At 57.5% G+C, this 55884-nt stretch carries 58 protein-coding genes, 1 tRNA gene and 3 pseudogenes; 23 read left to right on the forward strand and 39 right to left on the reverse strand.

Annotated features, from left to right (window positions below; translation table 11 throughout):
- The first annotated feature begins 378 nt into the window (after positions 1 to 378).
- The 5 genes from AC1DXW_RS16520 to AC1DXW_RS16540 all read left to right on the forward strand — a co-directional run bounded on the left by AC1DXW_RS16520 (position 379) and on the right by AC1DXW_RS16540 (position 8358).
- Positions 379 to 2511 carry a TonB-dependent receptor gene (locus AC1DXW_RS16520; protein ID WP_477760221.1) on the forward strand — a complete coding sequence of 711 codons (2133 nt, stop codon included), beginning with the start codon at positions 379 to 381 and terminating at the stop codon, positions 2509 to 2511.
- Positions 2512 to 2651: 140 nt separating this feature from the next.
- Positions 2652 to 4226 (forward strand): flavin monoamine oxidase family protein, encoded by a 1575-nt coding sequence (locus AC1DXW_RS16525; RefSeq protein ID WP_477754377.1) that lies wholly within the window; start codon positions 2652 to 2654, stop codon positions 4224 to 4226.
- Between the two features lie 24 nt (positions 4227 to 4250).
- On the forward strand, positions 4251 to 4748 hold the full coding sequence (locus AC1DXW_RS16530) for a RidA family protein (protein ID WP_477754378.1): 498 nt from the start codon (positions 4251 to 4253) through the stop codon (positions 4746 to 4748).
- Between the two features lie 36 nt (positions 4749 to 4784).
- Positions 4785 to 7274, forward strand: a complete 2490-nt coding sequence (locus AC1DXW_RS16535) for a TonB-dependent receptor plug domain-containing protein (protein WP_477754379.1) — start codon at positions 4785 to 4787, stop codon at positions 7272 to 7274.
- A gap of 109 nt (positions 7275 to 7383) precedes the next feature.
- Positions 7384 to 8358, forward strand: coding sequence for an aliphatic sulfonate ABC transporter substrate-binding protein (locus tag AC1DXW_RS16540; RefSeq protein ID WP_477754380.1), 975 nt, complete (start codon positions 7384 to 7386; stop codon positions 8356 to 8358).
- A gap of 289 nt (positions 8359 to 8647) precedes the next feature.
- On the opposite strand, the gene AC1DXW_RS16545 is transcribed toward AC1DXW_RS16540, so the two are convergent.
- From AC1DXW_RS16545 to AC1DXW_RS16560, 4 genes are all read right to left on the reverse strand, one after another.
- The gene (locus AC1DXW_RS16545; protein ID WP_477754381.1) at positions 8648 to 9268 is read right to left on the reverse strand and encodes an NADPH-dependent F420 reductase; all 621 of its coding nucleotides are present in this window, start codon (positions 9266 to 9268) and stop codon (positions 8648 to 8650) included.
- A 113-nt stretch (positions 9269 to 9381) separates the two neighbouring features.
- Positions 9382 to 10323 carry an SDR family oxidoreductase gene (locus tag AC1DXW_RS16550; protein ID WP_477754382.1) on the reverse strand — a complete coding sequence of 314 codons (942 nt, stop codon included), beginning with the start codon at positions 10321 to 10323 and terminating at the stop codon, positions 9382 to 9384.
- A gap of 84 nt (positions 10324 to 10407) precedes the next feature.
- Entirely contained in the window at positions 10408 to 11376 is a 969-nt protein-coding gene (locus AC1DXW_RS16555) for an SDR family oxidoreductase (RefSeq protein ID WP_477754383.1), read from the reverse strand.
- Between the two features lies 1 nt (position 11377).
- Positions 11378 to 11848, reverse strand: coding sequence for an NADPH-dependent F420 reductase (locus tag AC1DXW_RS16560; RefSeq protein ID WP_477754384.1), 471 nt, complete (start codon positions 11846 to 11848; stop codon positions 11378 to 11380).
- Between the two features lie 160 nt (positions 11849 to 12008).
- Here AC1DXW_RS16560 and AC1DXW_RS16565 point away from each other — a divergent pair, with 160 nt between their 5' ends.
- A complete protein-coding gene (locus tag AC1DXW_RS16565) occupies positions 12009 to 12461 on the forward strand; it encodes a winged helix-turn-helix transcriptional regulator (protein WP_477754385.1) in 453 nt (150 codons plus the stop codon).
- A gap of 167 nt (positions 12462 to 12628) precedes the next feature.
- Here AC1DXW_RS16565 and AC1DXW_RS16570 read toward each other — a convergent pair whose 3' ends face one another.
- Together AC1DXW_RS16570 and AC1DXW_RS16575 are read right to left on the reverse strand one after the other, a co-directional pair.
- Positions 12629 to 13228 (reverse strand): NADPH-dependent F420 reductase, encoded by a 600-nt coding sequence (locus AC1DXW_RS16570; protein WP_477754386.1) that lies wholly within the window; start codon positions 13226 to 13228, stop codon positions 12629 to 12631.
- Positions 13229 to 13301: 73 nt separating this feature from the next.
- Positions 13302 to 14036: an SDR family NAD(P)-dependent oxidoreductase gene (locus tag AC1DXW_RS16575; RefSeq protein WP_477754387.1), complete on the reverse strand. Its 735-nt coding sequence runs from the start codon at positions 14034 to 14036 to the stop codon at positions 13302 to 13304.
- A 112-nt stretch (positions 14037 to 14148) separates the two neighbouring features.
- Between AC1DXW_RS16575 and AC1DXW_RS16580 the strand changes: the two genes are divergently transcribed.
- On the forward strand, positions 14149 to 14511 hold the full coding sequence (locus tag AC1DXW_RS16580; RefSeq protein WP_210639524.1) for a winged helix-turn-helix transcriptional regulator: 363 nt from the start codon (positions 14149 to 14151) through the stop codon (positions 14509 to 14511).
- Here AC1DXW_RS16580 and AC1DXW_RS16585 read toward each other — a convergent pair.
- The 3 genes and pseudogenes from AC1DXW_RS16585 to AC1DXW_RS16595 form a co-directional block, all read right to left on the reverse strand.
- Positions 14508 to 14819 (reverse strand): hypothetical protein, encoded by a 312-nt coding sequence (locus AC1DXW_RS16585; protein WP_477760222.1) that lies wholly within the window; start codon positions 14817 to 14819, stop codon positions 14508 to 14510. The genes AC1DXW_RS16580 and AC1DXW_RS16585 overlap by 4 nt on opposite strands.
- A 32-nt stretch (positions 14820 to 14851) precedes the next feature.
- Positions 14852 to 15100: pseudogene (locus tag AC1DXW_RS16590) on the reverse strand (transposase); the annotation flags it as partial.
- A gap of 207 nt (positions 15101 to 15307) precedes the next feature.
- On the reverse strand, positions 15308 to 15601 hold the full coding sequence (locus AC1DXW_RS16595) for a muconolactone Delta-isomerase family protein (protein WP_477754389.1): 294 nt from the start codon (positions 15599 to 15601) through the stop codon (positions 15308 to 15310).
- Positions 15602 to 15708: 107 nt separating this feature from the next.
- Between AC1DXW_RS16595 and AC1DXW_RS16600 the strand changes: the two genes are divergently transcribed.
- Positions 15709 to 16596, forward strand: a complete 888-nt coding sequence (locus tag AC1DXW_RS16600; RefSeq protein WP_477754390.1) for a LysR family transcriptional regulator — start codon at positions 15709 to 15711, stop codon at positions 16594 to 16596.
- Positions 16597 to 17132: 536 nt separating this feature from the next.
- Positions 17133 to 17765 (forward strand): isochorismate family cysteine hydrolase YcaC, encoded by a 633-nt coding sequence (ycaC, locus tag AC1DXW_RS16605; RefSeq protein ID WP_477756836.1) that lies wholly within the window; start codon positions 17133 to 17135, stop codon positions 17763 to 17765.
- Between the two features lie 324 nt (positions 17766 to 18089).
- Here ycaC and AC1DXW_RS16610 read toward each other — a convergent pair whose 3' ends face one another.
- Positions 18090 to 18989, reverse strand: a complete 900-nt coding sequence (locus AC1DXW_RS16610; protein WP_477760232.1) for a LysR family transcriptional regulator — start codon at positions 18987 to 18989, stop codon at positions 18090 to 18092.
- 185 nt (positions 18990 to 19174) lie between these two features.
- Between AC1DXW_RS16610 and AC1DXW_RS16615 the strand changes: the two genes are divergently transcribed.
- Entirely contained in the window at positions 19175 to 20185 is a 1011-nt protein-coding gene (locus AC1DXW_RS16615) for a zinc-dependent alcohol dehydrogenase family protein (RefSeq protein WP_477755545.1), read from the forward strand.
- A 129-nt stretch (positions 20186 to 20314) separates the two neighbouring features.
- Here the strand turns inward: AC1DXW_RS16615 and AC1DXW_RS16620 are convergent, their stop codons facing one another.
- From AC1DXW_RS16620 to namA, 4 genes are all read right to left on the reverse strand, one after another.
- On the reverse strand, positions 20315 to 20698 hold the full coding sequence (locus AC1DXW_RS16620) for a nuclear transport factor 2 family protein (RefSeq protein ID WP_477755553.1): 384 nt from the start codon (positions 20696 to 20698) through the stop codon (positions 20315 to 20317).
- Positions 20699 to 20988: 290 nt separating this feature from the next.
- On the reverse strand, positions 20989 to 22008 hold the full coding sequence (locus tag AC1DXW_RS16625) for an alpha/beta hydrolase (RefSeq protein WP_477760223.1): 1020 nt from the start codon (positions 22006 to 22008) through the stop codon (positions 20989 to 20991).
- 208 nt (positions 22009 to 22216) lie between these two features.
- The gene (locus AC1DXW_RS16630; protein WP_477755547.1) at positions 22217 to 22600 is read right to left on the reverse strand and encodes a nuclear transport factor 2 family protein; all 384 of its coding nucleotides are present in this window, start codon (positions 22598 to 22600) and stop codon (positions 22217 to 22219) included.
- Between the two features lie 62 nt (positions 22601 to 22662).
- Positions 22663 to 23703: an NADPH dehydrogenase NamA gene (gene namA, locus AC1DXW_RS16635; RefSeq protein ID WP_477755548.1), complete on the reverse strand. Its 1041-nt coding sequence runs from the start codon at positions 23701 to 23703 to the stop codon at positions 22663 to 22665.
- A gap of 113 nt (positions 23704 to 23816) precedes the next feature.
- Between namA and AC1DXW_RS16640 the strand changes: the two genes are divergently transcribed.
- Positions 23817 to 24206, forward strand: coding sequence for a winged helix-turn-helix transcriptional regulator (locus tag AC1DXW_RS16640; RefSeq protein ID WP_477755549.1), 390 nt, complete (start codon positions 23817 to 23819; stop codon positions 24204 to 24206).
- Positions 24207 to 24256: 50 nt separating this feature from the next.
- Here AC1DXW_RS16640 and AC1DXW_RS16645 read toward each other — a convergent pair whose 3' ends face one another.
- From AC1DXW_RS16645 to AC1DXW_RS16665, 5 genes and pseudogenes are all read right to left on the reverse strand, one after another.
- Positions 24257 to 24316 (reverse strand): hypothetical protein, encoded by a 60-nt coding sequence (locus AC1DXW_RS16645; protein WP_477755554.1) that lies wholly within the window; start codon positions 24314 to 24316, stop codon positions 24257 to 24259.
- Positions 24317 to 24355: 39 nt separating this feature from the next.
- Positions 24356 to 24430 (reverse strand): annotated as a pseudogene (locus AC1DXW_RS16650) (TetR/AcrR family transcriptional regulator); the annotation flags it as partial.
- Between the two features lie 157 nt (positions 24431 to 24587).
- The gene (gene ggt / locus AC1DXW_RS16655; protein WP_477760224.1) at positions 24588 to 26333 is read right to left on the reverse strand and encodes a gamma-glutamyltransferase; all 1746 of its coding nucleotides are present in this window, start codon (positions 26331 to 26333) and stop codon (positions 24588 to 24590) included.
- Between the two features lie 183 nt (positions 26334 to 26516).
- A complete protein-coding gene (locus AC1DXW_RS16660) occupies positions 26517 to 27776 on the reverse strand; it encodes a cation:dicarboxylate symporter family transporter (protein WP_477760225.1) in 1260 nt (419 codons plus the stop codon).
- A 113-nt stretch (positions 27777 to 27889) separates the two neighbouring features.
- Entirely contained in the window at positions 27890 to 28315 is a 426-nt protein-coding gene (locus tag AC1DXW_RS16665; RefSeq protein WP_046054868.1) for a VOC family protein, read from the reverse strand.
- Between the two features lie 206 nt (positions 28316 to 28521).
- On the opposite strand from AC1DXW_RS16665, the gene AC1DXW_RS16670 reads away from it, so the two are divergent.
- Complete coding sequence (locus AC1DXW_RS16670; protein ID WP_477756932.1) at positions 28522 to 29400, forward strand: LysR family transcriptional regulator; 879 nt, start codon at positions 28522 to 28524, stop codon at positions 29398 to 29400.
- Positions 29401 to 29454: 54 nt separating this feature from the next.
- Here AC1DXW_RS16670 and AC1DXW_RS16675 read toward each other — a convergent pair.
- Positions 29455 to 29562: pseudogene (locus AC1DXW_RS16675) on the reverse strand (transcriptional regulator); the annotation flags it as partial.
- A gap of 194 nt (positions 29563 to 29756) precedes the next feature.
- Here AC1DXW_RS16675 and AC1DXW_RS16680 point away from each other — a divergent pair.
- Entirely contained in the window at positions 29757 to 29966 is a 210-nt protein-coding gene (locus AC1DXW_RS16680; protein WP_477760226.1) for a hypothetical protein, read from the forward strand.
- A 474-nt stretch (positions 29967 to 30440) separates the two neighbouring features.
- On the opposite strand, the gene AC1DXW_RS16685 is transcribed toward AC1DXW_RS16680, so the two are convergent.
- Positions 30441 to 30830, reverse strand: coding sequence for a MerR family transcriptional regulator (locus AC1DXW_RS16685; RefSeq protein WP_477755946.1), 390 nt, complete (start codon positions 30828 to 30830; stop codon positions 30441 to 30443).
- Between the two features lie 74 nt (positions 30831 to 30904).
- Here AC1DXW_RS16685 and AC1DXW_RS16690 point away from each other — a divergent pair, with 74 nt between their 5' ends.
- The 7 genes from AC1DXW_RS16690 (at position 30905) to tcuC (ending at position 38658) form a co-directional block, all read left to right on the forward strand.
- Positions 30905 to 31975 carry an SDR family oxidoreductase gene (locus AC1DXW_RS16690; RefSeq protein WP_477755947.1) on the forward strand — a complete coding sequence of 357 codons (1071 nt, stop codon included), beginning with the start codon at positions 30905 to 30907 and terminating at the stop codon, positions 31973 to 31975.
- Positions 31976 to 31980: 5 nt separating this feature from the next.
- Complete coding sequence (locus tag AC1DXW_RS16695) at positions 31981 to 32727, forward strand: EamA family transporter (RefSeq protein ID WP_477755949.1); 747 nt, start codon at positions 31981 to 31983, stop codon at positions 32725 to 32727.
- Positions 32728 to 33054: 327 nt separating this feature from the next.
- The gene (locus tag AC1DXW_RS16700; RefSeq protein ID WP_477760233.1) at positions 33055 to 33456 is read left to right on the forward strand and encodes a GFA family protein; all 402 of its coding nucleotides are present in this window, start codon (positions 33055 to 33057) and stop codon (positions 33454 to 33456) included.
- A gap of 150 nt (positions 33457 to 33606) precedes the next feature.
- Positions 33607 to 34542 (forward strand): LysR family transcriptional regulator, encoded by a 936-nt coding sequence (locus AC1DXW_RS16705; protein WP_121102046.1) that lies wholly within the window; start codon positions 33607 to 33609, stop codon positions 34540 to 34542.
- Positions 34543 to 34710: 168 nt separating this feature from the next.
- Positions 34711 to 36165 (forward strand): FAD-dependent tricarballylate dehydrogenase TcuA, encoded by a 1455-nt coding sequence (gene tcuA / locus AC1DXW_RS16710; protein ID WP_477755948.1) that lies wholly within the window; start codon positions 34711 to 34713, stop codon positions 36163 to 36165.
- A complete protein-coding gene (gene tcuB / locus AC1DXW_RS16715) occupies positions 36152 to 37309 on the forward strand; it encodes a tricarballylate utilization 4Fe-4S protein TcuB (RefSeq protein ID WP_477760227.1) in 1158 nt (385 codons plus the stop codon). The genes tcuA and tcuB overlap by 14 nt, the downstream gene beginning before the upstream one ends.
- Before the next feature lie 47 nt (positions 37310 to 37356).
- A complete protein-coding gene (gene tcuC / locus AC1DXW_RS16720; RefSeq protein ID WP_477756421.1) occupies positions 37357 to 38658 on the forward strand; it encodes a tricarballylate/proton symporter TcuC in 1302 nt (433 codons plus the stop codon).
- Between the two features lie 293 nt (positions 38659 to 38951).
- Here the strand turns inward: tcuC and AC1DXW_RS16725 are convergent.
- From AC1DXW_RS16725 to thrS, 9 genes are all read right to left on the reverse strand, one after another.
- A tRNA-Pro gene (locus AC1DXW_RS16725) sits at positions 38952 to 39028 on the reverse strand.
- 89 nt (positions 39029 to 39117) lie between these two features.
- Positions 39118 to 39474: a MerR family transcriptional regulator gene (locus tag AC1DXW_RS16730; protein WP_003179985.1), complete on the reverse strand. Its 357-nt coding sequence runs from the start codon at positions 39472 to 39474 to the stop codon at positions 39118 to 39120.
- Entirely contained in the window at positions 39455 to 39757 is a 303-nt protein-coding gene (ihfA, locus tag AC1DXW_RS16735) for an integration host factor subunit alpha (RefSeq protein ID WP_002553164.1), read from the reverse strand. Before ihfA ends, AC1DXW_RS16730 begins: the two co-directional genes overlap by 20 nt.
- A gap of 3 nt (positions 39758 to 39760) precedes the next feature.
- Entirely contained in the window at positions 39761 to 42139 is a 2379-nt protein-coding gene (gene pheT / locus AC1DXW_RS16740) for a phenylalanine--tRNA ligase subunit beta (RefSeq protein WP_477760228.1), read from the reverse strand.
- 26 nt (positions 42140 to 42165) lie between these two features.
- The gene (gene pheS, locus AC1DXW_RS16745) at positions 42166 to 43182 is read right to left on the reverse strand and encodes a phenylalanine--tRNA ligase subunit alpha (RefSeq protein ID WP_007975711.1); all 1017 of its coding nucleotides are present in this window, start codon (positions 43180 to 43182) and stop codon (positions 42166 to 42168) included.
- A gap of 109 nt (positions 43183 to 43291) precedes the next feature.
- Positions 43292 to 43648, reverse strand: coding sequence for a 50S ribosomal protein L20 (gene rplT, locus AC1DXW_RS16750; RefSeq protein ID WP_007905879.1), 357 nt, complete (start codon positions 43646 to 43648; stop codon positions 43292 to 43294).
- 28 nt (positions 43649 to 43676) lie between these two features.
- On the reverse strand, positions 43677 to 43871 hold the full coding sequence (gene rpmI / locus AC1DXW_RS16755) for a 50S ribosomal protein L35 (RefSeq protein WP_002553160.1): 195 nt from the start codon (positions 43869 to 43871) through the stop codon (positions 43677 to 43679).
- A gap of 60 nt (positions 43872 to 43931) precedes the next feature.
- Positions 43932 to 44483, reverse strand: a complete 552-nt coding sequence (gene infC / locus AC1DXW_RS16760) for a translation initiation factor IF-3 (protein ID WP_172668659.1) — start codon at positions 44481 to 44483, stop codon at positions 43932 to 43934.
- Complete coding sequence (thrS, locus tag AC1DXW_RS16765) at positions 44483 to 46405, reverse strand: threonine--tRNA ligase (RefSeq protein WP_477760229.1); 1923 nt, start codon at positions 46403 to 46405, stop codon at positions 44483 to 44485. The genes infC and thrS overlap by 1 nt, the downstream gene beginning before the upstream one ends.
- Before the next feature lie 374 nt (positions 46406 to 46779).
- Here thrS and AC1DXW_RS16770 point away from each other — a divergent pair, with 374 nt between their 5' ends.
- Positions 46780 to 47082, forward strand: a complete 303-nt coding sequence (locus tag AC1DXW_RS16770; RefSeq protein WP_477754767.1) for a hypothetical protein — start codon at positions 46780 to 46782, stop codon at positions 47080 to 47082.
- A gap of 292 nt (positions 47083 to 47374) precedes the next feature.
- Entirely contained in the window at positions 47375 to 47587 is a 213-nt protein-coding gene (locus AC1DXW_RS16775) for a cold-shock protein (protein ID WP_003179963.1), read from the forward strand.
- A gap of 70 nt (positions 47588 to 47657) precedes the next feature.
- On the opposite strand, the gene AC1DXW_RS16780 is transcribed toward AC1DXW_RS16775, so the two are convergent.
- Positions 47658 to 47978 (reverse strand): I78 family peptidase inhibitor, encoded by a 321-nt coding sequence (locus tag AC1DXW_RS16780; protein ID WP_477754768.1) that lies wholly within the window; start codon positions 47976 to 47978, stop codon positions 47658 to 47660.
- 165 nt (positions 47979 to 48143) lie between these two features.
- Positions 48144 to 48449 (reverse strand): hypothetical protein, encoded by a 306-nt coding sequence (locus AC1DXW_RS16785; protein ID WP_477754769.1) that lies wholly within the window; start codon positions 48447 to 48449, stop codon positions 48144 to 48146.
- Between the two features lie 132 nt (positions 48450 to 48581).
- On the opposite strand from AC1DXW_RS16785, the gene AC1DXW_RS16790 reads away from it, so the two are divergent.
- The gene (locus AC1DXW_RS16790) at positions 48582 to 48794 is read left to right on the forward strand and encodes a hypothetical protein (protein ID WP_477754770.1); all 213 of its coding nucleotides are present in this window, start codon (positions 48582 to 48584) and stop codon (positions 48792 to 48794) included.
- Between the two features lie 33 nt (positions 48795 to 48827).
- Here AC1DXW_RS16790 and AC1DXW_RS16795 read toward each other — a convergent pair whose 3' ends face one another.
- The 7 genes from AC1DXW_RS16795 to AC1DXW_RS16825 form a co-directional block, all read right to left on the reverse strand.
- Positions 48828 to 49796, reverse strand: a complete 969-nt coding sequence (locus tag AC1DXW_RS16795) for a nucleoside hydrolase (RefSeq protein WP_477754779.1) — start codon at positions 49794 to 49796, stop codon at positions 48828 to 48830.
- 103 nt (positions 49797 to 49899) lie between these two features.
- A complete protein-coding gene (gene rbsD / locus AC1DXW_RS16800) occupies positions 49900 to 50304 on the reverse strand; it encodes a D-ribose pyranase (protein ID WP_477754771.1) in 405 nt (134 codons plus the stop codon).
- A complete protein-coding gene (gene rbsK, locus AC1DXW_RS16805; RefSeq protein WP_477754772.1) occupies positions 50301 to 51218 on the reverse strand; it encodes a ribokinase in 918 nt (305 codons plus the stop codon). The genes rbsD and rbsK overlap by 4 nt, the downstream gene beginning before the upstream one ends.
- A gap of 91 nt (positions 51219 to 51309) precedes the next feature.
- Positions 51310 to 52329 (reverse strand): LacI family DNA-binding transcriptional regulator, encoded by a 1020-nt coding sequence (locus AC1DXW_RS16810; RefSeq protein ID WP_477754773.1) that lies wholly within the window; start codon positions 52327 to 52329, stop codon positions 51310 to 51312.
- Positions 52330 to 52332: 3 nt separating this feature from the next.
- On the reverse strand, positions 52333 to 53310 hold the full coding sequence (locus AC1DXW_RS16815) for an ABC transporter permease (protein WP_477754774.1): 978 nt from the start codon (positions 53308 to 53310) through the stop codon (positions 52333 to 52335).
- Positions 53307 to 54860, reverse strand: coding sequence for a sugar ABC transporter ATP-binding protein (locus AC1DXW_RS16820; RefSeq protein ID WP_477754775.1), 1554 nt, complete (start codon positions 54858 to 54860; stop codon positions 53307 to 53309). Before AC1DXW_RS16820 ends, AC1DXW_RS16815 begins: the two co-directional genes overlap by 4 nt.
- A 55-nt stretch (positions 54861 to 54915) precedes the next feature.
- Positions 54916 to 55872: a substrate-binding domain-containing protein gene (locus tag AC1DXW_RS16825; RefSeq protein WP_477754776.1), complete on the reverse strand. Its 957-nt coding sequence runs from the start codon at positions 55870 to 55872 to the stop codon at positions 54916 to 54918.
- Positions 55873 to 55884: the final 12 nt, after the last annotated feature.

Raw genomic sequence — 55884 nt, forward strand, 5'->3', positions numbered from 1 at the left:
CCCACCCCACAGATAATGCAAAAGCTGTGGGAGCGTGGCTTGCCCGCGATTTCGTTTTTACGGCCAACACACAACATCAGACTTACGCATTTTTATTAACTATTTAATGCCTATTTTTTATAATTAACTTATAACTAATCGGACTTTTACAGCCGCTACTTATATAAATATCGTTACAACCATCACCGACCCCTGACCAGGTGGAGGCCCACGGAACTACCGCTTTCCGGCCGACACCATTCCACGGTCAACCGCTGCACCCAAACCAGAAACCGGCTCAAGCCACCGCTGCCATGGTCCTCAAACCACGGCCCCGGCAACGCTTTGCCCAAAAAAACCGACAACGCCAACGCAGCACTTACACACCCGGGGCTCACCATGCACACCACTTTCCGCTCAAACCGTCTGACGCTGGCCGTGTCGCTGGCGATATTCGGCTTGTCGGCTCACGCCGAAGAAAACACCAAGGATGGTGCCCTCCCTGTCGTTACCGTCACCGCCGAACACCACAGCGAAGACCTGCAAAAGACCCCGCTGGCAATTTCCGCCTTCGACGAAAAGGCCCTCGAAGACAAGCAGATCAAAAGCATTCGCGACCTCTCCGGGCAGGTACCGAACCTGACCCTCAGCCGCCAGTCGATCTCCTACAGCGCACAGACCTACGGGATACGTGGCATCGGTGAAACCGACCCGATCCAGGAGTCGGCCGTCGCGGTCTACGCCGATGACCTGTACATCCCGCGGGCCATTTCCTCGATGCTCGACTTCAACGACGTCGAACGCGTCGAAGTGCTGCGCGGCCCGCAAGGCACGCTGTATGGGCGGAACAGCAGCGCCGGTGCGATCCGCGTGATCACCCGCGATCCGACCCAGCAAACCCGTGGTTTCTTCGAACTCGGCGCCGGTGACTACAACGCGCAGAACGGCCGCCTGCTGATCAGCGGTCCGCTGGTGGACAACGCATTGTTCGGCAGCTTCTCGGCGATTCGCCTGACCCGTGACGGCACCGTCTCCAACCCGACACGCCACACCGATGTGAACAACATCGACATCCAGTCCTATCGCGGCAAGCTGCGCTACAACCCCGACGATTCGCCCTGGGATGTACAACTGACCCTGGCCGGTACGTTTGACCGTGGCGATACCACCAGTTACACGCCATTCGATGCCAACGGTCACTTCGATAAATTCAAGAGCTACAGCAGCCTCAATCCGAAAAACCGACTCGACCAGGGCAGCTCGGTGCTGCGCGCGATCTACACGATTGACGACCATCTGAACGTCAAATCGGTGACTGCCTACTCCGCATTCAACCAACCGGTGGACTATGACAACTCGGGGCAGGCAGCCCTGATTCAGAACAACCTGATCACCTACAACCAGGACTACGCCACCCAGGAATTGCAGCTCAACGGCGACTACGACGATTTCAGCTTCAGCACCGGCCTGTACCTGTACCACGAAAGTTTCGACGCCGAGCGCGACAACCTGACCTTTTCCATCGCGCGCAACCGGGTGATCGGCCAGGGCCAGTACAGCACAACCAATACCGAGAGCTACGCCCTTTATGGCCAGGGCAGTTACAACATCACGCCACAGCTGGCGCTGATCGCCGGACTGCGGTTTACCCGCGAGCACAAGAATTTCGATTACACCAACTACGCCATCACCACCAGCCGACAGATCACAGGGACCAACTTCAGCGCCGACTCAAGCAAATCGTGGCAGTCCACCAGCCCGAAACTCGGCTTCGAGTACGCCTGGACCCCGCACCTGAACCAGTACGCCTACGTGGCCAAGGGGTTCAAGGCCGGTGGCTTTGACAACCGCGCGCCAACCAAGGCCGCCGCCGAACAGGCGTTTTCACCGGAAGACGTGACCACCTGGGAAACCGGCTTCAAGGGTGACTTCTTCGACCGTCGCCTGCGTGCCAACCTCGCGCTGTTCTATAACGACTACAAAGACCTGCAGACCAACGCCTATGACCCGGCGCTGGGTGTCAGCCTGCGGACCAACGTCGGCAAGGCGCACACCTACGGCGTCGAGCTGGAAACCCTGACCGCACTGACCAACGACCTGCAACTGACCGCCAACGTCGGCTACCTGGAAAGCCAGTACGACGATTTCCAAAACGCCGGTGGCGCGGGTGTCGACGCCAATGGCAAGCAGCTGGTGTTTTCACCGCGCTGGAACGCCAGCGTCGGCCTCAACTACACCATCCCGGCTGGATTGCCTGGCACCTGGCTGGCCGGCACTGATGCCCAGTTCCAGACCAAGTCCTTCGCCAACGCTCTGAACGACGACATCCAGGAAATCCCCCAGCAGACCTTCTGGAACGCCAACACCCGCTACATCTCCGGCGACGGCCACTGGACTACCACGCTGTCGGTGAAAAACCTGCTCGATCGCGCTTACCCGCAATCGGTCGGCTTCGTGCCGTCCAGTGGCGCCCGCTACTACGCGATCAACGACCCGCGAACCCTCTTGTTGTCCGTGCGCTACGACCTTTAACCCCAAACGCAAACACCCGTAGGAGCTGCCGCAGGCTGCGATCTTTTGACGTTGATCTTAAGAAACAAAATCAAAAGATCGCAGCCTTCGGCAGCTCCTACAGAGGATTCATTCCAAAGCTGTACTTAAGGAGCATCACTATGGCTTTCACCCGCAGGGAACTGATTTCCCGCATTGCCGCCGTTGGTGGCTATTCCGCTGCTGTCAGCGCCCTCGGTGCGCTGGGGCTGACGCCTCAGGCCGTGGCATCGACTTTCAATCCGCTGCAACTGGGCAGCAGTGGCAAAGGCAAGCATGTGGTGGTGGTCGGTGCCGGCATTTCCGGCCTGGTCAGTGCCTATGAACTGCGCAAGGCTGGTTTTACCGTCACCATACTTGAAGCCCGCGAACGGGTGGGCGGGCGCAACTGGACCTTGCGTCGCGGTACCAAAGTCGATTTCGACGATGGCATCAGCCAGACAGTCGACTTCGATGACGGGCAGTTCTTCAACGCAGGCCCTGCGCGCATCCCCAGCCATCACCAGACCATCCTCGGCTACTGCCGTGAGTTGGGCGTAGAGCTGCAAGTGCTGGTCAACAGCAGCCGCAACGCACTGGCCTTGCCGGACCAGAAACAACCGGCATTCCAGTTGCGCCAGGCGGTCAACGACACGCGTGGGCAACTGTCCGAGTTGCTGGCGCGAACCGTCAGCCGCAAGGCTCTGGACCAGGACTTGAGCGCCGACGACCGCAAGGCGCTGCTGAGTTTCCTCAAGGTCTATGGCGACCTGAATGCCGACCTTCAATACAAAGGTTCGGTGCGCTCGGGGTACACACGGGTGCCCGGCGCGGGTGATCAAACCGGTATCACCCGCGCACCGCTGGAACTGCAAACCCTGCTCAATCCCAAGCTCTGGGGCGCGTTGGTATTCGATGAGATACCGGAGTTTTCCTCGACCATGTTCCAGCCGGTCGGTGGCATGGACCGCATTCCCTATGCGTTCTACGAAAAACTCAAGGATGCGGTGCGCTTCAATGCCGAAGTCAGTGACATCCAGACTTCCGAGCAAGGCAGCCGCATCGCCTACCGCGACCGCAAGACCGGTACCACCCAGACCCTGACCGCTGATTACGCCATCGTCACCGTGCCGCTGCCGCTACTGGCGAAGTTGCCGAGCAACTTCAGCCAACCGTTCAAGCAAGCAATTGAGACCGCACAAAGCGATCAGGCGAACAAGGTCGCCTGGCAGTCGCCGCGGTTCTGGGAAACTGACTTCAACATCTACGGTGGCCTTTCCTACCTGGACCATGAAGTCAAAGGCTTGTGGTACCCCAGCGATCGCCTCAATAGCGCACAAGGAATTCTGGTCGCCGCCTACAACACCAGCGAATCGGCCCAGGCCTTCAGCAAAAAATCCCTCGCCGAACAGTTCACCTCGTCCCGGCAAGCCGTGGAACTGCTGCACCCCGGACACAGCACCAAGCTGCAAAAACCGGTGGCCATCAACTGGGCCAAGGTGCCGTTCAGCAAAGGCCCGTGGATCGTCAACGACGAGGTCGGTGAAAGCGCCTACCAGATTCTTAATGAACCTCAGGGCCGCACCTATCTGGCCAGCGATGCCCTGGCCCATGGCGGCGTCGGCATCTGGCAGAACAGCGCCGCCGACTCGGCGCGGCGCATCGTTTCGCTGATCGGCCGACATGCCGAACGCAATCAACCGGGCGTTGCCGCCTGACTCACTCAATAAAAGGATTGAACGATGAAAGCCATCACTTTGCTGACAGGACTGCTCATGACCGCGACCACCCTTGGCAGCCACGCCGACGAGATCAAACGTATCGCCCTGCCCAACTCGAACTTTCCGATTTCGCTGGCGGTGTCCGTGCCGGCACAAACCGACCTGCTGTTCGTCAGTGGCCTGCTGGCCGACCTGCACGACCCGAAAGCGCCTAAGGATTCTTTTGCCGCCTATGGCGACACCGCAACCCAGACCACTTCGATTCTCAACAAGCTCAAGGGCGTATTGGAAGCCCAGGGGCTTGGGCTCGGCGATGTGGTGCAACTGCGGGTGTTCCTGGTGGGAGATCCGGCCAAGAGCGGCAAGCTGGATTTTGCCGGACTGCAAGAAGGCTATACGCCGTTCTTCGGCAGCACCGCGCAACCGAACAAACCGGCACGTACCGCCATTCAAGTGGTGGCCCTGCCGCTGCCCGGCGGCCTGGTCGAAATCGAAGCCGTCGCCGCTCGCAAGAAGTGACACGGAATTCACCCGCCATTCAGGAGTTTCACCTTCATGCTCAACTGCCCGGTGCGTCGAACGGCGCCTTCCTTTCGTCCCTTGTTAGTCCCGCTGTCGTTTGCCTGCGGCCTCGCCTCGTTCAGCATCGAGGCCGCCGAAACCAGCTCGCCGACCCTCAACACCGTGGTTGTCACGGGCAACCGCGGCACCGAGCAACGCACCGTCACCACCAGCCCGACACCGATCGACGTGGTGACCGGCGATCAACTGCGCTCGGTCGGCAAACCGAGCCTGCTGGAGGCGCTGAGTAAATTCATTCCGTCGTTCAACCTGCCCGACCGGGCGGGTTGGGATGCCAGCGGCGTGGTGCGCTCGGCCACCCTGCGCGGCCTGACCGCGTCCCACGTGCTGGTACTGGTCAACGGCAAGCGCCGGCATACCAGTGCGACGCTGAACATCAACGGCATCAACAGCGGCGCGGCGCCCAGCGACCTCGACCTGATTCCGGTGGCCGCCATCGATCATATCGAGGTGCTGCGTGATGGCGCGGCCGCCCAATACGGTTCCGATGCCATCTCCGGGGTGATCAACATCATCCTCAAGCAGACCACCGGCGGCAGCTCGGACACGATCCTGGGCCAGAACTACGACGGCAAACGCGGTACCGGGCAAGAAGCGCTCAACTATGGCTTCGAAGTCGGGGACGCCGGCGTGTTCAATGTCTCGCTCGATACCCGCTACCAGGAGCGTGACAACAAGGCCGGCAGCAACGGTTACAGCTCACATTACTATCCATTGGCGGACGGTTCGCCCGACCCGCGCGAGGCCACGGCCAGCCATCACACTTACAAAGGCTACGGCTTGCCGCGCAGCCAGTTGGCGGATGCTGCCTACAACCTCGACCTGCCCCTGAACGATGCCGTCACGCTGTACTCGTTCTCGACACTGGCTACGCGGGAAAACAACGACGGCCAGAATTTCCGCCTGCCCAGCGGCCGCAACACCATCACCACCGGTCCCAACGGCTTCCCCGACGGCTACAGCCCTTACTGGTTGATCAACGAGACCGACTTCCAGTCAGCCTTCGGCGCCAGGGGTGACGATATCGGCGGTTGGGCCTGGGACCTGAGCAGCACTTACGGACGCAACTACGCCAAGCAGCGCACCTATGACAACCAGAACCCGTCACTGGGGGAAAACACCCCGAACAAATTCACCTCCGGCATCTTCATCGCCGATCAGTGGACCAGTAACCTGGACCTGAAAAACAGCTACGACATCGGCCTGGTCAAGCCACTGGATGTCGCCTTTGGGTTCGAGCATCGACGCGATGGCTACGAGACCCGGGCGGGCTCCGAAGCCTCTTACATTGACGGCGGCTACGTGTTCCCGGCCGGCCATCCGCGCGCCGGCCAACGTCCCGATCCCGGCGCGCAGGTCACCAACGGCATCACCCCGGACGATGAGCAAAAGGTCAGTCGCAACAACGTCGCCAGCTACATCGACCTGGGCTTCTACCCTGTCGAGCAGTGGTACCTGGGCGTCGCGGCGCGCTATGAGCATTACAACGAAGGCGTGGGCAGTACGCGCAGCGGCAAGCTCAGTACCCGCTACGAGTTCAACCCGGTGTTTTCGGTGCGCGGCACCATCAGCAATGGCTTTCGCGCGCCGTCGCTGGCCAACGAGGTCTTCACCGCCCGCTCGACCGGGTTCGACACCATCAATGGCGTCTACCAGTCCTACAACTACGTGATTCTGCCGGTGGACTCGGCGGGTGCCCAGGCGCTGGGCGCAGAACCATTGAAACCCGAGCGCTCCACCAACTTCAGCCTCGGCTTCGCCCTGACCCCGAGCGAAAACCTGAGCCTGACGGTGGACGGCTACGTGATCAACCTGCGTGATCGCCTGGTACTCAGTGAACGCTTCCAGGGCCCTGGCGTCGCCGCCCTGCTCGACAGCATCGGCGTGCCGGCCACCGCCGGGGCGCAATTCTTCACCAACGGCGCCAGCACTCGCACCTCAGGGGTCGATGTGGTGGGTAATTACTGGCAGAACCTGAACAGCTTCGGCTCGGTGAGATGGACCGCGGCGCTGAACTACAACCACACGCAAATCCTCAGCGTCAACGATACCCCGTCGCAACTCACGGCCCTGAACAGCAGCTATCAACTGCTCGGTCGCCAGGCCCGTGCGCTGATTACCAAGACCTCCCCCAGCAGCAAGGCGATTTTCTCCGCCGACTGGGCGATCCACGACTTCGACGTCAACCTGCGCCTGACCCGTTTCGGCACCTACACCGAGGTCAACAGTTCCGCCGATCCGAGCCTGGACCGCGAATATTCCGCCAAGTGGATCACCGACCTCGATGTCGCGTACGCACTGACCAAACAGCTGACCGTCGCCGTCGGCGCGCAGAACCTGTTCGACAAATACCCCGATCATATCGGTGTACCCAACTCTTCGTTCGGCGACAACTGGGGCAGCTTTTCACCGTTCGGCTTCACGGGTGGGTACTACTACACCCGCTTGCAGTACGCGTTCTGACGGAAGAAAACCCCACTAAGCTAATTCTTAAAAAGTATTTATAAAGTATTTTTTATAACCATATTATTCAGGTCAGTCGAACCTTTCTTTTCCTGATATCGAGCGTGCCATGTCGAAATCCACCCCATACACTGAAGCAAAATTCCGTCGTCCCGTGCTGGCCGGTCTGGTCGTTGCGCTGGCCTTGACGTTCTCCCTGCCGTCCCAGGCGCGGGAAACGCTGCGGATCGGCTACCAGAAGTCATCGACCCTCATCACCCTGTTGAAGACTCAAGGCACCCTGGATAAAACCCTCGCGCAACAGAACATCGACGTGAGCTGGCATGAGTTTCCAAGCGGCCTGCCTCTGCTGGAGGCGCTGAATGTCGGCAATGTCGACATCAGCGCCGACGTGGCGGACACCGTGCCGATCTTCGCCCAGGCCGCGCAGGCCAGACTGACCTACTTTGCCCAGGAAGCGCCCTCGCCTTCGGCCCAGGCAATCGTCGTGCACAAGGACTCGTCCCTGCATCAATTGGCGGATTTGAAAGGCAAGAAAGTGGCCGTCACCAAAGCCGCCGGCAGCCATTATTTGTTGATCGCCGCCCTGACAAAAGCCGGCCTGAAATTCTCGGACATTCAACCGGCCTATCTGTCGCCCGCTGATGGCCGCGCCGCCTTCGAGAACAACAAGGTCGACGCCTGGGTCACCTGGGAACCCTTCCTCACCAGCGCCCAACGCCAACTGCCAACCCGCACGTTGGCTGACGGCGCAGGCCTGGCCAGCTACAAGCGCTATTACCTGACCAGCACCCGCTACGCCGAGGAGCACCCACAAGTGCTCAAGGTGGTTTACGACCAACTGGAGAAAACCGGTAGCTGGGTCAAAACCAATCCCCGTGAGGCGGCTCAGGTGTTGAGTCCGTTGTGGGGCAACCTGGGCCTGGATACGGTCGAGACCGCCAATAGCCATCGCAGCTATCAGGTACAGCCGGTCAAAAGCGACGAGTTGGGTGAGCAACAGAAAATCGCCGATGCATTTTTTGCCGCCGGCCTGTTGCCCAAGGCGGTGGATGCGCAGGATGTCGGGATCTGGCAGCCGTGAGGCGTGGATGATTCGGAAGCCTTCTGAAGCAAATCCACCAATCCCTGGTGTCCGCGGTGCGTGCCGGCCAGCGGCCAGTCCTCGCCCGGAATGATCCACTCGATATCTTCGGCAGACAACGCCAGCAGACCTGGCTCATCGCCGCGGCCCATGGCTGCAAAAAAATTCTTCACAGTCTGGACATTCTCTTGTGTGCTCATCGAAATCTCTCCATTTCCTTTACCCAGGATCGTGTCCGATCTAATCGGACACGTTGTGGGCCTGCTGGTGAGGACGTGGTGTCGGTGATTCAGCCGATATCGACATTCATGGCGATGTCCCAGGTGCCGGCGCCGTTTTTAGCCAGGCCGATCATCATCAGACCGAGCCACTCGAGCGTCTGGGCCATCTGCAGGCCGCCGACATCCAACGGACGCAGCCCGAGACTCTCGAGGAAGGTCGAGACGCGCGCCTTGGCGTCCGCATCGTCCGCCGCGATGAACGCGTCGAGGCGTTCATCCTTGGCAAGTACTTGGCCGAAGAGGGTATTGAACGCCTTGACGACATGCGCGCTGGCCGGGGCGCCCTTGGCGATCTCCTGCGCGCCGGAACTGCCGTGGGGGGTAACGAGGCCCGAGAGATCGGGAGCGACCGGGTTGGTGATATCGATGATCACCTTACCGTCGAGCGCTTTCCCAAAGTCGGCCAGTACCGCCACCGCACTGGTGTACGGCACGGCGAGAATGACGATGTCGCCCGCCGGAGTGACGCCGTAAGTCCCTGTGATCGCTCCGGATGCGAGCTTGTCGGCAAGCGCCTGCGCCTTGGCGGGATCGCGGCTGACCACCTCGACGGTGTGTCCGGCCTTGGCGATACGGCCGCCGACAGCCGCGGCCATGCCTCCCGAACCGATGATGCTGATAGTGTTCATGTGCAGTCTCCGTTTGAAATCGGGTAGTTTTCCATCGTTTCTGGACGGGTTACGCCGTCACGGCTTGACCACCCGCCGGACGCAGTTCGACCCGGCGGTGTGCCGTCACCTCATCAGTCGGCCGGGAAGTAATGACCGCTATCAAGATCGGCGAAGAGTCCGGGCTGGGTCGGTTCCCAGCCAAGAACCCGGCGCGTGATGGCGTTCGATGTCGGGGTGTCCAGCGTGACCAGATTCGCAAGGAACCCGAAGTAGCCAGGCAGCATCAGCACGTCCGCGGGAATAGACACGGCCGGCAGATTCAACCGGCTGGCAATGGCTTCGGCGATCTGGCGGTACGGGACAGCCACGTCGGCGATTGCATGCCAGCTTCTGCCCGCGGCGCCTTTCTCCAGCGCCAGGCGAAACACGGTGGCGAGGTCACGGGCATGCACGGCCCCCCAACGGTTGGCACCTTCTCCGGGATAGCCGACGACACCTTTTTCCTTGGCCAGCCCGATCAACAGCGGAAGGAAGCCGGCGTTATCGGTGGAGCTGTGCATGATCTCAGGGATCCGCACGATCGAAGACCGTATGCCCTTTTCGGCGAGACCGATCACCGTGGTTTCCACGATGTTCCGAACCCGCAGGGTATTCTTGTACGGATCGCCGCCGGGAAGGGGCGGATCCTCCTCGGTGGCCGGCCGGCCCAGGCCCTCCCACCCGGGCGAGCCGACGCTTCCAGACGCGACCAACGGCTTTGCGCTTCCGGCCAGTGCTTCGCCATAGGCGAGCATGATCTCAAGTTCCGCGGCCGCAACGGCGTTGATCCCGCCGGTTGGAATCAGGTCCTGCCGATGCGCGAGGTGAATGACTCCGTCCGCGGCTGCGGCCGCTTCCTTTAGCCCGTCGAGATCCTCGAGATTGCCGCGACGTACCTTGGCGCCGAGCGCAGCAGCCTGCGCCGCGGCCGTGTCGGACCGAGCCAGGGCAGTGACCTCATGGCCGGCGGCGATAAGATCGGAGATGATGTACGGACCGGAATGGCCGGTGCCGCCAGTAACAAAAACGTGCATATGCGTGCTCCTCGTGGGTGATGGGGTGCGGGAAAAGGTGCTAGCGGAATGTGCCGGGCGCATTAACGATCCAGCGCCCCGCCGTCAGCTCAAGTCAGTCGGCGCAAAGTAATGGCCGTTGTCCAGGTCCTCGATCAGACCGGGCTGAACGGGGTCCCAGCCAAGAGCCTGGCGGGTGATGGTGTTCGACGCGGGGAGGTCTAGCGTGGCCACTGCCGCCAGGAACCCAAAGTAGCCCGGCAGCATCAGTTCGTCCGCGGGGATGCTCACGGCGGGTATTCCCAGGCGAGCGGCTATAGCCTCGGCGATCTCGCGGAACGGGATTCCCTCGTCGCCGATCGCGTGCCAGGTTTTGCCTGCGGCCCCCTTCTCGAGCGCCAGGCGGAACAGAGAGGCAAGATCGCGGACGTGCACGGCGGGCCACCGGTTCTTGCCGTCTCCCGGATAGCCGGCGAAACCCTTTGTTTTCGAGAGCATGATCAGCTGCAGGCGACCGGTCGCACTGTGTAAGAGTGTGGGAATCCGCACGACCGACGATCTAACACCTCGCTCGGCGAGACCCACGACGGCGGTTTCCACGATATTGCGTGCCAACAGAGTGCCTGAATTGATCGGGCCGCCAGGTAGAGCGGGATCATCCTCGGTCGCCGGTCGGCCCAGACTGACCGGTGCGCCGATAGGCGCCGCCCTGCCCACGTTCATGGGCGTGCCGATACTGCCTGCAACGACCAGTGGCTTATCCGTGCCCGCCAGCGCCTCGCCGAACGCGAGGACGGTCGCGAGTTCCGATTCGACTAAGGCGGCGATCCCGCCGGACGGAAGCAGTTCGGCCCTGTATCCGAGGTGGATGACGCCGTCGGACTCGACCGCCGCCGCCTTGAGCCCTTCGAGGTCGGCAAGATCTCCACGACGCACCTTGGCGCCGAGCGCGGACGCCGCTGACGCGGACGCGTCTGACCTTGCCAGAGCGACGACCTCGTGGCCGGCTGCGATGAGGTCGGGGATGACGTACGAACCGACGTGGCCGGTGCCGCCAGTGACGAAAACGAGCATGTTATTGGCCCTTCTGAGCAGAGTGATACGAGACGCGCTGGTGCGCGTGCGCTAAGCCGGGAAGGCTGATGCCGATCGCGAAATGGGTGCTGAACGCCTTGACGACTTCGGCGTCGGTAGGGGCGGCGTTGGCGATCTCCTGTGCACCGAAACTGTCCTGAGGGGTCACAAAGCTTGTGAAGTCGGGGGCGACGGGGTTGGTGATGTCGACAAGAAGTTTGCCTGCCAGTGCTTCGCCGTATTGCTTCACCACGTCGAGAACGACGGAGTAGGGAACCGCCAGGATGACAATATCCCCAGCCAGGGCGGCGCCGTAAGTTCCTGTCGTGGCACCTGCTCCGATCTGCTCGGTCAGCGCCCGCGCCTTGGCGGCGTCACGACTCATCACCTCGACGGTGTGTCCGGCTTTGGCGGCAAGGCCGCCGATCGCTGCGGCCATGTCACCTGAGCCGATAATGCTGATAGTGCTCATGCGCGGTTTCCTTGCAGGTATGGGGTAGATCATTCCAAGGCTGCTGGTGCGATCCGGCGAACTCATCCAACGTGCGATCCATGCTGGGCACTTCACTTGCAAAAAGCAAGCGATCTACTGAGTTTTACTTGCGACATGCAAGCGATGCTAAGATCCAGCCATGAAGACAACTCTTAAAGAAGACTTTCGGTCCCATTGCGCGGTGAACTACGGCGTGGAGATTTTCGGCGACCGCTGGTCGCTCTTGATCATTCGCGACATCGTTTTTGTGGGAAAGAAGACGTATGGCGATTTCCTGAAATCGGAAGAGGGAATCGCGACCAATGTGCTTGCTTCGCGACTTGCCTTTCTTGAGAAGCAAGGCGTTCTCTCGAAGGCGCCCAGCCCCGACGACAGGCGCAAGGACTTTTACACGTTGACCGAGAAGGGCCTGGACCTCATTCCCATTGTGATCAACATTGTGCTCTGGAGCGCGAAGCATGATTCGAAGTCGTACGTGCGGCGCCGTGAGGAGTTTGTGGCTCGATTAAGTCAAAACCCGATGCAGGTGAGCGATGAAGTGAAGGCGCTGGTCCGCAATGGCGGTTGCATCTTTCCTGAGAGCGGGGGATGAACAAGGCGGCAAACGCGCCCTGTCACGGCGCATTTGGCACTTATCCAATCGTATAAGTTGCGGGCCTGTCAGCGAGGACCTGAAGCCGGCGTCGCCCTTACTTCAATCAGACTGTGGCGGCCCTTTTCCACGAGGAAGATCGCATCAAAATTGACGATCACGATCTATCAGTCAAACTTGACCAAGTCCTTAAAGATCAGCTGACCCCAGCTGTTTCCGCGCGCCTGCACAAGCAGTCCACCTTCCGAAAGCCCGCCCAGTTTGATCGGCGAGAAACCGAGATTTTCCGCCAGCGTACCAATCTCCGCTGCGGCGGCGTCGTCATCGCTCGCCAGGAACACGACTCTCCTGCCACCCTGTACGGCCGGGTCCTGATCAAGAACGCCAGCGACCAAATGGTTGAAGCCCTTAACCAGTCTTGCACCTGTGAAGGCCTGCGCGACGACCTTGGAAGAAGGCTGCCCTCCCAGTTCCTCAGGGGGCACGCCGTAGGCATTGGTCACATCGATGAGGGTCTTGCCCTTCCAGGTTGGCAGCGCCTTCGCGACTTCCCGGTGCGACTCAAAACGGACAGCCAAAAAGATGATGTCCGCCGTGAGCGCTTCCACCAGTTTTTTGGGGATGATCGAGGGTCCGATCGCGGCCGCATCGGCGGCAAAACTTTCCGGGTCGCGCGTGGTTGCAACGGATACTTCGATGCCTTTGCGGGCAAACGCCTTGGCAAGCGCCTGGCCGAGTTTGCCGAAGCCGATAATTGCGTAGCTCATAAAAATCTCCTTTGGTTTGCCACGCCCTGCGGGCTCCGAATATGAAATGGAGTGACCGCTCGGGCGTAGCGAATCAGATTTGCGCCAGACCGCCGTCGACGGCGACCTCACTGGCGGTCATGAAGCTGCTGTCTTGCGATGCGAGAAACGCGGCCGCCGCTCCGATCTCCGCTGGATCGGCCATGCGCTGGAGCGGATTCATCGCGGCGAAGACCTTCATGCCTTCCTCGCCTAGCGCTGCCTTCGCGAGTTCGGTCGCCGTCGGTCCGGGTGACAGCACGTTGACCCGGATGCCGGTGCCCTTCAGGTCCTCCGCCCAGGTCCGCGCGAGGTTGCGCACTGCCGCCTTGCTTGCGCTGTAGACGCTGAATGCCGGGGCGCCCGTGGTGCCGGCGCTCGATCCGGTCAGGATGATCGAACCGCCCTGCCCCATCAGCGGCAGCGCCTTCTGGACCGTGAAGATCAAGCCCTTCACGTTGGTCTCGAAGGTTTCGTCAATGTGCTCGGCGGTGATCTTGCCGAGTGCAAGTGGGCTTCCCGCCCCGGCATTGGCGAAGACGATGTCGAGGGTTCCGCGCTCGACCTTCACCGCCGCGTAGAGTCGGTCGAGGTCGGCCTGATCGGAGACCGAGCCCTTCACCGCACGGGCATTGGGCCCGAGCTCGGCCACGGCGGCGTCGAGCGCTTCCTGGCGGCGGCCGAAGATGAAGACGAAGGCGCCTTCCTCGATGAAGCGCTTCGCTGCGGCGAGGCCGATACCGGTAGCACCGCCGGTGATCACGGCGGTCTTTCCATTCAGTCTGGTCATGACGTGCATCCTTCGTTGGCGTTGTACCCAAGCAGAAAATTGCTTGCTTGAGACGAGGATGCAGCGCTGATAACCTAAGGACAAGTATGCACCTTTTGGTAAGTATCAAAAAATGACGACGACATCTGAAATCTGCGACACCGGTTGCGGGCTCAACGCCACGCTACGCATCATCTCGGGCAAGTGGAAACCGCTGGTCCTGTTTTTCCTGCGCGGCGGCCCGAAACGCTATGGCGAGCTCAAGCGTTTGATCCCTGGAGTCAGCGACAAGGTCCTGATCCAGCAGTTGAAGGATCTGGAAGCCGATCAGGTGCTTGCACGGACCGACTACAAGGAAGTGCCCCCGCGCGTGGATTACACGCTGACCCCCCTCGGCCGTAGTCTGGCTGATGCGATCATCCCGCTGTGCACCTGGGGAACCGAGAACGCGGCGCAAATGGCAAGCATCTTCGCCAAGCGCGACGCTTTGGCCTAGCGGGATGCAGACGAACCGCTGAGCGGGACGATTTTGCGCAGGCGCGCGCCGTCTTTTCGCAGAGCGAACACCTGAGCCGCCACGCCAACAACGAGCGCAAGGGCTATAAAACCGAGCGCACCTTTGAGCAATGGCGAATTCGGGTCAGTGACGATGGGGTGGCCATCGGGGACTCGACGCAACGTCTCCGAGACGGTCGGGACCATCAGCAAGAACGCCGTCAAGCTCAGAAAGATGGTTTCAAGGTACACCCTTGCCCGACCCAGCCAGACAACAAAGCCGACTCCGTAACCGGCGAGCAACAGCACGATCGTGACCGCCCCGATCACAGGGCTGATCGGTTGACCATCTTGAGCTGGCGGTTTTCCTGCTCCAGCTGCCGGATACGCTGCTGTTCGGCGGTTAGCGGTTTACCAATCCCGGGCTGCCCCAATTGCTCAGCCTCGTACTGCTGCACCCAGCGCCGGACGGCTGTCTCACCAATATTCAGATCGCGGCAGACCTGCGGAACAGTCAGCCCCTGGTCCTTGATCATCTTCACGACTTGCAGCTTGAAGCTGTCGTCGAATGTCCTGCGTTTGTCGGTCATGAAAAACTCCTCGATAGATGCATTTTCCACTTATCGAGGTGTCCGGGGAAATTAGACCACTACAAGTGATATTGCGCAGCTGCTGCCGCATAGGTGGCAACCGGTTCAGTGACGCAAGACGGGAGGCCCGGACGCATACCCTGGTTTGACGAATTGCATCGAGTGCCTCCTTGGGCTCTGTACGAAATATTATCGGACGAAGAGCGGTTACTGGATTCTTGGGCCAAATCCACCATAAGGTTTCAACGGTACAACAGAAGTAACTTCCAGCATCCCGGAATTTACCAGTGGCAGCGTTGCCAGCTTTTCCCGAACGGCAGCCTCGTTTTCGGCTTCAACCAGTAGGCAGGCGCCACCCATGTCACCCCGGTGCCAGATGTTGCGGATAAATCCCTCCAGATAGAGAGCCCTGGCACGCTGTGCTTCGGCTTCGAGATGAGGCGCAAAATCCGCGTCAGAAAAACGCTCCGAGACTCGACGCGAAAGCGTGATGAATTGCATATGTATATCCCCTTCAAGGCGTTCGTCGTTTAAACAGTTCACGGATAATTGCAAAAAATACTATTCTGGTCCAAGACGCGTTCTGCATGACTTGAGACCCGATTCACATGACCTTAGATCTTCGATTGCTTGTTGCGTTTATCGCTGTCGCTGAAACTGAAAATGTCGGTCAAGCCGCCAGCCGTCTACATATCTCGCAGTCGCCTTTGAGCCGGCAAATCATTCAGCTTGAAGCGCAGCTTGGTCTGAGGTTGTTCGAACGCGCACGTCAGCGCATGCGCCTGACTGACGAAGGACGTCTTTTCCATCAGGAGGCGCGCAGTCTGGTCGCCCATGCATCTGAAGTCGAAGCAGTGGCGCGCAGTATCGCTCTTGGTGAGACAGGCCATATTGCCGTGGGTTATGTCGAAGCGGCCATGCACTCCAATGTATTACCGCGTGCCCTTGCGGGTCTGCAATCAGGCCATCAGGCTGCTACCTTCGAACTCCGCCCCATGGGCTCCTCAGAACAATCCGAGGCCCTGCTCGGTAGAGCACTCGATTTCGGGCTGGTTTATTCAGTTCCTGAGAGCGCAGACATAGAGTCCATGGAGGTTTCAAGCGAAGCGCTACTGCTTGTTCTGGGAAAAAGACATGCTATGGCCACGCAAGCGAACATTGCTCCTCAAGACTTGAACGGGGAGCGTTGGGTTGCCTTGGCCCGGTCAAAAAATCCTGCGGCCCGCCAGCGTTTTCTTGAGAACTGTTCCGCTTGCGGTTTCTTGCCTGACATCAAGGTAGAGGCGGATGACCTGCTGGCAGCCTTGCGGCTGGTGGCCTCAGGTTTGGGCATTACCTTTGTCCAGGCGAGTCTTCGGGATTTTCTTGCAGATAGCGTCATATTTCGCGAGCTGCCCTGGTTTCCTTCACGGGTCAGGGTCTATGCCATCTGGCGCAAGGACGACCCCAAGCCGCTTGTCGCGACGCTCCGGCAAGCGCTCTTGGCGGCTGCATAAATGGGCGACCGTTTAACCAGGCAAGGTGTGTTCCGCGGACGCTTACGGTGCTGATGACGCCGGAATGAGCTCATCCTGAAAGACAGCTTTGGGCCTGGTATAACCAGATTCAAGAAAGGCCAAGCGTGCAGGAATGGCGAGCGATGGTAGAGCATGGTGCGCCACGCAGTTGACTTCATACATTTGCCCTAGAGTAGCTAGCTCGTCTTACAATACTTTCACATCCGTTGGCGTACGGTAGATCTAGCTCCTTTTGTGATTCCCAGCCCGCCCTCCCCATCGCGGGCTTTTTTTCGTCCACAAAAACTGCTGACCGCCTGGCATCTCGGTTAAGACGCTATGGATTAACTCTCGCCGGGCCTCGGCGGCCCGAAGTAGCGATTAGACCAAGCCACCTCCAAAGCCAAAACGCTTTGAATTGTCTCATCTCAGTTGACAGTCAAACGCATTTCACCTGCTTTTTCCGCACCATCCAAATCCTTAATCTGAGCCCCATGTTGAACGACAACATTCACTCACATCAAAAGGACTTCATCATGAGCAACGCTACCTACAACCGCTTGAACAAAGACGACGCTGTAGTTCTGCTGGTCGACCACCAAACCGGTCTGATTTCCCTGGTTCAGGATTTCACGCCCAACGAGTTCAAGAACAACGTGTTGGCCCTGGCAGACGTAGCCAAGTTTTTCGAGCTGCCGACTATTCTCACCACCAGTTTTGAACAAGGCCCAAATGGCCCATTGGTGCCGGAGCTGAAGGAGATGTTTCCTGACGCGCCTTACATCGCTCGACCTGGTCAGATCAATGCCTGGGACAACGAAGATTTCGTCAAGGCAATCAAGGCCACCGGTCGCAAGCAGTTGATCATTGCCGGTGTAGTCACGGACGTTTGCGTAGCGTTCCCTACCCTGTCGGCACTGGCAGAAGGTTTTGACGTGTTCGTGGTGACCGACTCTTCCGGCACGTTCAACACTACTGTGCAACAGGCAGCGTGGAACCGCATGACACGGGCCGGTGCTCAAATGATGAACTGGTTCTCGGTGGCCTGTGAGCTGCAGCGCGACTGGCGCAACGACATCGAAGGTCTGGGTAACCTCCTGTCCCAGCGTATTCCGAACTATCGCAACTTGATGAACAGCTACTCGGCGTTGACTGCACGCCAATCGTAAGTCTGGTCGGTAACCCAAGGCCCGCTTTTGCGGGCTTTGGGCATGGGCTTCATGTGGGATAGCCTCATAGCGCTTAACGGAATGGGGCCCTCGATGGGCCCTTTCTTGTACTCACCCCAGAAATCACTTGGTCAGCCAAGACTCGACGGTCGCGGAGCCGTGCTCTGCTATCCATTACTTCCGCAATTGCCAATGTTTTTCTTAAGACCATGAGCAAACGATCGGTTCGATTACTGCCAGTTACACAGGGATCGATAATCGTCCACCCAATAAATCTTACGGCTAAAAACCACCTCTGTTGCCGAATCGACATACAAATGCAGTTTAGTGAGATTTGAACCAGCTAGGGTGCAGCACAGGAAAATGTTCCTTTAGCCAACCCACAAATGCATCCACCTGAGGTGCAAGGTGCGTTCTGCTTGGATACAGGACAGAAACCAGGCGAGGCTGGGGACGAAATGCCCCGAGCACTTCAACCAGTTCTCCGCTTTCGAGGAAAGTCTCAACGATAATTCCCGGCGCTTGAATAATGCCGAAGCCGGCAACACCGCATTGAACGTAGGCATTCGACTCATTCACGGTGATACCACCATGAGGAGAATGTGGACGATCTTCACCGTCTACCGAGAAATGCCAAGGCAGCGGTCTGTGATTCTGACCAGAAAGGAAGCTGACACATCGATGGTCTGCTAGATCGTTTAGGGTTCTGGGTACCCCGCAGGCTTGGAGATAACCTGGAGACGCACAGGTCACCATGGTGGCGGTACCAATTTCTCTAGCTACCATGCTTGAGTCCGGGAGGTCACCGATTCGCAATGCACAGTCGATGCCCTCGGCTACGAGATCTACCGCACGGTCGGTCACGCCCAGCGCAAGCTCGATTTCGGGAAATGCCTCCGTAAATCTTCTCAGGCTTTCCATGAAGCTGTGCTGGGAAAATGCAGTGGGGATGTCAATGCGAAGCCGTCCCCGCAACGTCGATCCGCTACGATCGAACATGGAAGTGGCTTCTGCGATTGTTGCCAAAATCTCTTTGACGCGCTCATAAAACCGCTCGCCCTCAGCAGTCAGTTTCACTTTACGCGTAGTGCGTTGGAACAGCCGTACACCCAGCGAAGCTTCAAGATCCTGAATGGTGCGTGTGACGTGCGGGCGCCCTGCCTGCATTGCCTCCGCGACTTTGGTGAAGCTTCCCAACTCAGCTAGCTTGGCGAATACCTGCATCGACTGTAGAAGCTCCATGAGTCTCTTTCTCGGCAAAGCATGATAACTGGATGATTGTTGCTGATCAGGATAACAATCCTGTTGGTTTCTGCACATTTATCTAGTGCAGCGAAACCTCAACAATGTCCCCAGCGTAAAGGAGGAGCTTTCCTCCCCTGCACATTCAAAACTGCTGGAGATTGAAAATGAAAGCGTGGCTTCTGAAAGATTTCGGATTGGACAATCTTGTGCTGGGGGAAGCTGACACACCCGTGCCCAAAGCTGGAGAACTGCTGGTAAAAGTGGGGGCTGTATCGCTTAACTTCCGGGACAAGGCAATCGTTGACGGCATCTATGAGCCTCATATGGTGCCCAAGCCGCTAATCCCCGTAAGCGATGCGGCCGGTACTGTCGTGGCAGTCGGTGATGGCGTCAGCCGCTTTGCTATCGGAGATCGAGTTAACTCACACCTTTACTCACGGTGGTTGGATGGCATGCCTGGGCCAGATGAGCCCAACTACTGCTTCGGCTCGCCATTGCCGGGTGGTCTGGCGGAGTACATGATTATCCATGAAGACAGCGCGGTACGTGCTCCCGACAGCATGTCAGATGAGGAAGCTGCGACCCTTCCAATTGCTGCTCTGACGGCATGGTATGCGCTCGTTGAGTTCGGCCAGATCGAGGCAGGCCAAACCGTTCTGGTTCAGGGCTCAGGAGGTGTTTCTGTATTCGCAACACAAATTGCAACGGCACTTGGCGCTAAAATTATCGTCACCTCCAGTCGAGATGACAATCTGCAAGCTGTGAAAAAACTGGGTGCTGTTGCGGGCGTAAATTATCGCACTAGCCCTGAGTGGGCAGAGGAAGTACTGAAGCTCACTGACGGCAAGGGGGTCGATCTCCTCCTGGATGTGGCAGGTGGGGACGGCATCAATCAGTCGGTTGCAGCGACAAAGGCAGGAGGACGTATCGCACAGATCGGCTTCCTGACCGGCCAAACCTCTGCGCTGAACCTGATGCCTTTGATCTTCCGGCAAACAACGATTCGTGGCATCGCGGTTGCTCCTCGCTCCTCATTTGATCGCATGAACGAATTCTTGAATGAGCACGAGATTCGCCCAGTAATCGACCACGTGTATCCATTTGATCAAGCACGCCAAGCGTATGAGCACTTGGCCAGGGGCGCCTTTGGCAAGGTAGTAATCAAAATCTCGTAAGATCAAGAAAGGGACTGGGTCATCCGGCGATTGAATACCGACTCCACTAACTAAAGTCGATAGCTGTGATCGAAGGGTTTCAGCGAAGAATCCCTAGTCAAGCACAAAGCCGCCGGACGACCCAAGTAATTAAGGCGCTACATGCGTTTGGAAAATCTTGCTAACCACAGTCCACTTGCCTTCGACTTTCAGCAGATGAAAGAAGTCGGTGAAGGAGACGCCTGACATATCGTTGGCGTCGATGCGAGCACTAGCGGCAGTACCGACGATCTCTATGCGGGTAATAGCAGCCTTTGCGTGAGGAGATGGGCGAAAATCCTTGTCGATCCCATCGAACAGGATTGGAATCGCGCCCCCGGACAACTTGCCATCGGCGCCGACGCTGTACATCGTTGCATGTTCGTTGAACGCGGGCTTCATGATGCTGCTCTTGGCCTGCCTGCAGCCCTCAATGTACTTGTTCAGCACCTCAGTAATAGCTTGGTATTCGTCTACGTACGTAGGTTTGTTCATTGTTTTACTACTGATAACTTGTGGGTCGCCAGGTAGGTTTTCTGCTTGAGCAATCGCGCCAAAGCTCGAAATCAGGGCGACAAGAAACAAACTCTTGATAGAAGTAATTTTCATTTTCTCACTCTTAATTTAATAAGTAATGCGATTATTAGTTTATGCTCAACTGCAAAAAGCACAGCGGGTGTTCCGAAAAACTTTGATGCTACTGTAGCTTCGCAATGAAATGAACGATGTGTTTCCAGTAATAACTCCCACAGTTCCACCGTAACCTGCGGGTTCTTTTTTTGAAGTTACTCGCTCAGGTTGTTCTTGAGTTCTTGAGATGCCTGCTCGATCGCGGTGTGGGGCGCCGGCAGATGGCTGAATGCGTTCGAAAGCCCAAAATCGTGAATCATGCCGTTGTAGCGTACCGACTTCACAGGCACACCCGCAGCGTCGAGCTTGCGGCCGTAAGCTTCAGCTTCATCGCGTAGGACATCGAATTCGGCAGTTTGGATCAGCGTCGGCGGCAAGCCCTTCAACTGCTCGGTTGTCGCCTGCAGCGGCGACGCGTAAATCTGTTTGCGTGCTTCGGCGTCGAGTGTGTAATTGTCCCAGAACCACACCATCAAGTCCTTCGTCAGGAAGTAGCCGTTGGCAAACTCCTTGTAGGACGGCGTGTCAAAGTTTGCATCCGTCACCGGACACAGCAACACTTGCGAACGCAGTGCTGGTGCGCCCTTCTCGTTCGCCATCAAGGCAACCACGGCTGCAATGTTCCCGCCTGCGCTGTTGCCAGCTACGGCGAGGCGTTTGCCGTCTACGTTGATCTCCTTGCCATGTTCGGCCACCCATTTTGTCGCAGCATAGGCTTGCTCGATGGCGACGCCGTATCCCGCCTCAGGCGAGAGGGTGTAGTTGACGAAGACCGCCACCGCGCCCGAGCCTGTCACCAGGTCACGCACCAGCCGCTCGTGGGTCTGGAAGTCGCCCAACACCCAGCCGCCGCCGTGGAAGTACATGAACGCGGGTAGTGTTTTCTGTTTGCTGCCGACAGGGCGAACGATGGTCAGCTTCAGGTCGCTACCGTTGACGCGGATCGTCATCTCGCTGACATCAGCTGCCGGCAAGGCCACTTGGGGGGCCGCCTGGGCGGCCACCAGCGCGGCGCGGGCCTCGACCGGTGTCATGGAGTCGAGCGTCTTACCGCCTTCAAGGGATTGCAAGAATTTTGCGGTGTTGTGTTCAACGCCGGGCTGGCTGGCTGCAAAAGCACTACCAAGGGACAGGGTCGCAGCGGTAAGGGCCAGAGCGGATGTGAGGGTTTTCATGATCTTTCCTCTGTATTACCTGAGTGAGTGCATCGTTTTAAATAGCGAGCTACTTCGTATTTTTGTTGCGTCTTCACTCAGGCAGTGGAAGACAACGACTTGAAGGTCGTGTGCCGGACGCACAGTTCCAGCGCCGCTCGTCTGCAAACAAAAACACAGCAGGCATGCTGGGAAGCCTCATCCCCGCCTACCCAAGGAGGACAGAGGTTCAATGCGCTACGTGGGTATGGAAGATCTTGCTGACGACTTTCCACTCGCCATCGACTTTCAACAGATGGAAAAAGTCGGTGAAGGAGATGCCTGACATGTCGTTGGCGTCGATGCGAGCGCTAGCCGCCGTACCGACAACCTCGATGCGGGCTATAGCGGCCGGTGCGTCAGGAGACGGGCGGAAACCCGTGTCGATCCCATCGAACAGGATTGGAATCGCGCCGCCGGCCAGCTTACCGTCGCCATCGACGCTAAACATGGTCGCTTGCTCACTGAAAGCTGGCTTCATGATGCTGCTTTTGGCCTGCTTGCAGCCCTCAATGTACTTGTTCAGCACCTCGGTGATGGCTTGGTATTCTTGTACGTAAGTCGGTTTGCTCATGTTTTCACTCCTGCTTCATTGGGTTGCTATTGATCACTGATTTGATTTATGCAAAAAAAGCTTCAGGCTTTGGTATCAAGCCAGACAGATCCATAACGCGTGTAGGCGTCAGGAATCTCTATGACTTCCTTCAGATCATCTGCAGCGGTGCGAACCCAGAATGGATCACGCAGCATTTGTCGCCCTACAAACACCAGATCAGCGCGGCCGTTTTGCAAGATTTCTTCGGCCTGACGCCCACTCTGAATCACACCCACAGCACCTGTAGCAATATGCAACTCCTTACGCAGTAATTCAGCGGCCGGTACCTGGTACCCCGGGTAGGTCTGCACCTTGACCATCTTGACTCCGCCGGAGCTGCAGTCGATCAGGTCAACACCCTGCTCTTTCATCCAGCGACCATATTCAAGGAACGACTCAGGCGTGTTTCCGCCTTCGGTGTAATCAGAGCTGGATATCCGTACGAACAGAGGACGATCTTCCCAGTGAGTTTTAACCTCTTCCAAAACTTCGCGCAGGAAGCGATAGCGACGCTTGGCATCACCTCCATATTCGTCGTCGCGCATGTTGGCTAGTGGCGAGAGAAACTCACTAAGCAAGTAGCCATGCGCGGCGTGGATCTCGAGCACATCGAATCCCGCTTCGCGGGCGCGCCGTGCGGCATCGCCATATAGCTTTACCAAACCCGGAATTTCATCAGCTGCGAGTTCGCGGGGAACAGGGCTGGTATCCGTGAAGGGAATCGCCGACGGAGCGATATGAATGAGATTAGGCAAATCGGCATTGCGCCCGGCATGGCCAATTTGAGCGCCAGCTTTTGCCCCAAAGCCGTGGAGCAGTTCAGTCAGCGCCTTCAGGCCGCCAATATGCTCATCGCTCCAGATACCCAAGTCACCGGCCCCTATACGAGCATCAGCCTCGATAGCCAGCGTTTCTGGAAAAATCAGCCCCGCCTGACCTAAAGCTCGAGCACCATAATGAACTCGGTGCCAGTCAGTGACAAAGCCATCATCAGCGGCCATGTGCATGCACATAGGGGACATAACGACCCGGTTTTTCAGTTTCAGGCCTTTAATTTCATGGGGGGATAGCAACAAGCTCATCTGGCGGATTCCATAGTGGTTAATATGGAATCATGCTAACGTCCACAGCATCTTTACGTAAGTACGCACAATTTTGTGCTGTAGGCACATTTTTTATACCATGGAGATACCCAGTGAAGAAATGCGCTCCTCAGGGAGAAGTTGAAGCGTTTGCTTGCCCCGTCGCGTTTACCGTTGATGTGATCGGCGGGAAATGGAAATCGCTCATACTGTTCCACCTGATGTCCGGAACAAAGCGGTTCAACGAGTTGCGCCGGTTAATTCCGGATGTGACTCAGAGGATGCTCACCCTTCAGTTGAGAGAGCTGGAGACAGACAGAGTTATCCATCGCGAAATCTATCGCGAAGTGCCGCCCAAGGTGGAGTATTCGCTCACAGAATTAGGCAACACACTTGCGCCTTTGGTCAGTGCGATGCGGGAATGGGGAGCGGTGCATGAGAGTACGATCTTAGAGTTCAGGCGCTCTGCGGTCGATGACGATCAGTTTGAATCTCTGGCCTAGTTTTAGATTCTATTGCCTCAATGACTTTGTGTTCGATGGGCTGGCTCACATTAATGAGGCAGCAGTTGGACGATCTCATTCGCTTGCTGCGTCGGCAGCCGCGTCAGCAAATTTTTGAGATAGGCGAAGCCTTCAAAGGAACAAACTCAGTAACCTTTATGGGTCATCAGCGACTTCGCTACATCGATGATGTGCTGCCGCATGTCTTGAATAGGTTTCTTCATAGGGTGGATAGCCCACAGAAAACTAGACCGGTTGTCTATAGACGTTTTCCCGATCTAGCTTTCTTCCATCCCTCAAATCACCAAGCCTCACCTCAGTGCCCGACGATGGAAACGGAAACTGTTGCTCAGATCGAATTATTTGTTTGGAAATGACGAATTATTTGACCAGCATCGTTACTCCCCTGCCCCTCGGGTCTGTCACCGGTTCCGGGATACCGCCATTCACCTTGATCGCCTGAATATCACCATTGAAGCCCTGGTTGACTAGGTTATAGCCCTTAGCGTCGAGATCTCTGGCCAATCGCCCTGTGATCGGAGAGTAAGGCTCCCAGAAAATGGTATTTGCTGGCAGCAATTGATGATGAAAGCGCATCGCGCCAACCGCATCCTTTAGCGGCAATTTGAAGTCATAGATATTGCTCACCACCTGAAAGATCGACGTAAAAATTCTAGGGCCACCCGGCGTGCCGATGACCAACGCGACCTTCCCGTCCTTCAGGAAGATGGTCGGAGACATCGAGGAAAGTGGTCTCTTTCCGGGCTCAATCGCATTGGTGTCATTACCGACAACCCCCATCTGATTGGGCACTCCGGCAAGGGCAGAGAAGTCATCCATCTCATCGTTGAGCAGTATTCCGGTTTTACTGGCAACCACTCCAGACCCGAAGAAGCCATTCAATGTGTAGGTGTTCGATACCGCGTTCCCCCATTTGTCGACAATTGAAAAATGAGTCGTTTCCGGTTTTTMCGGGAAGGTAATGTTCAAACCTGCGACTACTTTGCTGGTGTCTGAGGGTGCCGAAACACTCACTTCTGCTGCACGCCGCAGTAGGTAATTATGATCCAGCAGCTGTCTTACCGGAACCTTGTAGAAATCGGGATCGCCCAGGTAGTGAGCTCGGTCGGCAAACACTCGCTTTTCGATTTCTGCGACCAGATGAATGTACTCTGGTGAATTCAGCGGCACGCCACTAAAATCCGCGTTTCGAGCTTCTTTCATCTTCAATAGCTGAACCAGAGCGATCCCACCGGAGCTGGGCGGTGGCGCGGTCACCACTTGGAAGCCATTCCAGTTTGCCTGTATCGGCTCTCGCCAAATTGCCTTGTAGTTCCGCAGGTCGGCTTCGCTGATAAGTCCGCCATGCTCTGTCATATCAGCGACGATCAGTTCGGCTGTCTTGCCGCAATAGAAACCTGCAGCGCCGTGCTTCGCGATTCGCTTCAATACCGCTGCCAGTTCAGGCTGCTTAAAGATCATGCCCGACTGCAACGTACCAAAATGCTCAGAGAAATTGGTTTTTCCAGCGAATCGCTGTTGGTTTTCCGTTGCCGCCAAACCGGCTAGCATTTCATCAACTCGAAAGCCCGCATCCGCATAGTGGATTGCTGGCTCGACCAGCGCCGGCCAGCTGAGCTTTCCAAGACGCTGATGGGCTTCCCACAAGCCGGCGACCGTGCCTGGCACGCCCACGGCCTTGTAGCCAAGCACGCTGCTTTGGGTGTTATCAGCAGGGATCACTTGACCATTGCCGGCGACGAACATGTCCCTGGTCGCCTTGAGCGGTGCCCGCTCGCGGTAGTCAAGAAAGTAAGGTTTACCCTCGTGATAGATCGCCATGAACCCACCACCGCCAATGTTCCCCGCTTCCGGATAGGTAACGGCTAAAGTGAATGCAATGGCCACCGCCGCATCGATGGCATTGCCACCTTTGGCAAAGATGGCTCTAGCTGTTTCAGCCGCATAACGATCAGGTACTGCCACCGCAGAATGGGTCAACAGATGCGATTTAACAGTGTTGCCTGAAGCGGCCTGAGCATTCCCCACGGTTAGGAAGCAAGCCAGTAAAACCGCACAGAACAAAGCCAACTTACGGTGTGAATCGAGAAAGGATTCTTTGCACATAAAGCACCTTATTTTTTATTAATAATCGGCAGCAAAACTCGGAAATCTGAAGCTGTACAGTTTCTAAAATCCGACTGCACAGCTCAGAGCCCGGCAAAGAGAACAGACATAAAAATTTATTGTTGACCCACGAAAACGAGAAGAGCCACAGGCTTTTGATGGCCGATGGCTCCTCATGGGTAGCTATGCTTTCTGCGTTACTCGCTCGACTCTTGAAGGCTCAAGGGCCGCCTTTTCCCATTTGGCAATTACCAATGGTGCGATTGCATTACCCAGTACGTTCAGCGTGGTTGTGCCGCTATCAATAATCCTAAATATCCCTGCAATAAGCGCTACCCCTTCCAATGGAAGACCGGCAGACGCCAACGTCGCAGAAAGAATAATGATGGCAAATCCAGGTACCCCAGCAGCACCTTTGGAGGTAAGCACCATTGTGACCACCAGCAGTATCTGCTGAGAAAGCGACAGGTCGATCCCATAGAGTTGAGCGACAAAAATCGTAGCCACACCAAGGAAAATCGACGCGCCATCCAGATTGAATGCGTAACCCACCGGCACCACAAAACTGACGATGCGGCGCGGAACGCCATAGCTTTCCAGTTTGCTCATCAACTGCGGCATGACCGCTGCGGATGCGGCACTCGAGAACGCAAGGATCAGCTCATTTCGGAAATACTTGATCAGCTTGAAAATGTTCTCGCCGATCAGATAGCAAATTCCGCCGAGAACCACCAACGCAAAGACAATCAGTGCCAGGTAGACCACACCAATCAGTTTGAGCAAGGGCAATAGCGAGGCAAAGCCAAAGGTCGCAACAGTCGCGCCGATCATGCCAAATACACCTATAGGAGCGTACGCCATGACGATTGAGACGACTTTGAACATCGCATCGGAAATACCCTGAACCACGGCGACCACTGGCGCGCTCTTCTCCCTGGGCAGCGAGTTCAATGCCATGCCGAACAACACGGCGAAGAACAGCACCGACAACAGCTTGGCTTCGGACATTGCCACAAATACGTTGTCCGGGACGATGTTCTGCACAATCACGAGAGCGCCCTTCGAAGGTTCCATCGTGATGGACGCAGCGCTATGCGTAATACCGGAAATATCAGTCCCTGTGCCAGGCTCGAAGATGTTCGCGAAACACAGACCCATCACAATCGCCAGGCCGGTGATCGCAAAAAAATACCCCAGCGACTTTATGCCCATACGGCCAAATGACTTGTTATCTCCGCCTCCTGCGATGCCCAGGATCATGCAACAAAACACGATCGGCACAACCACCATCTTCATCATCTTGATGAAAATATCGCCAAGCGGTTTCAGGATCTCCGCGCTAACCCACGATTGATACTGCGGATGGGTATTGAAGTACCAGCCGACGAGCACACCAAGCAACAGCCCGGCAATGATTTGCCACACCAAGGGAATACGTTTCATGTCTAGCCTTCTTGTTGGAATGAAAGGACTGCGTTAACTGGCAGTTGCTAGAGTCATGAGCTTCCAGCTCACTTGAGTTCAAATGGCACAACGCTGTTGTGCCAACACTTTTCTTATTTTGCGAAGAGCTGGCTCATATCCTTGAACGCCTTGAATTCAAGGGCATTACCGCATGGGTCGAACAAGAACATGGTGGCTTGCTCGCCGACCTGCCCTTTGAAACGAATGTAGGGTTCGATCACAAACTCCGTGCCGAAAGACTTCAAGCGCTCGGCCAGCGCCTCCCATTCTTCCCAGCCCAGGATGATGCCGAAGTGCGGAACAGGTACGTCGTGGCCGTCTACCGGGTTGCTATGGACGCTTTCCTGGGAAGCGGTTTTTGGGTGTTCGTGAATAACCAGTTGGTGGCCATAAAAGTTGAAGTCGACCCACTGGTTGCTGGAACGACCTTCTTCCAGCCCGAACACTTCGCCGTAAAATGTGCGTGCGCCAGCGAGGTTGTAAACGGGGATTGCGAGGTGGAAAGGCGAGAGGCTCATCAGAACTCCAATACAGTTTTTTTGTTGGTGAAGGACGGAGCGTATGAAGGCTGGCCGTTGGTTTTTCGCGACGCTTCAAGTTCCGCCGTCCCACCGACATCGGCTGATAGGCTCGGGCAGTTGCCGGGGGATGGGCACATCGTAGGGCGGCCAACCAAGTAAAAAAATCAATATAATTTTCTTAGAAACACAATTAATATTTGTGAATGATTAAAGAACTCAAAACACTCATCGCCGTTGCACGGGAAGGTACGTTTGCCGCTGCCGGGAATAAAATCGGCCTCACCCAAGCAGCGGTGAGCGCCCAGATTCAGCGTCTGGAGGCCGAGCTCGGCTTTGAGATATTCGACAGGAAGGGACGCTCAGCCCACCTAAACAGGATGGGCCATCAAATACTCCTGCAAGCGCAAGAGCTGCTTCGGCTTTACGACAATCTGGGCTCCACCACGGTCGGACTTCCTGCGAGCGTTCTGGTGAACATCGGTGCTATCGCTTCCGTACAGCGCTCCTATCTTCCAGATGCACTAGCCAAGTTTCACCAACAATGCCCGCAATGCCGAAGCCGCGTAATCCCGGGGCTATCGATGGAGTTGGTCAACCTCGTGGATGCCGGCGAAATCGACATGGCGGCAATTATTCGCCCGCCCTTCTCGCTTCAAAGCGATCTACGCTGGACGACCTTGGCGCTTGAGCCCTACCGGCTGATCGTTCCGCGCGACGTGCCGGGAGAAGATTGGTCAGAACTACTTTCAAGCCAACCATTCATTCGGTACGACCGATCATCCTTCGGGGGCAGGCAGGTGGATCGCTTCCTTCGGCACATGCATTTCACCTTGCGGGAGGTTTGCGAGCTGGATGAACTAGAGGCGATCATCAAGCTAGTGGCCAATGGCGTTGGTGTAGCGCTGGTGCCGCAGACAGCAACCCATCAGGAATGGCCCGTAGGTGTACGAGCGCTCGATCTCGGACAGCACACCTTCCACCGTGATATCGGGCTCGTGCACAGATCTAGACAGAGCTTTACCGAACCGGTGCGGATACTTGCCCAGCTTATAAGTGATCAAGTAAAGATTGGCTCCGAATAAATTCCGAGCAATAAAAAGGGCCCGCGAGGGCCCTAGTTTGTACTCAATCCAAAATCACTTGCTCAGCCAGGACTCAACAGTCGCGGAGCCGTGTTCTGCTTTCCACTCTTTCAGCGTTTTGTGATTGCCGCCTTTGGTTTCTACCACTTCGCCGGTGTTAGGTTTTTATAGACCCTCACTTGCAGCAGATTACGAGTGCCGACGCTATAGGGTTAGGGCCGAGTGAAACGCTCCATGCTCCCCAGTGAATGCTGAGCATTCAAGGTAGCTGATAAAGCCGAGTGCGCACCGTGACTCTATCTCCCACCCTCAGTTAGCCCTCCTGCTACGCTGACTTCTTTCACGGAGGAATCACGATGTCGAACGCAGACCTACTCCCTTCCCTACTCTTCAAGATCAATCAAAAACAGTTGGCTCTCGAAGCCGCCATCATGGAGCTGACGATGTGGGTCGAGCAGCGCGGCTCGGGTGAGATTGGAGGCAATGTGCGCGGCGCGCTGGCAACGATCAGCAAGAACGAGGAATTCATCAACATGACGTTAGCAGTGCTGATGACGCCGGAATGACTTCTTCCTTATAGACACAAATCGGGTAAACGTTCATTTCCCTGGAAATACGTTCTCGGCAGAAGGCCCACGGTGTCTGTGGCGGCTTCTAATCTCAACAGTTGCTGCTGCCATGACTCGCCATCTATACGAACGTCAGAGATAGGCCAATCTCGGTCATCTCTGACGTGCAGACGAGGCATCAATACCTTGGCGCCGATTGTTCCAGTCAGACAGACCACTACACGAGTCACTCTGTTTCGCCGACTCGCCCAAAGGACGGATACCATAGCTTTTCAGGGCGGGCTAGAGGACACCGCCGGACGGATACAGATTACCGAGTTGCTGCCGCATAGATGGGCGCCCGTTTAACCACGCAAGGTCTGTTGGGCGGACGTTTGCTGTCCAGGGCCTGGCCAGAAGGCTTTAGAAAATGCATAAGGGGGCTTGAAACTTGAAGCAGGCTGCAGCTTCCGCTCTCTAGATGCTGACCGTTCAGTTGGAAGAGTTGTTCAACTGCTGAAGCTCAAGTTGTTTGGCAGCACTGGCTTCGAGGTTTGCACGCTCTTCATCCAGATACCGATAAATACTTTGGAGGTTGGCGATTTTCTGTTTGACTTCTGCCATCTTCTTTTCAATTAGCTTGGCGCCGTCAGCACAATCGATCAGCTTGTTCCGCTGCGCATCCAGAATCTCGCCTATTTCCCCCAGGGAAAACCCCATGCTTTGCGCGCGCTGGATAAAGCCCAGATCCTGCAGAGTTTGCGCTGTGTAATCGCGATAGTTGTTAGTTCGCCGCTGCGGTGAGATCAGGCCGATTTGCTCGTAGTAACGTAGCGTATGGCGGCTGGCACCGCTGCGGGCCTCGAGTTCGCCGATTTTCATGAAAACACCGCTTGACCATAGAGTTGGGTCGATAGTTTACGCTTGGTTCCTCACCTTAAACAAGGAACAGGGAAATGAGCGTGGAGTGCTTTGTCACGGGGGGTACCGGTTTCATCGGTCAACATTTGGTGGCGTACCTGAGTGCAAAAGGTCACACCATTCGGGTGTTGATGCGTCGCCCGGAGCGACTAGCTGAACTGCGGGAGCAAATCGACAATTTGGGCGGGTGCGCAACCCGGGTATTTGCCGTAGCTGGCGATCTGGAACGGGACAACCTGGGGCTGAGTCTTGCTGATCGAGAAGTGCTAAGGCACGCCAGCGTCGTATTCCACCTGGGCGCCCACTTCGCCTGGGGACTTTCAGTGGAGCGATCTCGTGCGGTGAACGTAGAAGGGGCAAAGCGCGTGGCGCTGTTGGCGGCTGAGCAAAAAAGCCGGTTAGTGATGATCGGCGGCTACATGCTGAAAAATCATGAACATCTGCAACGCATCGGGATTGATCCTCGTAATCCGGAGCTGACGAATTGGCCTGCCGTCTACCGGCATGTCGGTGGTTACGAGGCGAGCAAGCTGGAGGCGCATTTTGCGACCCTGGAGGTCATGTCCGCCAAGGGTGGGGAGATTACCGTTGTCCACCCCGCGACGGTCTGTGGCCACAGCCGCACGGGGCATATCGTTGACGGTCAGCCGCTAGTGGAGCTGATACGCAACCTTGTGCAGGGAAAGCTGACTGCAGTGCCTGGTACCGCCAAGCACTGGCTGCCACTGGTCACCGTGGATTACCTGGTTGAACTGGTGGCGGTTTGTGCTTTTGATCCTGCCATGGTGGGTCAGGAACTGCTGGCGCTTGATGACCAAACTCCCAATTTGCGAGAACTCTTGGTACAGGTGGCACAACCTTTGGGCTTAAAGTCTCCCAAGCATTACATTTCACTCCGATTGCTGAAGTTGCTACTGAGTATTCCTCCCGTCGCGCGGATTTTGAATACAAAACCCGAAGCCTTGGACTTTATCCAGACCACTCGTTTTGATACAGCGGCGGTCGAGCAATTTGCCAACAGGTATGGAATAGCCAAACCGGATATACGTCAGTCTTTGCAGCACACTGCAACGTTCGTCAACTCATATTGCATAACCAAGGGCTAAGCCCTCTGACTTCTCCCTTGGGGGCGACAAAGTCGTTAGCCCCGATTAAATGGACTCAGGCGGCTATCTGCGCGTTCCTTGGCATCTTTGTGCTGTTCCACTTCGAAACGTCCGCCTATCGACATTACGCTGCAGCAGGTGTGGTGGTGGTGCTGATGGCCAGTGCGTCAATTTCCTCGATCATTCTGGGGCGCATTTTTCTCAAGGATGCCATCACCGCGAACGCGACCGTGGGCGCCGCACTGGCTATCGCCGGGATCGCGGTGATCTTCGGCGCCGACCTGCAGCAGGGCTTTACCCTGCAAGGTGCTGCGCTAGCCTCCATGGCCGGCTGCGGCTATGGGGCGTTTTCGGTTGCCATGAAGCGGATGGGCGTGTCGGGGGGACTGCACTTCACCCGGCAATTGCTGTTCTTTGGCAGCCTGTACCTGCTGATGCCGGCCGCGGCCGATGATTTCGTGATCGGCGAGYTGTCGCCGCTGGCGATCGCCGCACTGTTAGCGCTGGCCGCGCTGCCGACAATCCTTGGCTTCTTCTGCACCACCAAGGCCATCGAGTATCTCAAGCCATCCCAAGTGCAGGCGCTGGAACTGACCGAGCCGCTGTTCGCCGCCCTGCTGGCGTTTGTGGCGCTCAATGAAGTACCGCGCGAAAGCCTGTACGCGGGAGCGGCACTGATCATCGTCGGCCTGTGTTTCTCCAATGAACTAATCCGCTTGGGCAGCAAAGCATCCGTACCTTCGACCGAGTGAGCTATTTTCGGATCCTGATTACTTTAGCAACCAGTGGTTTTTAAGTGTTTTGAGCTACTGACCGCTTCTGGCCGATTCTGTTGAAAAAGTCGGTTCGCCCAAACAGCCTGGTCATTGACTGGTTAAAACGCCTTTTTTGCACACTGCTACGTGAAATCCGAGTCCGGAAGCCTCTGCCAAAAGTAAAGATTTCAATCTCGGACGCGTACTTTTCCGATGCGCAAACCATGGCCGACTTTTTCAACACAATCGGCCAGGAGCAGTCATTCGACACTCCTCGTGCCAACGTTTAAATTGACCCGTTTAGTTACCTGGCCACCTCAAAAAATGACCGGCACTTTCCAAGGCAGCTGCCTCTGCGGCGCCGTCAGTTACGAAATAAAATCACGCCCCAAAGCGGTTTCACATTGCCATTGCAACCAATGCCGTAAAAGTCACGGGGCAGCGTTTGCCAGCTATGGCAGCGTGCTGCGAACTGACCTGCATATCATCCAGGGCACGGAGTGCATCACGACTTACCGCTCCTCCGAATCAGTGCTTCGTCAGTTCTGTGGCCAGTGCGGTTCGTCGCTGTTCTGGTCGCGAAGCCGGGGTGAATACGCAGACTGGATATCTATAGCGCTGGGTTCGCTAGACACGACCTTTACTACCGACAAGCAGCAACATGTAGAAGTGACGTCCAAGGCGCCCTGGTATGAAGTACAGGATCAGTGGCCACAGTCTCGATGACAGCTTCGGGTCAACTGCTACCAGTCCTCGACAAAGCGCACGCGCTCAACGGTCAACCCAAACCTGCGACAATGCTGCCTCTTCGGGCTTCGTAACTTGCGTGGCAAACGTTCAGGTATTTGAATAACAAATTCGCGGGGAGCAGCCACATTGGAATTGAGACAACTGCGCTATTTCGTAAAAATCATCGAGCTTGGCAGCCTGGGGCGTGCGGCACTTGAACTGGACGTTGGTGTGTCAGCCCTCAGTCAGCAAATCTCCAAGCTGGAAAGCGAACTGTGCACCCGCCTCCTGAATCGAACCTCTACCGGCGTGACGCCCACTAGCGCCGGATTTGCGTTTTTACACCATGCCCAATTGACGCTACGCCAGGCGGAAAACGCAATCATGGCCGCCCATCGCGGGCGAATGAGCGGTTATGTCAGCGTCGGCTTACCACCGACTACCGCGACGGTGCTCGCGTTGCCGTTGATCAACGCAATGCGTGCGCGTTATCCGGACATACAACTGCATTTGGTGGAAATGCTTTCCGGCCACTTGGCGGCGCAGCTCAACGCACGGCAAATTGACCTGGCCATCCTGTTCCAGCTCGAAGGGGGTAAACGCTGGAGCGTGACTCCGCTGCTGGATGAAAAGCTGTTTGTCATTGCCTCGCCCAGCCTGCCACAAGCGCCTTCTGGTGACAGCGTGCAGTTAGCCGACCTTGGCGGCCTGCCGCTGGTGATGCCCAGCGCGCAACATGGATTGCGCTCGGCATTGATGAGCGCGTTCGAGCGGGTCGGGCTAACACCCAATGTCATTATGGAAGTCGACGGTCTCGCTGTTTTGATGAACGCCGTTCGGGCCGGTCATGCGGCGACGATACAACCGGGGGCGGCCGCTGCATTGAAAGACGGGTCCGGACTTTCACTGATCAGGATTGCCGATCCCCATGTGGGCCGACGTAATCTTCTGGCGACGCTGGCTGACGACGAACTCTCTCCGGCGGCGCTGGCAACGCGGTTGGTCATCGTCGACGTGGCGCGACAGTTGGTCGTCGACAAACAGTGGCCTGGAGCTACGTGGATAGAAGGGGTAGACGCGTAATCCTCCTTCAACCCCGGACACATAAGTCTCTCCTGACGACAAAGCCTTTAGAAAAACTAAACACCCCGCGTCAAAAGCAGCCTTTCGGCCACTCCTTCCCCACCCTATCGTTCTCCCCACTCGCAAGGAGCACTTCGTTCCCGCTTCCTTGCAAATCGAGGAGCGATAATGATCGATGTCTTAATCATAGGGGGTGGCAACGCTGCCTTGTGCGCCGCTCTGATGGCGCGAGAAGCAGGCGCCAGCGTGATGCTGCTGGAAGCCTCTCCGAAAATCTGGCGCGGTGGCAACTCCCAACACACCCGTAATCTGCGGTGCATGCACGACGAACCGCAGGACGTGCTGATCGATGCCTATCCGGAAGAAGAATACTGGCAAGACCTGTTGAAGGTCACCGGTGGCCTCACGGATGAAAAGCTTGCACGCATTGCAATTCGGGCATCGTCTTCTTGCCGCGATTGGATGCGTTCACACGGCGTGCATTTTCAGCCACCGCTGTCCGGCGCGCTGCACGTGGCGCGGACCAATGCATTTTTTATGGGCGGCGGCAAAGCGCTGGTCAATGCGTATTTCCGCAGCGCCGAGCGCCTGGGTGTAAAAGTTCGCTACAACACGCAAGTGACCGACATCGAGTTGGATGAGGGGAAATTCGTCGCCGCCCATGTGGGCGAACATGAGGTCGATGGCCAGCGTTTCGCCGCAGAACGCATTGAAGCCCGGGCCTGCGTGTTGGCGGCCGGCGGCTTCGAATCCAACCGTGAATGGCTGCGCGAAGCCTGGGGTCAGAACGAGCGCGGTGAATGGCCATCGGACAATTTCCTGATCCGGGGCACCCGATTCAACACCGGCATTTTGCTACGGCGCATGCTCGACCTTGGCGCAGATGTGATCGGCGATCCGACGCAAGCACACATGGTCGCGATTGATGCCCGCGCGCCACTCTATGACGGCGGCATCTGCACCCGAATCGACTGCGTATCTCTCGGCGTGGTGGTCAATCGTGATGGCGAACGCTTCTACGACGAAGGTGAGGATTTCTGGCCAAAACGTTATGCGATCTGGGGACGTCTGGTGGCCGGACAACCCGGTCAGCAGGCGTATTCGATCATCGATCAACAAGCCATCGGCCGCTTCATGCCGCCGGTCTTTCCCGGCACCACCGCCAATACTCTGCAAGACCTTGCCCGCCAGTTGAAGCTTCCTCAAGAAAAATTCGTCAAGACTGTCGAGGACTACAACCGCGCCTGCCGCGTTGGCACGTTCGATCACACGGCGTTGGACGACTGCCACACCCAAGGACTGATGCCCGCCAAAACTCATTGGGCGCGGCCATTGGTGAAACCACCTTTCTACGCCTACCCGCTTAAACCGGGTGTCACGTTCACCTACCTCGGCCTCGCCACCGACGAAACCGCTGCCGTGCATTTCAACGGCAACGCGAGCCCCAACCTGTTCGTCGCGGGAGAAATGATGGCCGGCAATGTTCTGGGCAAGGGCTACACCGCCGGCATCGGCATGGCCATCGGTACCGCGTTTGGCCGCATCGCCGGTGTGCAGGCGGCCGCTTCGGTGGGCTTTGGCGTTTCATCTGCAAACACGGAGTCTCGATATGCAACTGTTTGATCCCCAAGCGTCGGGCGGGTTGATCCCGGTGCTGAATCTTGACGAAAGTGAAGTCCAGCGGCAGATGACCATCTGCAATGCCTGCCGTTATTGCGAAGGCTTTTGCGCGGTATTTCCGGCGATGACCCGGCGCCTGGAATTCACTCAGGCCGACATCCATTACCTGGCGAACTTGTGCCATAACTGCGGCGCGTGCCTGCACGCCTGTCAGTACGCCGCCCCACACGAATTCGACGTCAACATACCCAAAGCCATGGCCAAAGTGCGCCTGCATACTTACGCCGAATACGCCTGGCCGCAAGCCATGGGCAAGTTGTATCAGCGCAACGGCCTGACCCTGGCGCTGGCTTCCGGTGGGGGACTGGCGTTGTTTTTATGCCTGACCCTGATGCTCATGGGCAACCTGTTCACGGCCATTCCCGGGGGCGACTTCTACAAGATTTTCCCGCATAACACCCTGGCGCTGATGTTCGGCTCAGTGTTCGGCTTTGCGGTACTTGCCCTGACCATGGGGGTACGGCGCTTCTGGCGCAACGTTTCACCGGTCGCAGCGCCACTGCCATTGAAAACGTCCGCTGCATTGGAGGCTACGGCCAACGTCGCGAAGCTCAAATACCTGGACGGCGGCCATGGCGAAGGCTGCAACAACGCCAACGATCAATTCACCTTGTGGCGACGCCGATTCCATCACCTCACCTTCTACGGCTTCATGCTGTGCTTCGCCGCCACCGGTGTCGCCACGCTCTTTCACTATCTGCTGAAGTGGTCGGCGCCTTATCCGATCTTCAGCTTGCCGGTGATGTTGGGTATTGCCGGTGGCATCGGCCTGCTGATCGGCCCCGCGGGTCTTCTTTGGCTGAACCTGCGTCGCGACCCTGCGCACGGCGATGAGAACCAAAAACCCATGGATCGCGGCTTCATCGCACTGCTGTTTCTGGTCAGCGCAAGCGGCCTGGCGCTACTGGCTTTCCGTGAAACCAGCGCTCTGGGCTTGACGCTGGCTATCCATCTCGGTCTGGTCATGGCGTTTTTCTTGACCATGCCCTACAGCAAATTCGCCCATGGAATATTCCGCAGCGCAGCGCTGCTCAAACACGCCATCGAGAAGCGTCAACCCAACCCGATCAACGCCGGCAGCGACTGACGGTTAAAGCACTCATTCCAAAAACAATAGTGAGCATAACGGTAGCCATGATGAAAACGACAACGGCAACAACCCGAGCAAAGGGGTCCAAATTAGGCGCCATTTTGCGGGTCACCAGCGGTAACTTTCTCGAGCAGTTCGACTTCTTTCTGTTCGGGTTCTACGCGACCTACATCTCCCAGACTTTCTTTCCAGCCACCAGCGAGTTTGCCTCGCTGATGATGACCTTCGCGGTATTCGGCTCCGGATTCCTGATGCGTCCGTTAGGCGCCATTGTGCTGGGGGCGTACATCGACAAGGTGGGCCGTCGCAAGGGACTGATCGTGACGCTGTCGATCATGGCCGCCGGTACCGTATTGATCGCCCTGGTGCCGGGCTATGCCGCCATCGGCGTGGCGGCACCGATTCTGGTGTTGTTGGGCAGGCTGCTCCAGGGCTTCTCCGCCGGCGCGGAAATGGGCGGTGTTTCCGTGTACCTGGCGGAAATTTCCACCCCTGGTCACACCGGTTTCTACACCAGTTGGCAATCGGCCAGCCAACAGGTGGCGATCGTCGTCGCGGCGGCGTTGGGCTACACGATCAATGCCACGATGCAAGCCGCTGAAATCGCCGATTGGGGCTGGCGTATTCCGTTCTTCATTGGCTGCGTGATCATCCCGTTCATTTTCATTATTCGCCGCTCACTGGAAGAAACCGCTGCCTTCACTGCTCGCAGCCATCGTCCAACAACTCGCGAAGTTTTTCGCTCGATGCGTGACAACTGGCGCACCGTACTGGCGGGCGGCTTGCTGGCGTCCATGACCACCACCACGTTCTACCTGATTACGGTCTACACACCGACGTTTGGCAGAACAGTTCTGAACCTGAGCACCACCGACAGCCTGGTGGTCACACTGCTGGTCGGCATCAGCAACTTTATCTGGCTGCCTATCGGCGGCGCCCTCTCCGACCGCATTGGCCGTCGGCCACTCTTGCTGGCGATATCGTTGCTGTGCATCTTCACCGCCTATCCCGCCATGCACTGGCTGGCAGAGGCGGCGAGTTTCGAACGTCTGCTCGCCGTGCTGCTGTACTTCTCATTCTTCTTTGGCATTTACAACGGCGCCATGGTCGCGGCACTGACCGAAGTCATGCCACAGAACGTGCGGGTGGTCGGGTTTTCACTGGCCTTCAGTTTGGCCACCGCGGTGTTTGGCGGTTTTACCCCGGCAATCTCGACGCTGCTTGTCCAGGCCACGGGCGACAAGGCATCACCTGCCTACTGGCTGATGTTCGCGGCGGTGTGCGGGTTCACAGCGACGACGATTCTGTATCGTCGGCAAAAAGCTTTGGCAGTCAGAACCGTTTAGTTCCTCGATCGCCGACGCTTACCACGCGTCAATCCACGGCGGGAACCGAATTAATTTCGGCCGGTAACGTAAGGCAGAAACCGGCCAATAGCACCGTTAACATGCGACAGGGATTATCCCAAAAACAGTCGTCAATTCACTCATAAAGCAGGGACCATAGCCCTCCCCCAGGACACATTCCGGCCTTGATATCTGCTGAAGATTCCACCCAGAGCCAGTCGTTTTGTAGGGGTAAAAACGAAGAAAAATAAAAAGGGGTCGCGAGATAAAATCTCGCAACTCCTTGAATTATATGGTCGGGACGGAGTGATTCGAACACTCGACCCCTAGCACCCCATGCTAGTGCGCTACCGGACTGCGCTACGCCCCGACTAGGCGTGAAACTCATCCCTCACCTCGAGGAACGCTCAAGAATATATCGCAAGCTTTTGAAAACTGGAAGTATTTAAAAGCAGGAATTTATTTCTTGAGTACCACCAGAACATCTTCGAGCTCGGCGATCATCTGGCGGATCATTTGCTTGTATTGGGTGGTGTCGTCTTTGGCTTCATCGCCGGACAAGCGCAGGCGCGCTCCGCCGATGGTGAACCCCTGATCGTAAAGAAGCGCGCGGATCTGCCGGATCATCAGCACGTCCTGGCGCTGATAATACCGACGGTTTCCGCGGCGTTTGACCGGGTTGAGTTGAGGAAACTCCTGCTCCCAGTAGCGCAGCACGTGTGGTTTTACCGCACACAGCTCGCTGACTTCACCAATGGTGAAGTAGCGTTTGCCCGGGATGACGGGGAGCTCGTCGTTATGACTTGGTTCCAGCATAAGCCTCAACTCGGGCCTTCAACTTCTGCCCTGGACGAAAGGTGACCACACGGCGAGCCGTGATCGGGATTTCTTCCCCCGTTTTCGGATTGCGGCCAGGCCGCTGGCGTTTGTCCCGAAGGTCGAAATTGCCGAAACCGGACAATTTGACTTGTTCGTTGTCTTCAAGAGCGTGCCTGATTTCTTCAAAAAACAGTTCGACCAATTCCTTGGCCTCCCGTTTGTTCAGGCCCAGCTCTTCATACAGACGTTCCGCCATCTCAGCTTTCGTCAGAGCCCCCATACGTCACTTCCTTAACGTGGCGTTCAACCTTTGTTCGAGCGAGGTGAGGATGTTTTGCGTTGCGGTATTCACCTCATCGTCATTAAGAGTGCGCGATGGATGCTGCCAGGTCAAGCCGACTGCGAGGCTTTTTCTATCAGGATCAATGCCTTTACCCTGATACACGTCAAATAGCCTGAGGTCTGTCAGCCATTCGCCTGCATTTTCACGGATTACGTCCAGTACAGCCGTGGCTGCAACGTCTTTATCCGCAATCAGTGCAAGGTCACGACGAACTTCAGGAAAGCGTGATAACTCGTGGAATTTTGGCATTTTGCCCGACGCCACTTCCGCCAGAACCAACTCGAAGACGAAGACCGGACGGTCGAGACCGAGGGTTTTCGACAACTCAGGGTGGATCGCGCCAATGAAGCCGACCAGACGACCATCACGCTCGATGCGCGCGGTTTGACCCGGGTGCAACGCTGGGTGTTTGCCCGGCACGAAAGTGAACGCTTCCAGAGCACCGGCGAAGCCCAGCACCGCTTCGACGTCAGCCTTGACGTCGAAGAAGTCGACGGTATCGCGACCCTGCGCCCAGCCTTCCGGCAGGCGACTACCGCAAACAACACCCGCCAACATCGGCTCTTGCTTCAGACCTTCGAGCTGACCAACGAAACGCAGGCCGCTTTCGAACAGACGCACGCGATCCTGCTGACGGTTCAGGTTGTGCTGAAGCGCCTTGACCAGACCTGGCCACAGCGACGAACGCATGGCAGCCATGTCATTGGAGATCGGGTTAGCCAGCAGCAGCGGCTCAACACCCGGATTAAACAGTTCGAACTGTTTCGGATCGATGAAGCTGTAGGTAATGGCTTCCTGATAACCACGGGCAACCAGCAGGCGGCGCAGTTCAGGCAGGTCGCTACGGGCTTCTGCCTTGGCTTGCGGCGCCAGACGCGCTTGCGGATAACGAACCGGCAAACGGTTGTAGCCGTACAGGCGTGCCAGCTCTTCGATCAGGTCGACTTCCAGGCTGATATCGAAGCGATGGCTCGGTACGTCTACACGCCACTGCCCTGCCCCGTCGGCAGTAATGGTCAGGCCCAAGGCATTGAGCAGACGCTCCACCTCAGCCGAATCCATTTCCATGCCCAGCATCTGGGTAATGCGCTGGGCACGCAGGGTGATCGGAGCAATTTTCGGCAGGTGCTGTTCGCTGACGGTCTCGATGATCGGACCCGCTTCACCACCGGTGATCTCCAACAGCAAGCCAGTCGCGCGCTCCATGGCTTCGCGGGCCAGTTGCCAGTCCACACCACGCTCATAGCGATGCGATGCATCGGTGTGCAGGCCATAGGAACGGGCCTTGCCTGCTACGGCGATCTGGTCGAAGAAGGCGCTTTCCAGGAACACATCACGGGTGGTCGCGGAAACACCGCTGTGCTCGCCACCCATGACACCGGCAATGGCCAGCGCTCGGGAATGGTCGGCAATCACCAGCGTATCGCTACGCAGGCTGACTTCCTGACCGTCGAGCAGCACCAGTTTCTCGCCCTCTTCGGCCATGCGCACACGGATGCCACCGTTGATTTCGGCGAGATCGAAGGCGTGCAGCGGCTGACCCAGTTCCAGCATCACGTAGTTGGTGATGTCGACGGCAGCATCGATGCTGCGCACATCTGCACGACGCAGGCGCTCAACCATCCACAGCGGCGTAGGCCTGGACAGGTCGACGTTACGAATCACACGACCGAGGTAGCGCGGGCACGCGGCGGGCGCCAGCACTTCTACCGAACGCACTTCGTCGTGGGCGGCAGGAACCGAAGCCACCACCGGACGGACCACAGGAGCGGCGTACAGTGCGCCGACTTCACGAGCCAGACCGGCCAGGGACAGGCAGTCGCCACGGTTCGGGGTCAGATCGACCTCGATGCTGGCGTCTTCCAGGTCCAGATAAACACGGAAGTCCTTACCTACCGGCGCATCGGCCGGCAGCTCCATCAGGCCGTCATGACCTTCACCGACCTGCAGCTCGGATTGCGAGCACAGCATGCCGTTGGACTCAACGCCACGCAGCTTGGCCTTCTTGATCTTGAAGTCACCTGGCAGCTCGGCGCCGATCATGGCGAAAGGAATCTTCAGGCCCGGGCGCACGTTTGGCGCACCGCAAACCACCTGGAAGGTTTCCGAACCGTTGCTGACCTGGCACACGCGCAGCTTGTCGGCGTCCGGGTGCGGTTCGGTGCTCAGCACCTCGCCCACTACCACGCCACTGAAAACACCGGCGGCCGGCGTAACGCTATCGACCTCAAGACCGGCCATCGACAGACGAGCAACCAGCTCGTCGCGACTTACCTGCGGGCTAACCCAGCCACGCAGCCATTGTTCACTGAATTTCATCCTGCTCTCCTAAGAATTCGTTACGACTAGCGAAATTGCGCGAGGAACCGCAAGTCGTTGTCGAAGAACAGACGCAAGTCATTCACGCCGTAACGCAGCATGGCCAGACGCTCGACACCCATGCCGAAGGCAAAGCCCGAGAACTCTTCCGGGTCGATCCCGGACATGCGCAGCACGTTCGGGTGAACCATGCCGCAGCCCATCACTTCCAGCCAGCCGGTCTGCTTGCAGACGCGGCAGCCTTTACCGCTGCACATCACGCACTCCATGTCGACTTCAGCGGATGGCTCGGTGAACGGGAAGTAGGAAGGACGGAAGCGCACCGCCAGTTCCTTTTCGAAGAACACCCGCAGGAACTCTTCGATGGTGCCTTTGAGGTCGGCGAAATTGATGTCGCGATCGATCAGCAGGCCTTCGACCTGATGGAACATCGGCGAGTGGGTGATATCGGAGTCGCTGCGGTATACACGGCCTGGGCAGACGATGCGGATCGGCGGCTGTTTCGACTCCATGGTGCGGACCTGTACCGGCGAGGTATGGGTGCGCAACAGCATGTTCGCATTGAAATAGAAGGTGTCATGCATCGACCGGGCCGGGTGGTGGCCTGGGATGTTGAGCGCTTCGAAGTTGTGATAGTCGTCTTCGACCTCAGGGCCTTCGGCGATGCCGTAGCCAATACGGGTGAAGAACTGTTCGACGCGTTCCAGAGTGCGGGTAACCGGATGCAGACCACCGGAGGTCTGACCACGGCCAGGCAGGGTCACGTCAATGGACTCGGCGGAGAGTTTGGCAGCCAGATCGGCTTCTTCAAACAATGCCTTGCGCGCATTAAGGACCTCTGTGACACGCTCCTTGGCAACGTTGATCAGCGCACCGACCTGCGGACGCTCTTCTGCCGGTAAATTCCCCAGGGTCTTCATCACCTGAGTCAATTCACCCTTCTTGCCAAGGTAGTGAACCCGGATTTGCTCCAGGGCATTGATATCTTCAGCGCTTTGCACAGCCTCTAGAGCTTGAGAGACGAGCGCATCCAGGTTTTCCATGTACAGACTCCAGATACAAAATAGGGGAAGAGCTTGAAGGCTCTTCCCCTATTTATGACGTTTAACACCTGGCCCCACAGATGCGAGGCCGGGTGACTGTCGGGGGTACTTAAGCCAAGGTGGCTTTAGCTTTCTCGACAATCGCAGCAAACGCCGCTTTTTCGTTCACTGCCAGATCAGCCAGAACCTTACGGTCGATCTCGATGGACGCTTTTTTCAGGCCGGCGATGAAACGGCTGTAGGACAGACCGTTGATACGAGCACCAGCGTTGATACGAGCGATCCACAGAGCGCGGAACTGACGTTTTTTCTGACGACGGTCACGGTAGGCGTATTGGCCTGCCTTGATTACCGCTTGCTTGGCAACACGGAATACGCGGGAGCGTGCGCCGTAGTAGCCTTTAGCAAGTTTCAGAATTTTTTTGTGACGCTTACGGGCAATGACGCCACGCTTTACACGAGCCATGAGTTACTTCCTCTATTCTTGACTAAAATTAACGAAGGCGCAGCATGCGCTCGACTTTTGCCACGTCAGACGGATGCAGCAAGCTGCTACCGCGCAGTTGACGCTTACGCTTGGTCGACATTTTGGTCAGGATGTGGCTCTTGAAAGCGTGCTTGTGCTTGATACCGTTAGCAGTTTTCAGAAACCGCTTAGCAGCACCACTTTTGGTCTTCATTTTTGGCATGTTCGGATACTCCGCATTCAGTTGATAAACATAATCAGAAGGCCTGCCGTGCCCTGTTGATTACTTCTTCTTTTTCGGGGCGATGACCATGATCAGCTGGCGTCCTTCCATCTTAGGATGCTGTTCGACCGAACCGTACTCGAGCAAGTCACCTTCAACTCGCTTGAGGAGTTCCATCCCCAGCTCCTGGTGGGCCATCTCACGGCCGCGGAATCGCAAGGATACCTTGGCCCTGTCCCCATCACTCAGGAAACGTACCAGGTTGCGCAGTTTTACCTGGTAATCCCCTTCCTCCGTCCCTGGACGAAACTTGATTTCTTTAACCTGGATCTGCTTCTGGTTTTTCTTGGCCGCGGCAACCTGCTTCTTCTTTTCGAAGATCGATTTGCCGTAGTCCATCAGTTTGCAAACAGGGGGTACTGCATCGGCGGAAATCTCCACCAGATCCAGCTTGGCCTCTTCAGCCTTAAGAAGCGCGTCTTCAATTGACACAATCCCAAGCTGTTCACCTTCAGCTCCAATTAACCGAACCTCGCGTGCCGAGATATTCTCGTTGATCGGGGCTTTCGGTGCAGCTCGTTTATCTTGTCTCATTTCACGCTTAATAATAATTACTCCGAATCTGGGCGACCACGCCGGGAAACCGCTTGCGCGAGAAACTCAGCGAACTGGGCGACGGGCATCGAGCCCAGGTCAGCACCTTCACGAGTACGCACAGCGACAGTCTGCATCTCGACTTCCCGATCTCCGATAACCAAGAGAAAAGGAACCTTGAGCAAAGTATGCTCGCGGATTTTAAAGCCGATCTTTTCATTTCTCAAGTCAGACTTGGCACGAAACCCGCTTTCGTTGAGAGTTTTTTCCACTTCGGCGGCAAAATCAGCCTGTTTATCAGTGATATTCATCACCACTGCCTGGGTCGGAGCCAGCCACGCGGGGAATGCGCCCTCGTAGTGCTCGATCAGGATTCCGACGAAACGTTCGAAGGACCCCAGGATCGCCCGGTGCAACATGACCGGGTGCTTGCGACTGTTGTCTTCGGAGACGTATTCGGCTCCCAGACGGACAGGCAGGTTAAAATCGAGCTGCAGGGTACCACATTGCCAAACGCGGCCGAGGCAATCTTTCAGCGAGAACTCGATCTTCGGACCGTAGAACGCCCCCTCGCCCGGCTGCAGATCGTACGGCAGGCCCGCGCTATCAAGGGCTGCGGCCAGCGCAGCTTCGGCGCGGTCCCAAAGCTCGTCGGAACCGACGCGTTTTTCCGGACGAGTGGACAGCTTCATCTCGACATCGGTGAAGCCGAAGTCGGCGTAGACATCCATGGTCAGCTTGATGAACGCAGCGGATTCAGCCTGCATCTGTTCTTCGGTGCAGAAAATGTGCGCGTCGTCCTGGGTGAATCCACGCACGCGCATGATGCCGTGCAAGGCACCCGATGGCTCGTTACGGTGGCAGGCACCGAATTCGGCCAGGCGCATCGGCAACTCGCGGTAGCTCTTCAGGCCCTGATTGAACACCTGCACGTGGCACGGGCAGTTCATCGGCTTGATCGCGTAGTCGCGGCTTTCCGACTGGGTGGTGAACATGTTGTCGGCGTAGTTGGCCCAGTGCCCGGACTTTTCCCACAGGCTGCGGTCAACGACCTGGGGCGTCTTGATTTCCAGGTAACCGTTGTCGCGCTGCACCTTGCGCATGTACTGCTCGAGCACCTGGTACAAAGTCCAGCCATTCGGGTGCCAGAACACCATGCCCGGCGCTTCTTCCTGGGTGTGGAACAGGCCCAGGCGCTTGCCGATCTTGCGGTGGTCGCGCTTCTCGGCTTCTTCGATGCGCTGGATGTAGGCGGCCAGTTGCTTCTTGTCGGCCCAGGCGGTGCCGTAGACGCGCTGCAATTGCTCATTCTTGGCATCGCCGCGCCAGTAGGCACCGGACAGCTTGGTCAGCTTGAAGGATTTCAGGAAGCGGGTATTCGGCACGTGCGGACCGCGGCACATGTCGACGTATTCTTCGTGATAGTACAGGCCCATGGCCTGCTCGTTCGGCATGTCCTCGACCAGGCGCAACTTGTAGTCTTCGCCACGGGCCCTGAACACTTCGATCACTTCGGCGCGCGGAGTGACTTTCTTGATCACGTCGTAATCTTTCTCGATCAGCTGCTGCATGCGCTGTTCGATGGCCGCCAGGTCGTCCGGAGTGAAAGGACGCTCGAAGGCGATGTCGTAATAGAAACCTTCGTCGATGACCGGACCGATGACCATTTTGGCGGTCGGGTACAACTGCTTGACCGCATGGCCAACCAGGTGGGCGCAAGAGTGGCGAATGATCTCCAGCCCCTCTTCATCCTTTGGCGTGATGATTTGCAGCGACGCGTCGCTGTCGATGATGTCGCTGGCGTCGACCAGCTTGCCATTGACCTTGCCGGCCACGGTGGCCTTGGCCAGGCCTGCACCGATGGATGCGGCGACCTCGGCTACGGAAACCGGGTGATCGAATGAACGTTGACTGCCGTCGGGAAGAGTAATAGTTGGCATGGCGCCTCCTCTCCTAGTGGTGACCCCTACCAAAGGTCACGTGGGTTGGGATGAGCCAGTACAAGATCCGGTCCAGGCCATTCAATGACGAACGCCTGCCTTACAGCGGCAGGAGCCTTGCGGCCAACCGGAAAACCGAACCAGAGTGACTGGGATTCAAATCAGGGTTAATCGCGCATCTGCCGCCGCCGGGACTGAAGGTCATCCGGAGCTTGCAAACGCCCGAGCGAGGCATGCTAGCACAGATGAACGGTCGTCGATGCACGCAGACTTTGTGCGGGGGCAAATCGGTCATTTTTATGCCAGAGTGATGAACTTGAACACCGCTTCGCCCCTCAGATAACACGTCATTGACCCACAAGGAGCATCCCAGCATGCGTCTGAACCGTTTGTTCGCCGTAGTCGCACCCATCGTTCTGCTGCTGCCATTGGCCGCCCACGCCGACTGGCCAAAGGGTGAGCGCGAGAAATACATGGCGCAATGCGTCCCTGCAGCGGCACAAAAGATCGGTGATGCGAAGGCAAAAGCCGTCTGTGGTTGCGGCGCCGACCAGCTCAAATCCTATCCTGCCAAAGACCTTCAGGCATTGATGGACGGCACGGCAAGTCAAGAACTGGGAAATCAGGCGATGCAGAAAATCGCCACTTGCAGGGTCGATGCCGGGGCGAAGAAATAAGCTTCTCGCATTGATTTTTTCACCTGCAATGACCGAAAAAACAGGCCGAATGTCGCTTTGCCTGACATTTTATGAAGGTTTTACAGCTTTTTTTATCGTCTTTACTTTCGGCTGAAAGCCTTTTAAAACGGGGCTTCCAGCCACATGAAGCACTAAAGAATGCTCGTCTGCAAAGCAAACAGCTCGCCCGGGGGGCTCCCAAAGCGAACATTTCGACTATGATATCCGGGTGTGCCCAGTTGGCCTGAGCAGCACAGTACTACTGAAAATATATGTTTCTTGGAGATACACCATGTCTAATCGCCAAACCGGCACCGTTAAATGGTTCAACGATGAAAAAGGCTTCGGCTTCATCACTCCTCAAGGTGGCGGTGACGACCTGTTCGTACACTTCAAAGCTATCGAAAGCGACGGTTTCAAAAGCCTGAAAGAAGGCCAGACTGTTTCCTTCGTGGCTGAGAAAGGCCAAAAGGGTATGCAAGCTGCTCAAGTTCGCCCAGAGTAATTTCCAGGCGCACTAAAAAAACCCCGTCCATGTGACGGGGTTTTTTATGGGCGAAACAAAAGCCGAGTGATCAGCCGCAGTTGACGCGAGTGACCACTTTATTGGCATCGGTGTTCAGGTTAAGACGGTCTGAACGGTACTCCAGCGTCACCATATCGGTTGGCAGCAGGAACCGCGCGTTTTGCGCTCCTGCGCGGGTACGCGCTTGCTCAAGCAATTGCGGCGATGCCTGTTTGCCGATGGTGAACTCGGCAGCCTTTGCCTCACAGCGACTGTGACCCGTGTCAGTCGTCGCAACATCCGTTGTTGCCGGCTCCGTAGAGGTAGTGCTGCAACCGGCCAGTGTGGCAACGGCCAACAAAGTACCCAATGACGCGAGCTTCCAAGGCATGAAGCCTCCTTATTCAATGATTAAGCTGAGATCGTGCGACAACCAGACTGGCGTTTGGTTTCACAGGGAGCACTGGCACCCTGCCCATGATCCGGACGAGCCGCGATTCTGCCTGAGCGCGGCGCTGCCCTTGATCACTGAATCGTGACTGAATATGAACGACGCTCAATAGACGTCGATGTAGTCGTAAGGAGGGTTGGGCCAGTTCTCATTCAACGCATTGAAGATTTGCATGACCCAGACTTCATCGCTGGCCGCGACCCGCCCGACATAACCGGAGCCCTTGGCCCAGGTTTCGAGTCGAAACAACAACCCGTCGATATCGGTACCGCCCACGACACCCGAGGAGATATAGGCAATGCCTCCTTTGGCGACCCGCAACTGGGTGTGCTCATCGTCACTGGCGCCGGCCAGCAACTGACGCACCGCCTCAAGGGTCAGGCCATCCGGGGAGTTCAAATCGATCTGCACAGCGCATTCCTTGAATATTCGTCAGAGACCAAGTGTCGCACAGCCCTCCTTTCATGCCTAAGTCGACGTGTCAAAAGCCCCGTAAAATGGTTAACTCGGCACTCAGACTTCCCCGACCTCACGAGCGCCATCATGACCACCGTAAGCATCGACGCTGACATCAAGGCCAAGTGGCAAGACGGCCACAGCTCCTACAGTCCAGGCAGCACGGAAGAGCTCGCCATTATCGGTATCGACCTGCTGGTCAGGGACCTTGGAACCGAAGCCGCCCAATCGTTCATCGAGCAGATTTTCGAGAAACATCTGTCCGGCCAAAAGGCCGAAGCCGTTAGCGGGCGGGAGTGAAACCCGCTGGCAGGCACCCGTGGGACATTAGGCTCATTTCAGGCGAGCCAGGCGCTCGGTCAGCAGATCGAAGAAGCCCTGGGCATCGCCGCTTTCAACCCAGAAGGCATTCTTTGGCGCTTTCAAGCTGTCATACCAGTCGACGATGGTTTGTCCAAAGGTCGGTCCTTCGCGGCTGTCGACCACCACGTTGACCGAGCGACCGCTGAACAATTGCGGCTTGAGCAGATAAGCGACAACCGTGGCGTCATGCACCGGGCCGCCCGGAATGCCGTAGTGTTCCATGTCGCCCTTGATGTATTCATTGAGAATGTCGCCCACCAGTCGGCTGGCGTTGTTGTTCAGCGCGGCAATCTGTTTCAGGCGCGCTTCGCTGGTAAGGATCTTGTGGGTCACATCCAGCGACAGGTAGGTCAGCTTCACGCCGCTGTTGAGCACCACTTCGGCCGCTTGCGGGTCGGCGAACAGGTTGAACTCGGCCACTGGCGTGATGTTGCCGCCGTTGAAGTGCGCACCGCCCATGACCACCACTTCCTTGATGCCCTGAACGATACCCGGCTCCTGGATCAGCGCCAGGGCCAGGTTGGTCTGTGGGCCTAGCATGGCGATGGTAATGCTGTTGGGCCTGGCCGATTTCAGGGTATCGATCAGGTAGGTGATGGCGCTGCCCTCGGCCAGGCCTTGTCTGGGCTCATGCACGGCAATGCCCGACAACCCTTCCTTGCCATGAATGTCCTCGGCGTAGATGGGTGTGCGCATCAGGGGCTTGGGCGCCCCCGCATAGACCGGAACCTCTTCGCGCCCCGCCCACTCCCTGGCCAATCGCGCATTGCGCGAGGTCTTGTCCAGGCGAACGTTGCCGGCTACGGTGGTCAATGCGCGGACATTCAGCTCGTCCGGCGATGCCAGGGCGAACAACAGGGCAACGACATCGTCAGCCCCTGGATCGGTGTCGATGATCAGGTCGATCTTTGGTGCCGCCTGGGCGTTGGTTGCGGTCATCAGGGACAAAAGCAGCAGACTCCGGAGCAGTGGGTGCAGTTTCTGAGCATAGCGATACGGGGCGCACTCCTTGTGCCTGGGACATCAAAACGCGGACAGCCAGTCAAAACGTAACGCCGGCGACCAGCACAATGTTGCAGTACGGTTGGCATTCGCCTGTACGAACAATCGCCTTCGCTTGTCGGCTCAGGACCTTGAATTGTTCATGGGTGAGCACTTCACGCCGACCCAACGCGCCTTCACCGTTCAGTTCTTCCAGCGCGACCAGGGCCGACGGCTTTTTATCGAAGATTTCCTGTGCCAGCACATGGCTTTCGACCTGCATCTCACTGAGCACKACCTTCAAGGTGCTGACAAAATCCGGTATGCCGGGGGTCAAGGCCAGGTCAATCAATTCAACGCCCGGTGGAACCGGCAGCCCCGAATCTCCGATGACGACCAAGTCGCCATGTCCCAAAGACGCGATCAGTCGCGACAGCGCAATGTTGAGCAGGGGTGTCTTTTTCATGGAATTTTAAACGCCTGTACATCGCTCAAGGCGGGAATCGAAGGTTGCGCGCCGGCCCGGGTGACCGACAACGCCGCAGCCACCTGCCCGAAGCGGATCGCCGACACCTCATCTTGACCCGCGGCCAGCGCCGCAGCGAAACCGCCGACAAACGTATCGCCGGCCGCCGTGGTATCGACAGCCTTTACCACGGGTGCGGGGAAATGTTCGAAGCGTTGGCCATCGGCAAACAGCGAACCTTGCGCACCGAGGGTGATGATCACCTTGCCGGCGCCCAGGGCTATCAGGCGGGTCGCCGCGGCTTGTGCGGTGTCCAGGGAGTCCACTGACAGACCGCTCAGGGCCGACGCTTCGCTTTCGTTGGGAATCAGGTAATCGATGGACGCGTACCAGTCCGATGGCAACGGACGACTGGCCGGTGCCGGATTGAGGATGACAGTCTTGCCCAACTCGCGACCGCGCTTGAGCGCATGGCCAACAGAAGCATCGGGCACTTCCAGCTGACAAATGAGCACATCCGCCGCGTGTATCACCGAATCAAAACGGTCAATGGCTTCAGCGGTCAATGCACCGTTGGCACCGGGGACGATCACGATGGTGTTCTGACTGCTGTCGTCGACCACAATCAACGCCACGCCGCTGGAACCGTCAATGGTGCTCACCGCCTGGCAATCGATCTGCTCGGCCAACAGCGCCCCGCGCAGCGCCTCACCATAGGCGTCACTGCCCACGCACCCGATCATCGACACCCGGGCTCCCAGCCGCGCCGCAGCCACGGCCTGATTGGCGCCCTTGCCGCCGGAGACGGTGGTAAACGACTGACCAATCAGCGTTTCACCGCCCTTGGGCAAGCGCGGCGCCCGGGTCACCAGGTCCATGTTCAAACTGCCTATTACCACTACTTTTGCTGGCATACATTGCTACTCACGATTCTGTTTCGGCGGCGCTGTGGGTTCAGCGGCGTTCTATTTTCAACGGCTTTCTGTTTTCAACGGCTCTCTGTTTTCAACGGAACTGGGCAAACACGCCGGCCAGCGGCGCCGTCGATTCACGTATGACGATACTCGGCGTCACGATCCGCTGATCGGTCGCCAGGCCCGGCGTGGCGATTCGCCGTAAAAGCACTTCGGCGGCCATTTCACCGAGTTGCAGGATCGATTGCCCCACCGTGGTCAACGACGGATAGACATACCGACTCATCTGGATATCGTCGAAGCCGATCACCGACAACTCACTCGGTACGCGAATATTGCGCTCGGCGGCGGCCCGTAGCACGCCGATGCCAATCATGTCGTTGGCCGCAAAAATGGCGGTAGGCGGCTTGTTTTCCAGCAAAACCGCGGCAGCGCTGTAACCGCCAGTGCTGGTGAAATCGCTTTCCAGCATGCGCTCGGGAGAGACTTCGACGCCCGCCTCCTTCAAGGCCCGGCGATAACCCGCCAGACGCATCTGCGCCACGCTGGTGTTCTCCGGCCCGCTGATCGTGGCGATATCCCGATGCCCCAGTTCCAGCAGGTGCCGGGTCGCCAGATACGCGCCGTATTCATGGTCGATGCGCACCAGGTCCGCATCGATACCGTCCAGTCCGCGGTCGACGATCACCATGGGCGTGCGGACGCCTTTAAGACCTTGCACCAGGCCACTGTCGCCGCCGGCCGAGGCGACAATCAGGCCGTCGATACGCTTTTCCAGCAGTACACGCAGATAGCTGCGCTGCTTGTCTGGATTGTCGTCGGAGTTGCACAGGATGACGCAGTAACCGTTTCGCTCGCAGTAATCCTCGATACCCCGGGCAAGCTCGGCGAAATACGGGTTGAGGCTGTTGGGCACCAACAGGCCGATGGTCGCTGTGGTCTTGGCCTTGAGCGAACGGGCCACGGCGCTGGGGACGTAGTCGAGGGTCTGGATTGCCGCCTCGACCTTGATCCGGACCTCTTCACTGACCGGGCGGGTCTTGTTCACCACATGGGAAACCGTGGTGTAGGAAATGCCGGCAAGGGCTGCCACATCTTTGATAGTCGCCATGACTCAGGTCCGCCGGCTTGCGCGTTGACTGCGATAGGTGTCCAGCACCACCGCCACCACGATCACCGCGCCGGTAATGATGCGTTTGGTCGGCTCGGTTGCGCCGATCTGCGCCAGCCCCGCGGCCAGCACGGAAATGATCAGGACGCCAAAAAACGTGCTGATCACCGAACCGCGCCCGCCCATCAGACTGGTCCCGCCGATCACGACGGCTGCAATCACCTGCAACTCAAGGCCGGAGCCGGCATTCGGGTCCGCGGCTTCCAGGCGAGAAATCTGGAACAACGCGGCAATACCGGCCAGCAACCCCATCAAGCTGAAGACCAGGATTTTGTAGGGCTTGGGATTGATCCCCGCCAGCCGCACGGCCTCTTCGTTGGTGCCGATACCGATCAGGTAACGACCGAACACCGTGCGGGTCAACACGGCCTGGGCGATGAAAATGATCAGCAACGCGATGATGAACGACGGTGAAATGCCGAAGGCGATCGGGTTGGACAACCAGGCGAACGCATCGCCGATGTAGGCCGTACGCGAACCGGTCATCTGGTACGCCACCCCGCGAGCCATTTCCAGCACGCCCAGGGACACGATGAACGACGGAATCCGCCACGCCACCGTGATCGAGCCGGTGATGGTACCGGCGAACGCCGCAACGGCCATGCCCAGCAGCGCCGCCGGCAGAACGCCCCAGCCCCAGCCAAGAATCGCCACGCTCACGGTCGAAGCCGCCAATGCCAGCACCGAACCTACCGACAGGTCGATGCCACCAATGATCAACACAAAGGTCATGCCGACCGCCAGCACCATCAGGTCCGGAATCTGGTTGGCCAGGGTGCTGAAAGTATCGTAGGACAGGAAGTGACTGCTCAGCACCGAGAACAGCACGATCATCGCCAACAAGGCACCTGCCAGGCCCAGATAGGTGCCCAGGCCGTAGAAGTTGCCATTGCGTTTGCCGGCGAAAGAAGCGGTTTTCATGGAAGATCCCTAGGCGCGGCTTCAAAGAGCAGCGCATCACGTTTTTGGTAGCCGGCGAAAGCAGCGGCGAGCAACTCATCCTGGGTCCAGCTGTCGCGATCGAATGTATCGATCAGCCTCCCCGCCGACAGCACACCGATCCGGTCGCAGATCAGCATCAGCTCGCGCAAATCGCTGGAGACCACCACCAGCGCCTTGCCCTGGCGGGTCAATTCGCCGAGCAGGTTGTAGATATCGAACTTGGCGCCGACGTCGATGCCGCGGGTCGGCTCGTCGAACAGCAGCACCGAGCAATCGCGCTCCAGCCAACGGCCGATGACGACTTTCTGCTGATTACCGCCGGACAACTCGGACACCAACTGTGCCGGACCGGAACTGCGAATGCGCATGGCGTCGATCTGACGCTGGGCCAGGGCGTTCTCCTCATCGTTGTCGACCAAGCCAGCACTGGAGATGCCGGGCATGTTGCCCAAAGCGATGTTGGCGCCGATCGATTGGGTCAGCAAAAGGCCTTCGCCCTTGCGATCTTCGGTGATCAAGGCAATGCCGTGCCCGACCGCATCCACTGGCGAACGCACATTGATGACCTGCGCCGGCGCCCCCAGGGCAATCGTGCCGCTGTCGGCGATATCGGCCCCGAAGATCAGACGCAGCAATTCGGTACGCCCCGCACCGATCAAACCGGAAATGCCGAAAATCTCTCCGGCACGGACTTCGAACGACACGTCGCGAACCTTGTCGGAACGACTCAGGCCCTTGACCGTCAACATAGGGGCGCCGATCTTGCGCACCCCCATATCGATGTGTTCGCCGAGCTCGCGCCCGACCATCAGGGTGACCAGTTGCTCGCTGTTGTAGTTGGCCATTGGCTCGACGCAAACCAGATTGCCATCGCGCAGCACGGCAATGCGCTGTGCGACCCGCGCCAGCTCTTCGAGGCGGTGAGAGATGTAGATGATCGATACGCCGCGAGCTTGCAGGCGGGTGATCTGCTCGAACAACATTTCGACTTCGCGTGCAGTGAGCATCGCGGTCGGCTCGTCGAGAATCAGCACATGACAATCGCCAATCAGGTTGCGGGCGATCTCGACCATTTGCTGGTGGCCGATGCCCAGTTCGCCGACCAGGGTGTCCGGGTCAATGGCGTCGAGCCCGACCTGAGCCATGGCCTCGATCGCAGCCTTGCGCAATTGCTTGCGGCTGATCCAGCCACCTATGCTGGGCAGATTGTCGAGAAACAGGTTTTCCGCCACCGACAGGGTCGGCAGCAGATTGAGCTCCTGCATAACCATGCGGATACCCAGCGCTTCAGCCTGAGCCCGGCTACCCGGACGATAGTCCTGCCCCTGAAACTGCATCTGGCCGGTGGTCGGCGTGACCAGCCCGCCAATAATCTTCGAAAGCGTGCTTTTGCCTGCACCGTTTTCACCGGTCAACGCCAGCACTTCCCCGCGCATGAGTGTCAGGTCGATGCCGGCCAGGACCGGTTGGGCGTAGGTCTTGCCGATACCGCTGACCGAGAGGACAGCGTTCGGAGCGCAAACTGACATAAAAACTCTCCATGCGCTCGTCCGGCTGGACGAGCGCCGTTATGTCGCCAGAAGGCTACTTGGTGACCAGCTCTACCGGCGTTTCAATCACGCCATTGACGCCGCCGTCGACCTTTTCACCCTTGAGAATTTTCAGTGCAGTCTCGATACCGAACACCGCCTGTTTGGCCGCGAACTGGTCCGCGGTGGCCAGCACGCGACCGTCCTTGAGCATTGGCTGGATGGCATTGATGTTGTCGTAGCCGACCACTTGCACCTTGCCGGCCTTGCCCGCGGCGCGCACGGCAGACACCGCACCGACCGCCATGCTGTCGTTGCCGGCCAACAGGGCCTTGGTTTGCGGGTATTCACTGAGAATCGAGGCGGCCACCTTGTTGCCTTTGTCGATTTCCCAGTCACCGGATTGCAGGGACACGACCTTGATCTGTGCCGCCTCCATCGCATCCTTGAAGCCCGCGGTCCGCTGCTGGGCATTGGTGGTCGTGGACACACCTTCGATGATGCCGACTTCGTCACCGGCCTTCAGCTGTTTGGCCAGGTAATCGCCCACCAACCGCGCACCCTTGCGGTTGTCCGGGCCTACGAACGGCACATTGATGTTTTTGCTTTTGACGACGGCGGGGTCCAGCTGGTTGTCGATGTTGATCACGGTGATACCGGCATCTATGGCTTTCTTGATCACCGGGACCATGGCTTTGGAGTCTGCCGGCGCAATCACCAGTGCATTGACCTTGGCCAGGATCATCTGCTCGACGATGCGCGTCTGACCTGCGGTGTCGGTTTCATCCTTGATGCCGTTGGAGATGAGCTCGAATTCGCCGGAGTGATCTTTCTGGTAGGCCTTGGCGCCGTCTTCCATGGTCAGGAAGAACTCGTTGGCCAGGGATTTCATGACCAGCGCGACTTTCGGTTTTTCCGTGGTTTCAGCAAAGGCCGAAGAGACAGGCAGTGCAGCGGATGCGGCAGCCAAAATGGCGACAGCGAGAAGACGTCCAGCGAATGGCAGCTTCATGGGTTCACTCCG

It is taken from the genome of Pseudomonas sp. P4_C4 (assembly GCF_056402055.1).

Bases quoted from the DNA above. Each gene is read 5' to 3' on its own strand.
- rbsK (WP_477754772.1), bottom strand. From the start codon at position 51,218: ATGCCAGCAAAAGTAGTGGTAATAGGCAGTTTGAACATGGACCTGGTG.
- AC1DXW_RS16535 (WP_477754379.1), top strand. From the start codon at position 4,785: ATGCTCAACTGCCCGGTGCGTCGAACGGCGCCTTCCTTTCGTCCCTTG.
- AC1DXW_RS16660 (WP_477760225.1), bottom strand. From the start codon at position 27,776: ATGAAACGTATTCCCTTGGTGTGGCAAATCATTGCCGGGCTGTTGCTT.
- AC1DXW_RS16540 (WP_477754380.1), top strand. From the start codon at position 7,384: ATGTCGAAATCCACCCCATACACTGAAGCAAAATTCCGTCGTCCCGTG.
- AC1DXW_RS16555 (WP_477754383.1), bottom strand. From the start codon at position 11,376: ATGCTCGTTTTCGTCACTGGCGGCACCGGCCACGTCGGTTCGTACGTC.
- AC1DXW_RS16670 (WP_477756932.1), top strand. From the start codon at position 28,522: ATGATTAAAGAACTCAAAACACTCATCGCCGTTGCACGGGAAGGTACG.
- AC1DXW_RS16620 (WP_477755553.1), bottom strand. From the start codon at position 20,698: ATGAACAAACCTACGTACGTAGACGAATACCAAGCTATTACTGAGGTG.
- AC1DXW_RS16525 (WP_477754377.1), top strand. From the start codon at position 2,652: ATGGCTTTCACCCGCAGGGAACTGATTTCCCGCATTGCCGCCGTTGGT.
- namA (WP_477755548.1), bottom strand. From the start codon at position 23,703: ATGAGCTTGTTGCTATCCCCCCATGAAATTAAAGGCCTGAAACTGAAA.
- AC1DXW_RS16680 (WP_477760226.1), top strand. From the start codon at position 29,757: ATGTCGAACGCAGACCTACTCCCTTCCCTACTCTTCAAGATCAATCAA.
- AC1DXW_RS16565 (WP_477754385.1), top strand. From the start codon at position 12,009: ATGAAGACAACTCTTAAAGAAGACTTTCGGTCCCATTGCGCGGTGAAC.
- AC1DXW_RS16550 (WP_477754382.1), bottom strand. From the start codon at position 10,323: ATGCACGTTTTTGTTACTGGCGGCACCGGCCATTCCGGTCCGTACATC.
- AC1DXW_RS16730 (WP_003179985.1), bottom strand. From the start codon at position 39,474: ATGCTGGAACCAAGTCATAACGACGAGCTCCCCGTCATCCCGGGCAAA.
- AC1DXW_RS16770 (WP_477754767.1), top strand. From the start codon at position 46,780: ATGCGTCTGAACCGTTTGTTCGCCGTAGTCGCACCCATCGTTCTGCTG.
- AC1DXW_RS16790 (WP_477754770.1), top strand. From the start codon at position 48,582: ATGACCACCGTAAGCATCGACGCTGACATCAAGGCCAAGTGGCAAGAC.
- AC1DXW_RS16545 (WP_477754381.1), bottom strand. From the start codon at position 9,268: ATGAACACTATCAGCATCATCGGTTCGGGAGGCATGGCCGCGGCTGTC.
- ycaC (WP_477756836.1), top strand. From the start codon at position 17,133: ATGAGCAACGCTACCTACAACCGCTTGAACAAAGACGACGCTGTAGTT.
- AC1DXW_RS16700 (WP_477760233.1), top strand. From the start codon at position 33,055: ATGACCGGCACTTTCCAAGGCAGCTGCCTCTGCGGCGCCGTCAGTTAC.
- AC1DXW_RS16610 (WP_477760232.1), bottom strand. From the start codon at position 18,989: ATGCAGGTATTCGCCAAGCTAGCTGAGTTGGGAAGCTTCACCAAAGTC.
- AC1DXW_RS16795 (WP_477754779.1), bottom strand. From the start codon at position 49,796: ATGACCGCAACCAACGCCCAGGCGGCACCAAAGATCGACCTGATCATC.
- AC1DXW_RS16690 (WP_477755947.1), top strand. From the start codon at position 30,905: ATGAGCGTGGAGTGCTTTGTCACGGGGGGTACCGGTTTCATCGGTCAA.
- AC1DXW_RS16825 (WP_477754776.1), bottom strand. From the start codon at position 55,872: ATGAAGCTGCCATTCGCTGGACGTCTTCTCGCTGTCGCCATTTTGGCT.
- AC1DXW_RS16780 (WP_477754768.1), bottom strand. From the start codon at position 47,978: ATGCCTTGGAAGCTCGCGTCATTGGGTACTTTGTTGGCCGTTGCCACA.
- thrS (WP_477760229.1), bottom strand. From the start codon at position 46,405: ATGCCAACTATTACTCTTCCCGACGGCAGTCAACGTTCATTCGATCAC.
- AC1DXW_RS16575 (WP_477754387.1), bottom strand. From the start codon at position 14,036: ATGACCAGACTGAATGGAAAGACCGCCGTGATCACCGGCGGTGCTACC.
- AC1DXW_RS16520 (WP_477760221.1), top strand. From the start codon at position 379: ATGCACACCACTTTCCGCTCAAACCGTCTGACGCTGGCCGTGTCGCTG.
- AC1DXW_RS16570 (WP_477754386.1), bottom strand. From the start codon at position 13,228: ATGAGCTACGCAATTATCGGCTTCGGCAAACTCGGCCAGGCGCTTGCC.
- rplT (WP_007905879.1), bottom strand. From the start codon at position 43,648: ATGGCTCGTGTAAAGCGTGGCGTCATTGCCCGTAAGCGTCACAAAAAA.
- rpmI (WP_002553160.1), bottom strand. From the start codon at position 43,871: ATGCCAAAAATGAAGACCAAAAGTGGTGCTGCTAAGCGGTTTCTGAAA.
- ihfA (WP_002553164.1), bottom strand. From the start codon at position 39,757: ATGGGGGCTCTGACGAAAGCTGAGATGGCGGAACGTCTGTATGAAGAG.
- AC1DXW_RS16600 (WP_477754390.1), top strand. From the start codon at position 15,709: ATGACCTTAGATCTTCGATTGCTTGTTGCGTTTATCGCTGTCGCTGAA.
- AC1DXW_RS16630 (WP_477755547.1), bottom strand. From the start codon at position 22,600: ATGAGCAAACCGACTTACGTACAAGAATACCAAGCCATCACCGAGGTG.
- AC1DXW_RS16615 (WP_477755545.1), top strand. From the start codon at position 19,175: ATGAAAGCGTGGCTTCTGAAAGATTTCGGATTGGACAATCTTGTGCTG.
- AC1DXW_RS16625 (WP_477760223.1), bottom strand. From the start codon at position 22,008: ATGAAAACCCTCACATCCGCTCTGGCCCTTACCGCTGCGACCCTGTCC.
- AC1DXW_RS16820 (WP_477754775.1), bottom strand. From the start codon at position 54,860: ATGTCAGTTTGCGCTCCGAACGCTGTCCTCTCGGTCAGCGGTATCGGC.
- AC1DXW_RS16580 (WP_210639524.1), top strand. From the start codon at position 14,149: ATGACGACGACATCTGAAATCTGCGACACCGGTTGCGGGCTCAACGCC.
- AC1DXW_RS16810 (WP_477754773.1), bottom strand. From the start codon at position 52,329: ATGGCGACTATCAAAGATGTGGCAGCCCTTGCCGGCATTTCCTACACC.
- tcuA (WP_477755948.1), top strand. From the start codon at position 34,711: ATGATCGATGTCTTAATCATAGGGGGTGGCAACGCTGCCTTGTGCGCC.
- AC1DXW_RS16685 (WP_477755946.1), bottom strand. From the start codon at position 30,830: ATGAAAATCGGCGAACTCGAGGCCCGCAGCGGTGCCAGCCGCCATACG.
- AC1DXW_RS16595 (WP_477754389.1), bottom strand. From the start codon at position 15,601: ATGCAATTCATCACGCTTTCGCGTCGAGTCTCGGAGCGTTTTTCTGAC.
- AC1DXW_RS16530 (WP_477754378.1), top strand. From the start codon at position 4,251: ATGAAAGCCATCACTTTGCTGACAGGACTGCTCATGACCGCGACCACC.
- AC1DXW_RS16775 (WP_003179963.1), top strand. From the start codon at position 47,375: ATGTCTAATCGCCAAACCGGCACCGTTAAATGGTTCAACGATGAAAAA.
- AC1DXW_RS16665 (WP_046054868.1), bottom strand. From the start codon at position 28,315: ATGAGCCTCTCGCCTTTCCACCTCGCAATCCCCGTTTACAACCTCGCT.
- tcuB (WP_477760227.1), top strand. From the start codon at position 36,152: ATGCAACTGTTTGATCCCCAAGCGTCGGGCGGGTTGATCCCGGTGCTG.
- AC1DXW_RS16815 (WP_477754774.1), bottom strand. From the start codon at position 53,310: ATGAAAACCGCTTCTTTCGCCGGCAAACGCAATGGCAACTTCTACGGC.
- tcuC (WP_477756421.1), top strand. From the start codon at position 37,357: ATGATGAAAACGACAACGGCAACAACCCGAGCAAAGGGGTCCAAATTA.
- pheS (WP_007975711.1), bottom strand. From the start codon at position 43,182: ATGGAAAACCTGGATGCGCTCGTCTCTCAAGCTCTAGAGGCTGTGCAA.
- AC1DXW_RS16560 (WP_477754384.1), bottom strand. From the start codon at position 11,848: ATGAGCACTATCAGCATTATCGGCTCAGGTGACATGGCCGCAGCGATC.
- pheT (WP_477760228.1), bottom strand. From the start codon at position 42,139: ATGAAATTCAGTGAACAATGGCTGCGTGGCTGGGTTAGCCCGCAGGTA.